Source organism: Porphyromonas sp. oral taxon 278 str. W7784 (assembly GCF_000467855.2).
Lineage (GTDB): Bacteria > Bacteroidota > Bacteroidia > Bacteroidales > Porphyromonadaceae > Porphyromonas.
The window spans coordinates 231013-288683 of sequence record NZ_KI259221.1 but is presented as its reverse complement, the minus strand read 5'-3'; the positions used below and the strand labels follow the sequence as shown (position 1 = coordinate 288683).

Genomic DNA, 57671 nt, shown 5'->3' with positions numbered 1-57671 from the left:
GCTCAGTGATGATGGGAGCTATAGCTTCCAGGCAGATGAGATCAACATCGACTATCTGCACAGCGAGGAGTTCCTCAATCGCTCACGTGCGCTCAGAGGGTCTATTCTGATGGCTGGAGCCCTCCTTGGTCGCTTCGGCTACGCTGTCTTCCCTAAGCCCGGGGGGGACAAGATCGGACGCCGTCGTCTGGATACGCACCTCATCGGCTTCCAAGAGCTTGGTGCTAGCTGTGTCTATGATACGGAGAAGAAGAGCTACATTCTAGAGGCTTCCCAGCTACGGGGTAAGTACATGCTCCTCGACGAAGCATCGGTCACGGGGACGGCTAATATACTCATGGCCGCAGCTCTGGCTGAAGGGACGACGACGATCTACAACGCTGCCTGCGAGCCCTATCTACAGCAGCTCTCCAAGCTACTGGTACGTATGGGTGCCCATATCGAAGGTATTGGCTCTAACCGCCTCACGATCGAAGGGGTGAAGAGCCTCCATGGGGCGGAACATACGATGCTCCCCGATATGATCGAGATCGGTAGCTTCATCGGGATGGCTGCGATGACTAATTCGGAGCTACGCATCACCAATGTCAGCATCCCCGACCTCGGGATCATCCCACAGGCCTTCCGCCGTCTAGGGATCACCATCCTGGAGGAGGGTGATGACCTGATCATCCCACGGCACCCCGACGGCTATGAGATCGATACCTTCATGGACGGCTCTATCCTGACGGTAGCCGACGCTCCATGGCCAGGGCTGACGCCTGACCTACTGAGTGTCTTCCTCGTCACTGCTACGCAGGCTAAGGGGAGCGTACTCATCCATCAGAAGATGTTTGAGAGTCGCCTCTTCTTCGTCGACAAGCTCATCGACATGGGGGCTCAGATCATGCTCTGCGACCCGCATCGTGCTGTGGTCATCGGCCTCGGGAAGTCGCATCAGCTCCGTGCTGCTAAGATGGCTTCGCCCGATATCCGTGCTGGTATCGCCCTACTCATCGCTGCGATGAGCGCCGAGGGAACGAGTATCATCAACAATATCGAGCAGATCGATAGAGGCTATCAGGATATCGCTGGTCGTCTCAACGCCCTAGGGGCACATATCTCTCGTCTGTAGTATGCTCTCTAAGGAGGACTTTGAGTTCGTCGGCACCCTAGGGCGTGCTCACGGCATCCAGGGTGAGGTATCAGCTAAGCTCTCCGTAGACCTCTCGGGTCTATGGGAGGGGGCTGATACCTCCCTCTTCCTCATGCTGGAGGAGCAGGGCCTGCTCATCCCCTACCGAGTGCTGAAGCTCCGTGCTAAGGGCGATGAGATCGACCTCGTCACCTTCTCGGGCATCACCACGAAGGAGGAGGCCGAAGCCCTCACGGGGCGCCCCGTCTGGCTCGATAGAGACTACCTCTCCGACGAAGAGGCTGAGGAGCTCTTCGAGCTACAGCACTATGTGGGCTATGAGCTCTATGATGCTTCGTCCGACGCCTCTATAGGGGTGATCGAAGAGATCGATGACTCCACACTCAATACCCTCCTCAGGGTACGCACCCACTCCGATGAGGAGCTCGTCCTCCCCATCTCAGAGGAGCTGGTCGATCGGCTAGATATCGCCGAGCACCGACTCTATCTGCACATCCCCGCAGGACTATTGGAGCTGTAGCTTAGCCCTGTTTATCCCGTCTATTATCCGCTCGTTTACTCTCCTATGTCTTACGCTACTCAGTCTACCCAGCTAGGTGAAGATCTCCTCTTCGCCGGCAACTCTGTCTTCAAGCACCAGCCTGCAGCGCTGATCTCCATCCCGATGCACCGACAGCTCACCTCGGGAGAGCATCTACTCCTGCAGAGCGAGGGGGACTTCTACATCATCTTCCTGCTATCGGGGAGCATCCGTACGACGCTCAATGGCGGGACGGAGGCCGAGACCTACGAGGCCTCCCGGATGATATTTGTCCCGATGGGTACGCTCGTAGATATCGAGGCGGAGGGGGAGACGACATGCCTGGTCTTTCACTTCCAGCCCAGCATCCATCTCTGCGCTAATCAGTGCCCAGAGCGACCCAAGAAGCGCTTCCAGATCACGACCATGAGACAGGAGAAGGTACTCACCACGCTCCCACTCTCTCGTGGGGTAGAGCTCTGGACGAGTGCGATCCTTGAGTACCTCCAGTATTCGCTCTCTGATCTGCGCCTCTTCGACGTGAAGCTACAGGAGCTCTTCCTCCTGCTGAGGATGAACTATGCTCGCCGTATGCAGGAGGACTTCCTGAGAAACTACCACTGCAAGCGTATGGGATTCAGCTGTCAGGTCTTCAAGTACCATCTCTCCTGTCGCAATGTCGAGGAGCTGGCCGAGAAGATACGAGTGACGCCCGCGGCGCTGACCCGTATGTTCGACGATGAGTTCGGCATCCCTCCGCTCAAGTGGCTCCTACATCAGCGAGCACGGCATGTCTACAAGGATCTCGTCGACAGTCCTCTGTCGCTGAACGAGATAGCTGAGCGCTACTACTTCTCTTCGACGGGCTACCTCTCGGCCTTCTGCCGTAGGATGTTCGGCCTCTCCCCGATGAAGATCCGCAAGGGTCAGCTCTATCCCGATCATGAGGATAGCGAAGAGGTAGACGAATGAAGACCCGTACGGAGCTCCTTTACCTTCTGGGTTGGGTAGCCTTCGCCCTCCTGCTTCTCTCTCCTGTACTCCTTCGGATGAGTGAGTCGCTCTCAGAGGGGTGGGGGGCTATGCCTTCGGTGCATGCACAGTTGGTCACGAATGTCGTGATCTCGCTGTGCATTTTTTTATTACCCGCACTCTTCCTTCCCTCGGGTAGGGAGGCGCTACGTGCAGTGATCCGTCCTCTGCCTCCGAGATATAGGCGGGCGGGCTATCTTCTCCGCATACTGGCGCTCGTCGCCGTGACAATCCTCTCCTCCAACCTCCTCTATGACGGCATTGTCAAGCTCAGTAAGCTCCTCGGGAGCCCCGTGCAGGATCAAGTCGAGGAGGTGGTGGTCGGGATGATCCGTCAGGGATCAGTCTCCTTCGGGTCGCTCTTCCTTGCGCTTGCGCTGGTACCAGCTCTGCTGGAAGAGATCTTCTTCCGTGGGCTCCTCCAGCCTCTGCTGATGCGCTCCTACCCAAGGCAAAGGTGGAAGGTCTTCCTCTTCACTGCGCTCATCTTCTCCCTCCTACATTTCTCTCCTGCGGGCTTCCTCAGTCGTCTAGTCCTAGGGCTGATGCTGAGCTATCTGGCCTACGACTCACGGGGGCTACGTATCCCCATCCTCATGCATCTGATCAATAACACTCTGGCGATCCTCTCGCTATATACTAGCTAGCTACACCTATGAAACGACTCTTTCGCAATGCGACCCTCATCAACGAAGGGCGCTCCTTCACTGCCTCTCTCCTCACCTCGGGGACACAGATCGAGAAGATCTACAAGGGTACCGATACCTTCCCTGAAGCCCTCCTCCGTGAGGTCGATGAACTAGTACCCGCCGAAGGGCTTTGGCTTCTCCCTGGCTGTATCGATGACCAAGTCCACTTCCGTGAACCAGGGCTCACCCACAAGGCGACCATCGAAAGCGAGAGTCAGGCGGCTATAGCTGGGGGGACAACCTCCTTCATGGAGATGCCTAACACCAAGCCTCCTACGACCAGCCTCGAAGCCTGGCAGTGGAAGATGGATCGTGCTGCGGAGACCTCTTGGGCTAACTATTCCTTCTTCTTCGGGGGGACGAATGACAATGCCGACGAGCTCCCCCGCATTGATGCTCGCCGCACCCCAGGGCTCAAGCTCTTCCTCGGCTCATCGACGGGCAACATGCTCGTGGATGATAAGCACACGCTGGAGCGCATCTTCAGCGAGACAGACCTCATCATCGCTACGCACTGCGAGAAGGAAGAGATCATCCGTGCCAATCGCCAGCGCTACCTCGATGAGGTGGGGCAAGCTCAGCTCGATGTGCGCTACCATCCGCTCATCCGTAGCGAAGAGGCTTGCTATCGTTCCTCAAGCGAAGCCGTAGAGCTCGCTACCCGTCTGGGGAGCCGTCTGCATATCCTCCATGTCTCTACGGCTCGGGAGCTCGCCCTCTTCCGTAATGATCTCCCTCTTTCGGAGAAGAAGATCACCGCCGAAGCCTGCGTGCATCATCTGATCTTCTCCGACGAGGACTATGCACGCTTGGGTAACCGCATCAAGTGGAATCCCGCCGTCAAGACGCTCCGTGATCGGGAGGCTCTGCGTGCAGCCGTTCGCTCGGGGCTGATCGATATCGTGGCTACCGACCATGCTCCCCATCTCCTCTCCGAGAAGGAAGGGGACTGCCTTACGGCTGCCAGCGGTGGCCCTCTCTCTCAGTATGCCCTTGTGGCGATGCTCGACCTAGCACGCGAGGGTGTCTTCACCCGTGAACTAGTCGTGGAGAAGATGGCTCATCTACCCGCTCAGCTCTTCGGTGTGGAGAAGCGTGGCTTCCTACGGGAGGGCTACTACGCCGACCTCGTGCTCGTCGATCCCAAGGCGGATACCTTAGTCACGCCCGAGCGCATCCTCTCCCTCTGTGGCTGGTCACCCTTCGAAGGGCATACCTTCACCCATAGCGTCAAGGCGACCTATGTCAATGGGGATTGTGCCTACTCATTAGGCAAGCTGAGTGCCGAGCGTCCGAGCGTCTCGCCTCTGCTCTATACTTGCCCCTAACGGAGGGGGTAAGATACCCTTTGCTTTACCCCCATTCATGCCTCCCCGAAGTACCCCATGCATGGGTCCCTGAGGTGACCCATTCATGGGTCGGTCGGGTGACCCATGAATGGGGTATCTTTTAGACCCATGAATGAGGCGGTGGCAAAAGGTAGGTAGGAGAGGCGGGATCCCTGCTTTTTTGCTATCTTTGAACCGCTTCGAAAATCGGAATCACGTACATTCATACTTCATGGAAGAACAAAACTATTCGCCTTCGACTCCACAAACGAAGAAGAGGCGCAACCCCATTGCGTGGGTGCCCAGCGTCTACTTTGGGATGGGGCTTCCCTACGTCGCCCTCTCGATCGTCTCTGTACTGATGTTCACTGACCTTGGGGTCGGTAAGGAAGATGTCACCTTCTGGACCAGTTTGCTTGTCTTGCCTTGGTCTCTGAAGCCACTTTTCAGCCTCTGTATGGAGCTCTTTGGTGCGAAGCGTCAGTATGTCTTCCTCACTGAGGCGATCACCGCCCTGATGTTTGGGTTAGTGTGCTTTGCTCTGCCTTTGCCCAGCTTTTTCTCCATCGCCTTAGCCTTCATGGGCGTGCTGGCTATCAGCGGATCAATGCACGATATCGCTGGGGACGGACTCTATATGCAGGAGCTCTCCAGTAGCGAGCAGGGAGTCTATGCCGGCTGGCAAGGGGCCTTCTACAATCTAGCGAAGATCCTCACCAACGGGGGCTTAGTTTATCTAGCAGGATACCTGTCGAAGGGGATTGGTCTCGAGAAGGCTTGGATGGTGATCATGGCCATCTGTGCGGGACTGATGCTCGCTCTATCCCTCTACCACATGTGGGTACTACCGAAGGAGACGGCCAAGGAGCGACGCTCAGTCAAGGAGAGCTGGGCTGAGATGGTCGAGGTCGTCCGTACCTTCTTCGTCAAGAAGCATATCTGGCTCTACCTCGTCTTCATCTTCCTCTACCGTCTAGGTGAAGGTCTGGCGATGAAGATCGCCCCTATCTTCCTCAAGGATCCCGTCATGAAGGGCGGTGTAGGGCTGTCGAACGAAGACTACGGGCTCATCTATGGTACGGCGGGTACGATCGCCTTCATCCTTGGCTCGATCCTCTCAGGCTACTACATCGCTAAGTTCGGCCTCAAGAAGACGCTCTTCTCTCTGGTCTGTATCTTCAATATCCCCTTTGCCGTCTACCTCCTGCTTGCCCTCTTCCAGCCTCAGAACCTCTGGTGGGTCGCTACGGGTATCGTCTTTGAGTACTTCAGCTATGGCTTCGGCTTCGTCGGGATCACCCTCTTCATGATGCAGCAGATTGCCCCAGGGAAGTACCAGATGGCGCACTATGCCTTCGCCAATAGCCTGATGAACCTGAGCGTCATGGTCCCTGGGATGATCAGCGGGAAGCTCGCTACGCAACTCGGCTACGAAGGCTTCTTCATCCTGGTGCTCGTGGTCACTATCCCAGCCATCGTGCTGAGCCTACGCCTGCCCTTTGCACACTCGCCTGAGACGAAGGAGGTAGCCTAATTAAGTCACTTCATCACCCTATATATAAGTAAACGAATGAGCAAGATCAAGATCGTCGGGCAGAGCCTGCCTGATATGCCTTGGGAAGATCGCCCCGAAGGCTGTAAGGATACCGTCTGGCGCTACAGCGCTAACCCCATCATCCCTCGTGACCTGCTGCCTACGTCCAACAGCATCTTCAACAGTGCTGTCGTGCGCTTCGGAGAAGGCTACGCTGGTGTCTTCCGCTGTGATGACACGAACCGCCGTATGCGTCTGCACGTGGGCTTCAGCGATGATGCTATCAACTGGAACATCAACCCAGAGCCTCTGAAGTTCGAATGTGACGACAAGGAGATCGGTGAGTGGGTCTACGGCTACGACCCTCGTGTGGTCTTCATCGAGGACCGCTACTACGTGACGTGGTGCAATGGGTACCACGGCCCCACGATCGGTGTAGCCTACACCTTTGACTTCAAGACCTTCCACCAGCTGGAGAATGCTTTCCTGCCCTTCAACCGCAATGGTGTGCTCTTCCCCCGCAAGATCGATGGGAAGTTCGCTATGCTGAGCCGTCCCAGCGACAATGGTCATACGCCCTTCGGTGATATCTTCTATAGCGAGTCGCCAGACCTTGAGTTCTGGGGTCGTCACCGTCATGTCATGAGCCCTGCTCCCTTCGAGGATAGTGCTTGGCAGTGCACGAAGATCGGTGCGGGTCCTATTCCCATCGAGACGAGCGAAGGGTGGCTTCTGATCTACCACGGGGTACTCGCATCGTGCAATGGCTTTGTTTATGCCTTTGGTTCGGCCCTGCTTGATTTGGATGAGCCTTGGAAGGTGAAGTTCCGCTCCGGTCCTTACCTCATCTCTCCTCGTGAGCAGTATGAATGTATGGGTGACGTGCCCAACGTGACCTTCCCCTGCGCTGCTCTGCACGATGCTGACACGGGTCGCATCGCTATCTACTACGGCTGTGCTGACACGGTCACGGGTCTGGCCTTCGGCTACATCGATGAGATCGTAGAGTTCACTAAGAAGCACTCCATCATCTAAGCTACAGCGGAGCTATCCTCTACGGACGAGACGCACCCTTCCCCAGATCAGGGAGTGAGGGTGCGTCTCTCTGTATCCCGCTCTATCGAACTCTATCCTAAGAGCATACCCCCTAGGGGAGGTGAGGGCATCGGATCGGGTAGGGGCTAGTAGCATATCGTATAATCTTATTATCTTTGCTCAAAGGTAATTGGGTACTTCGGCAGTGTATGTCCCTTAGGCAAAGCACAAGCACCTAGGGCATCCATTAGCTATAGACCAGTGGGGAGCCGAGAGGCTGCCCTCAACACCCGAGACAATAAAGTATACAAAACAAGACCCAAACATGGCAGAAGACAAGGAGTTTACTCCTCGACCAAACCTCAGTAGCTCTGATGAGCCTACTCCGCGCTCGGCTACACACTCCCGTCGTGTACCTGCAGCCTCTACCGATGGACAGCACACCTCAGCACGAGGCACCACAGGTACTCCTACCCGACGCCGACGTGTCTTCATCGTCTCCGAAGAGGAGCAGTCCCCACGCCCCAACCGCGTCTCTTCTCGCCCTTCACGTGTAGATCACTCTTCCTACGAAGGCTCTTACCCCTCACAGCATCGCTCTCAAGCCAGCTCCACCTCTACCGCAGAGCGTTCCCGCTACGACGAGCGCTATCAGGCGGAGCGTGCCGATGGTAGATATAGCTACAACTATAATAGATCTGAGCGCCCTCGTCGCTCAGGTGGTGCTCCTGGAGCCGGTGGGCATCAGGGAGAAGGTCAGCCCTACAAGGGGAAGCGCCCTGCCAAGGGTGGCAAGCGCCCCATGCCCAAGGCAAAGAAGCCCAAGCAGCCACAGATCCCCATCCCAGTCAAGTATGAGGAGATGGTAGATCCCTCACAGGATCTGCGTCTCAATAAGTTCCTAGCCAACGCTGGGGTCTGCTCCCGTCGTGAGGCAGACGAACTCATCGCAGCAGGGGAGATCACCGTCAATGGGGTCGTCGTCAAGGAGCTTGGCTCACGTGTCACGCGCCTCGATGAGGTCGTCTACAAGGGACAGCGTGTCTCCACTCAGAGCAAGGTATATATCCTCCTGAATAAGCCTAAGAACTGCGTGACGACCTCCGATGATCCCGAGTGTCGCCGTACCGTGATGGATCTCGTCAAGGGGGCTTGTGAGGAGCGCATCTACCCCGTAGGTCGTCTGGATAGAAATACCACGGGGGTCATCCTCATCACCAATGATGGAGACCTGTCGAGTAAGCTGACTCACCCCTCCTTCATGAAGAAGAAGATCTATCAGGTCTGGCTTGATAAGCCCGTCTCCATCGAAGATATGCAGCGTATCGCCGAGGGGATTGAGCTCGAGGATGGAGAGATCCATGCGGATGCTGTCAGCTACGTCAATGAGGAGGACCTGAGTCAAGTAGGGATCGAGATCCACTCGGGACGCAATCGTATCGTCCGTCGTATCTTCGAGCACCTAGGCTACCACGTACACAAGCTCGATAGAGTCTACTTCGCCGGCTTGACGAAGAAGAACCTCCCCCGAGGTCGCTGGCGCTATCTCACCGAGCAGGAGGTGAACAACCTGCGCATGGGCTCCTTCGAGTAATCAGCACACACCACAGAACCGCTACATACCTCAATCATTCATTTTATGAAACGTACAAGAATCATCGAGCTACTCCACGCTACCCTAGTAGGGCAGCAAGTGAACGTCAAAGGTTGGGTCCGTACCCGCCGTGGCAATAAGGCTGTCAGCTTCATCGCACTCAATGACGGCTCGACGATCCATAATATCCAGATCGTCGTCGATCTAGCTAAGTTCGATCCCGAACTGCTGGCTAAGATCACGACGGGTGCTAGCCTGAGTGTCATCGGTGAGCTTGTCTCCTCGCAGGGACAGGGTCAGAGTGTCGAGATCCAGGCCAGTGAGATCGAAGTCCTTGGTACTGCCGATCCTGCTACCTACCCACTACAGAAGAAGGGGCACTCCCTAGAGTTCCTACGTGAGATCGCCCACCTACGTCCACGTACGAATACCTTCGGAGCGATCTACCGCATGCGTCACCACATGTCGATCGCTATCCATACGTTCTTCCACGAGCGAGGCTTCTTCTATGTCCATACCCCACTGATCACGGCCAGCGATGCCGAGGGTGCTGGGCAGATGTTCCAGGTCACGACTCTTGACCTAGAGAACCCTCCTCGCACCGAGGATGGGAAGGTCGACTACAAGGAAGACTTCTTCGCCCGTCACACCTCGCTGACGGTATCTGGTCAGCTGGAGGGGGAGATGGCGGCCCTTGCCCTCGGAGGGATCTATACCTTCGGGCCTACTTTCCGTGCCGAGAACTCCAATACGCCTCGTCACCTAGCGGAGTTCTGGATGATCGAGCCTGAGGTCGCTTTCCTTGAGATTGAGGAGAACATGGACCTAGCAGAGGAGTTCATCAAGTACTGCGTGCAGTGGGCGCTCGATCATTGTATGGACGATCTGACTTTCCTAGCGGAACACTTCGACAAGGAGCTCATCGATCGCCTACGCTTTGTCCTAGAGAAGCCCTTCAAGCGCATGACCTACACCGAGGGTATTGAGATCCTCGAGGCGGCAGTCAAGGCAGGGCGCAAGTTTGAGTTCCCAGTGTACTGGGGTGCCGACCTTGCTAGCGAGCACGAACGCTATCTCGTGGAAGAGCACTTCCAGCGTCCTGTCATCGTCACCGACTATCCTAAGGAGATCAAGAGCTTCTATATGAAGCTGAACGACGATGGGAAGACAGTCCGAGGTATGGATGTCCTCTTCCCCAAGATCGGAGAGATCATCGGTGGATCGGAGCGTGAAGCAGACCTCGACAAGCTCGTACAGCGTGCTCAGGAGGTAGGAGTACCTGAGAAGGACCTCTGGTGGTACCTCGACTCTCGTCGCTATGGTACGGCTCCTCACTCGGGCTTCGGACTGGGCTTTGAGCGCCTCCTGCTCTTCGTCACCGGTATGGCGAATATCCGTGACGTCATCCCCTTCCCCCGTACGCCACGCAATGCGGAATTCTAGTGCTGTGAGGGGATAAGCTCGCTTACTATCCCTCCTTCGCTAATAGATATGATGGGTGTCTGCCTCAGAGAAGGTAGGCACCCATTTCTTTGTATGCTAGCGAACATTTTCTACCTCCTCTACGTTATTATCACACAAGATCATCCATATATAAACTTATCCGTTAAGAAGAATGAAAGTACTCGTTATCTATTCGCACACCTACCACGAGAAGAGCTACGCTGGTAAGGCCATCCTTGAGGTACTCAAGGCTCAGCCTAATGTAGAGATCCGCAATCTAGAAGAGCTCTACCCCGACCTCAATAAGATCGACATCGCTGCCGAGCAGGAGGCGCTAGTAGGGGCAGATGTCATCATCTTCCACCATCCCGTCTTCTGGTTCAGCGTACCTGCAGCGATGAAGCGCTACCTGGATCAAGTCTTCCAGTACGGCTTTGCCTATGGTACGGGAGGCGATAAGCTCAAGGGGAAGAAGTTCATCCACTCCTATACCACGGGCTCTGGTGCTGCGACCTTCGAAGACTCGGAGTTTAGTAGTGCTCTGTCTCTGCCCCTCAAGTGCACTGCCGCTTATACCCAGATGGACTATGTCGGGGCTTTCCCCCTCTACGGACAGCTGTCCCTGACTAACCCCAACGTCGCACAGGAAGCACGAGAGCACGCAGAGAAGCTAGTCTCTCTCCTGAAGACACTCTAGGAGGGCTTGTTCGCCACCTTTAGTTTATGGGCAATTTCCCCTACCGAGCATCTGGCTTGGTAGGGGAAATTGATTTATGAGGAAGGGGGATGATGGAGCGCAAGAAATGGGTAGGGTAAGGACATGGTATCGAAGAAGTTTCTACCTTTGCGTATGGCTTCACTCTGTCTCTGCTCCCTCTAATGCTTAGGGCGGGCTACAGAGAGCCTACCTCAGGTATAGAGACTCACGACTAACTAAGCTTACTCTAATGATCCATAGTACACTCGAGGGATCGGCTCGCTACGAAGGACTCCATCCCTTATTCAAGGAAGCTTTCGACTACATCAAGGCGCATGATCTCTTGGCTCTAGAGTCGCAGCGCATAGAGCTTCGTGGTGAAGACCTCTTCATCAATCGCATGGACGCTCCATTGCAGATCTACCAGCCACTCGAAGCTCACGAAGAGCATATCGATATCCAGGTACTACTCAAGGGACGAGAGCGTATCGGTTGGCTTCCCCGTGCTCTATGCCAGGAGCCTCAAGCCCCTTACGACAAGGAGAAGGATGTCATCTTCTTCGAAGATACCCCAGCGAGCTACGTGGATCTAGTCCCAGGGGACTTCGTGATCCTCTATCCCGAAGATGCTCATGCCCCTCTCATTGGAGGCGGTGGCGCTGTGAGCAAGCTTGTAGTCAAGATCCGACTGCGCTAGCCTAGCGCTCCTATCGATCTTATGATAGCGCTTCGCTCTTATTAACTTTGGTGCTCCCCTCATATTAGCCTCGTGACTTCCTGAGTACTGCCCATTAGCCTTCTCCTCAGCTGAGCGTAGAGCTTCTCTAGCATTCGCTTTGGGTAGCCTTCTCGCCTTAGCTTGGGACCTCGATAGAGGCATAGATAGCGCTCGTCTCGAGATTATACTTATCTTAGTTCGATATTACTACCACTCATCCATACATATTAGTAACACACATGAAGAAGAATCAATGGCTCCGCCTAGGGCTTCTAGCCCTGGCTACGACGATCGCTTTACCCGCAGTGGCCCAACGCAAGGGTAAGGCAAAATCCAAGGTAGCTACAGTTGTCGCCAAGCCCAAAGCCGGGCACTACCTGATCCAGGGTACAGCACCCGCTGAAGCCAACGGCAAGTGGGTCTACCTCTATACCAATAGTGGTACTGCACTGGACAGTGTCAAGGTCGTAGGAGGGAAGTTCCACTTTGAGCGCCCCGTAGGAGGTGATGGTATCGTGGCCAACCTAATCGTGCCTCGCTCCTTCTCGCTCTCCTTCATCCCCGAGGAAGGCGTCATCAAGGCTCCTCTAGAGGCTGAAGCAGCGACGGGTACCCCGCTCAACGATATCCGTGCTCAGAAGGTCAAGGAAGAGATCGCCCTCTCTAGCGGGGTGAAGGAGAAGCTGATGAAGCTCCGCTCCGACAAGACCCTCTCTGATCAGCAGAAGGAAGAAGGCATGGAGAAGGTCGTCAAGGAATACTATGCTCAGATCCTGCCTGGCGTGCTGGCTGACCTCAAGGCCCACCGTGACGACGCTCTCGGCTACTATGCTCTTCAGACCCTCCTTGCACAGGAAGATATAGACCTTGCTAAGGCAGAAGGCTACCTCAAGGAAGTTAGTGAAAGCCTCCGCAATGAAGAGACGATCGTCAAGCAGGTAGAGCGTCTCCGCCGTCTCGAGGCTACTAAGCCTGGGGCACAGTTTGTAGACTTCGATGGAGTCGATGATGCGAGCAAGCCCGTTAGCCTCAGTTGCTATGTCGGTAAGGGACACTACGTGCTGGTAGACTTCTGGGCCTCTTGGTGCGGGCCTTGCCGTCGTGAGATCGCTCACCTGAAGAAAGTACGGGATGCGTACACGGACAAGGGCTTAGTCATCCTCGGTGCTGTCGTTTGGGACAAGATGGAGGATCACCTGCAAGCGATGAAGGATCTAGAGATCACATGGCCTCAGATCTTCAATGATAAGGATGCGACGGACCTATATGGTATCGCAGGTATTCCTCAGCTCATCCTCTTCGATCCCAGCGGTAAGATCGTCGCCCGAGATCTACGTGGCGATATGGTCAATGCCCAGCTGGACGAGATCCTGAAGACCACTGGCGGTAAGCTCTAAGCAATAGAGTAAATACCACAAGGGAAGCCCCCAAGTCCGAAGCCTCATACAGGCTATCGACTTGGGGGCTTCCCTTTTTTATCCCTTTCGTTTGAGAGGGTATGGGGTAGGCTTCTCCGAGCGCTAGGCAGGCGGTGTAGTGCCGTATCCTGTGGCCCTCTCGTATCAGAGCTACGCCCCAATTAGACCAAGCGCTAATCCTCAGGGAGGATTAGCGCTTGGTTCGTTTTATAGGGGATGCTATGGAGGGTCTTACAGCGAGTACTCCGGATGGCTTAGAGCTCTACTAGAGCGCTCTCTGTGGTAGCGCTTCAGTCGAATTGCGACTGGTGTCGGGAGCTACTTACGCTTGGGCTTGAGCTTGGCTTGAAGGAGGTCCTTCAGGTAGCGCCCTGTGGCAGACTCGGCGCAGGAAGCAATAGCTTCGGGTGTCCCTTCGGCTACGATATAGCCTCCAGCCTTCCCGCCTTCGGGTCCCATATCGATGACCCAGTCGGCAGCCTGGATGACCTCTAGATTGTGCTCGATGACGATCACTGAGTGCCCTTGGTCTACGAGGGCTTGTAGAGCCTGGAGCAAGGTGCGGATGTCATGGAAGTGCAAGCCTGTGGTGGGTTCGTCGAAGATGAAGAGGGTAGGGAGTTTCTTCCCCTTCCCGAGGTAATAGGCCAGTTTGACTCGCTGATTCTCCCCACCGGAGAGGGTAGAGCCTGACTGCCCAAGCTTGATGTACCCTAGCCCTACCTTCTGCAGGGGACGTAGCTGGTCAATGATCTTGGAGGTCAAGGAGGAAGAGGCTCGATTGGCCTCAAAGAACTCGACCGCCTCATCGACGCTCAGGTCGAGGAGTTGAGAGATGTTCGTCCCACAGTACTCTACCTCTAAGAGTTCCTTGCGGAAACGTAAGCCGTGACAGGCTTCGCAGGGGAGCGTGATGTCGGCCATGAACTGCATCTCCACGGTGATGACACCTGCGCCCTGACAGCGCTCACAGCGTCCCCCCTCCTTGTTGAAACTGAAGTAATAAGGCTTGAAGCCCATCTGCTTCGATAGCGGGAGGCCTGCATAGAGCTCACGGATGGTATCGAAGGCGCCGACGTAGGTCACGGGGTTGGAGCGGGAGCTTCGCCCTATGTTGTTCTGGTCGACATACTCGATCTGACTGATGGACTTGAGGTCGCCCGAGATACCCCGTAGCTCTAGGTGATCCATCGGCTCTCTATTGAGCGTACGGGAGACGCCCTCGTAGAAGAGCTCTCGCATCAGCGTGCTCTTGCCCGAACCGCTGACACCGCTGACGACGGTGAGGGCATGTAGTGGGAAGCGGACGGTGACGTCCTTGAGGTTGTGTAGCGTCGCTCCTTCTAGCTCGATGTAGCTATTCCATGGGCGACGGACGGAGGGGAGGGGAATCTCCTCTCGTCCCGTCAGATAAGCTGCCGTGTAGCCAGGTGTCGTGCTGTTGATCTCTGAGGCGGGCCCCGCATAGACGACTTCGCCTCCCCCACGCCCAGCATCAGGGCCGATGTCGATGATGTAGTCTGCGGCACGCATCATCTCTTCGTCGTGCTCTACGACGACGACGGTATTGCCGAGATCACGGAGGCGACGCACTACTTGGATCAGGCGCTCAGTATCTCTCTGATGGAGACCGATACTGGGCTCGTCGAGTACGTAGAGTGAGCCCACGAGGCTACTACCGAGCTGAGTAGCTAGGGTCACACGCTGGCTCTCCCCACCCGAGAGCGTGCTGGAGAGGCGGTCGAGGGTAAGGTAGCCCAGACCCACTTCGTCTAGGAAAGTCAGTCGGGAGCCTATCTCATGGAGTAGGCGCTTAGCGATGAAGGCGTCGGCCTGGCTCAACTGGAGCTGGTCGAAGAAGTCCCGAGCCTCCCAGAGGGTCATCGATACGACTTCGGCGATGTTCTTCCCCCCGATACGTACACAGAGGGCATCAGGCTTGAGGCGATCTCCATGGCAGGTAGGGCAGATGGTCTTACCCGTGAAGTGGGCGATGCGCACACGGTTCTGGATCTTATGGAGCTGGCTTCGTAGATAGTCGAAGTAAGGGGTGATGCCGATGGGGCCGTACTCCTTGGTCGGGAGGCCATCCCACAGCTGAGCCTTCTGCTCCTCAGTGAGTTCTTCGTAGGGTCGGTGTATGGGGAACTTCGCCTTATCGGCATAGCGGATGAAGAAGTGCTTCCACTCCGAAGACACTTCCCCTCGCCAGCATGCCACTGCATCGTCATAGACGGAGAGACTAGGGTCGGGGATGACCAAACGGTGGTCAATGCCTACGACCTTCCCGAAGCCTTCGCACTCGGGGCAGGCACCGATGGGGTTGTTGAAGCTGAACATCTCGGGCGAAGGCTCCTGGAAGACCCGACCATCGGCTTCGAAGATATTGCTGAACTCCTGGAGGCGTACAGGCTGTCGTCCTGCCTCGGTCATCTCTTCGATAGCGAGATAGCAGACGCCACGCCCCTCGAAGAAGGCCGTCTCTACCGATTCGCCTAGGCGGTCTACGGCTTCAAGGTCTTCGCTGATCGCTAGGCGGTCGATCAGGAGATAGAGCCCTTCAGCTCGGTCGTCGCTCCAGAGTAGAGCATCCTCGATAGCTAGGATCCCCTCGGGTGTCCACAGTCGGCTGTAGCCCTGCTGTAGCTGGATCTCGAGATGAGCGGAGAGCTGTCGCCCCTCGGGGACGTGTAGGGGTACGATGAGGTAGACACGACTACCCACGGGGAGCCCCTTGGCGTAGCGAAGGACGTCCTTCACCGTGTGCTTGCGCACCTCCTGCCCCGAGCTGGGGGAGATGGTCTTCCCGATACGGGCATAGAGCAGGCGCAGGTACTCGTAGATCTCGGTAGAGGTCGCTACGGTAGAGCGGGGATTACGGCTGACGACACGCTGCTCGATGGCTATAGCTGGGGGAAGCCCACGTATCCAGTCGGCCTCGGGCTTAGCCATACGACCGACGAACTGACGGGCGTACGACGAGAGACTCTCCACGTAGCGACGCTGGCCCTCGGCATAGAGCGTGTCGAAGGCGAGCGAACTCTTCCCCGAACCACTCACCCCGGTGACGACGATGAGTTGGCCTCGGGGGATGGCTAGGTCTATGTCCTTGAGATTATTGACACGCACATGGTGCAGGAGGATGTGGTCTGCCGTATCCTGGCGGTCGTTGAGTGGGGCGGGAGTCTTCTTCGTTTCTTTCTTAGCCATCGAGATGGAGGAGGGGTTAGGTCGCGACGGGTAGGGGAGGCCGTTGCTCCGAAGGAGCCCGTCTGCTATTCTTACAAAATTAAGAATAATCGGGTAGAGGATTTAGTTCTGTCCATCTCCCGAAGCTTAGCTCCTGCGTCCCACCCTTCGACTGGGGCTGGTAGAGTGTCTCTTGGCTTGCTTCGTTTATAGGGGGCTCTTCGACTAGCTAGTAGCACCAGTAGCGCCTCCCGAGAGGTCCTACTGGTGCTTCTCCGGAGGCGCTACTGCTTCCTCTGTCGGCTGGATATTAGACAGGGCTAGATCCTGGGACTTAGCTCGGGAGAAGTGTGCTCTTTGTACCTCCATCCCAAGAGCAGGGTAGACGGAGTCGGAGAAAAAGTGTACCTTTGCCAGCGGAAGTAGCCCCCACGGGGGACGTGGATAGATTTGAGATGCTTGCAACCACGAGAAAAAATGCTAAACCCGTCGTCTCGATGGAGCTTCACCTTTAGCTCCTCATCCTCTACGACAGACTTAGCTCACCTCGACCTTGGTTGCACCTATCGGCAGCTGAGGTCTTCTTGTATCCGCTTGACTGAGGCTACTTCTCTGATCACTAACCCATATACAATAGATATACCGATGAGTTATCTCTTTACCTCTGAGTCTGTCTCCGAAGGGCATCCCGACAAAGTAGCAGACCAAATATCCGACGCCATCCTAGACCACTTCATGGCACTCGACCCGTACTCCAAGGTGGCGTGTGAGACGCTCGTGACCACGGGGCAGGTCGTGCTCGCAGGCGAAGTCAAGAGTGATGCCTACGTCGAGCTACAGGATATAGCCCGAGACGTCATCCGAGGGATCGGCTACAACAAGAGCGCTTATTGCTTCGACGCCGATAGCTGTGGTGTCCTCTCCGCTATCCATGGGCAGAGCGCTGACATCAACCGTGGTGTCGAGCGCCTCGCACCCGAGGAGCAGGGAGCAGGCGACCAGGGGATCATGTTCGGCTACGCCTGTCGTGAGACGCCTTCGCTGATGCCTCTGCCTCTTGACCTGTCGCATGCTCTCCTGGAGGAGCTCGCCCGTATCCGCAAGGAGGAGCTTCACCTGATGCCTTACCTCCGTCCCGACGCCAAGAGTCAGGTGACGGTCGAGTATTCGGACGAGGGGAAGCCCCTGCGTATCGATACCATCGTCATCAGTACCCAGCACGACGAATTCATTGAGCCCAGTGATGCTTCACCAGAGGCGCAGGCAGCGGCTGACGCTCAGATGCAGGCTCGTATCACCGAGGATATCCGCCAGATCCTCCTCCCACGTGTACTAGGGCGCTACCCCGAGCAGATCCAGCAGACACTCGATGCAGACTTCAAGCTGTATGTGAACCCCACGGGTAAGTTCGTCATCGGGGGCCCCCATGGCGATACCGGGCTCACGGGTCGCAAGATCATAGTAGATACCTATGGGGGGAAGGCTCCTCACGGCGGGGGAGCTTTCTCTGGTAAGGACCCCTCGAAGGTAGACCGCTCGGCAGCCTATGCCGCTCGTCACATCGCTAAGAACATCGTCGCTGCTGGTATCGCCGATGAAGTATGCGTCCAGCTGGCTTACGCTATCGGCGTGGCTGAGCCCATCAGTATCTTCGTCGACACCTTTGGCTCTTCGCACGTCTCCGTAGCCGATAGCGTCATCGCCGAGCGAGTAGGGCAGATCTTCGACCTGCGCCCCTATGCCATCGAGCAGCGTCTCAAGCTTCGCACCCCCATCTACCAAGAGACGGCGAGCTACGGGCACTTCGGGCGTGAGCCTCGCCGTGTGACTAAGTACTTCTCTACGAATAGCCGTGGTAAGATCGCCCACGAAGTAGAGCTCTTCACCTGGGAGAAGCTAGACTACGTCGATACCCTTCGCCATAGCTTCGGACTCTAGGCGCTGAGTCTCTCATTATTTTCTTACCTTTGCATGCAAAGCAGAGTCAAAGAGGCTCTGCATTTGCATGCACAAACGATCAGATGATACTGAGGTCTTCGCTCCCTCTGAGCGACACAAAATATAGAAAGCCGTATGTCAAGCCCTGCTTGGTAGACGGCTTTTCTCTTTATATATGACCTCGGCGCACCTGTCTCTACACATCTTCATTAAGTATCCGTCCCTATGCAAGACTACAAAAGAGCTACTTTGATCCTCGATGATGGGAGTCGCTTCGAAGGCTACTCGTTCGGCTATGATGCCCCTGTGGCAGGCGAAGTCGTCTTCAATACCGCGATGACTGGCTATACGGAGAGCTTCACTGACCCCAGCTATCGGGGGCAGATCCTCGTCATGACTTATCCCCTGGTCGGGAACTATGGGGTGCCTTCCCCCAAGCGAGATGAGCACGGTATCGCCTTCTTCAGAGAGAGCGATGAGATCCACCCCCTAGGGATCGTAGTCTCTGACTACTCTGAAGAGCACAGCCACTGGAACTCTGAGGGCTCGCTCGCAGAATGGCTCCGCCGGGAGCATGTCTTCGGTCTTACGGGCATCGATACACGTGAGCTAGCCAAGACGCTCCGAGAGAAAGGCTCTATGAAGGGCAAGATCGTCCTCGAGGGGGGAGAAGATATCCCCTTGGACGATCCTAATGCTCGCAACCTCGTGGCAGAAGCTTCGCCCAAGGAAGTCACTATCTATGGCAACGGACCGAAGAAGGTCGTGCTCGTAGACTGCGGAGCGAAGAACAACATCGTCCGCAACCTCATCCGCCCCGACGTGACCCTATATAGAGTCCCCTGGGACTATGACTTCAATGAGATCGACTTCGACGGGCTCTTCCTATCCAATGGCCCTGGGGACCCCAACATGTGCCGTATCACTGTCGAGCATATACGTAAAGCATTTGAGCGGAAGAAGCCCATCTGTGGTATCTGTATGGGTAACCAGCTTCTAGCGGCTGCAGCAGGAGCGAAGATCTCGAAGATGAAGTACGGGCACCGCAGTCACAATCAGCCTGTACGTGAGGTCGGGACCAACCGCTGCTATATCACCAGCCAGAATCATGGCTACGCTGTCGATGCCTCGACGCTGGGGCCCGGTTGGCGAGAGAAGTACGTCAACCTTAACGATGGCTCCAACGAAGGGATATGCCATGAGACGCTGCCCTTCTTCTCGGCTCAGTTCCACCCCGAGGCTTGTAGTGGTCCGACGGACACAGTCTTTATCTTCGAAGAGTTCCTCAACTTGATTTAATCCCCTCCAAACGTAAGAGACAATGATCGACAAGAATAAGATACAGAAGGTCCTTCTCCTAGGATCTGGAGCCCTGAAGATCGGGGAAGCAGGAGAGTTCGACTACTCTGGCTCTCAGGCACTCAAGGCGATGCGTGAGGAGGGGATACACACGGTCCTCGTCAACCCCAATATCGCTACTGTCCAGACCTCCGAAGGGATAGCAGATGAGATCTACTTCCTGCCCGTCACTCCCTTCTTCATCGAGAAGGTCATCGAGAAGGAACGCCCCCAAGGGATCCTTCTAGCCTTCGGCGGACAGACTGCGCTCAACTGTGGGGTGGCCCTACATCAGAGCGGTGTACTCTCCAAGTACAACGTCGAAGTCCTCGGGACACCCGTAGAGGCGATCATGAATACCGAGGACCGAGACCTCTTCGCCCGCAAGCTCGACGAGATCCAGGTAAAGACGATCCAGAGCCACGCTGTAGAGTGTGTCGAGGATGCTCGCCGTGCTGCTGCCTCTCTGGGCTACCCCGTGATCATCCGTGCAGCCTACGCCTTGGGTGGCCTTGGTAGTGGCTTCTGTGACAACGAAGAGGAGCTAGATGAGCTCTGTAGCAAGGCCTTCGCCTTCTCCCCTCAGGTCCTCGTCGAGAAGAGCCTCAAGGGATGGAAGGAAGTAGAGTACGAGGTAGTACGGGACTGCTATGACAATTGTATTACAGTCTGCAACATGGAGAACTTTGACCCTCTGGGCATTCACACTGGAGAGAGCATCGTCATCGCCCCTTCGCAGACCCTGACGAACAACGAGTATCATAAGCTCCGTGAGATAGCTATCCGCATCGTACGCCATATAGGTATCGTCGGGGAGTGCAACGTGCAGTATGCCCTCGACCCCGACAGCGAAGACTATCGTGTCATCGAGGTCAACGCCCGCCTGTCACGCTCGTCGGCACTAGCCTCTAAGGCTACGGGCTACCCTCTGGCCTTCGTCGCTGCCAAGCTGGGCTTAGGCTATGGGCTCTTTGAGCTGAAGAACTCGGTGACCCGTACGACTCCTGCTTTCTTCGAGCCCGCACTTGACTATGTCGTCTGCAAGCTCCCACGCTGGGACCTGGGGAAGTTCCACGGTGTGTCCCGTGAGCTAGGTAGCAGTATGAAGTCTGTAGGGGAAGTGATGGCCATCGGACGCACGTTCGAAGAGGCGATGCAGAAGGGCCTCCGTATGATCGGACAAGGGATGCACGGCTTCGTAGGCAATAATACCAAGGAGATCCCCGCCTCCGAACTCGATGGTGCCCTCAAGGCGCCTACAGATACGCGTGTCTTCGCTATCAGTCAGGCCTTCAGCATGGGCTACACTGTAGACCAGATCCATGAGCTGACGAAGATCGACCGATGGTTCCTCGACAAGCTCCAGAGCATCGTCCGTACCTCCGATCGTCTCGCAGCAGTGAAGGAGATATCGGACCTTGACCGGGAGCTCCTCCTGAGAGCCAAGCGTCAAGGCTTCTCGGACTTCCAGATAGCTCGATTCATTCTCTCTAAGCAAGGGATCAAGGCGCACGATAGAGATGCACTAGCGGTACGAGCTCTGCGTAAGAAGCTCGGAGTCTTGCCCGTGGTCAAGCAGATCGATACCCTCGCAGCAGAATATCCAGCGGAGACCAACTATCTCTACCTGACCTACAGCGGTACAGCCAACGATATCGCTTATGAAGGGGATGGACGCTCGGTCGTAGTCCTTGGCTCTGGGGCCTACCGAATAGGGAGCTCTGTCGAGTTCGACTGGTGTGGAGTTAATGCTCTTCAGACGATCCGTCAGCAGGGGCTCAGATCCATCATGATCAACTACAACCCCGAGACAGTAAGTACGGACTACGATATCACCGACCGCCTCTATTTCGACGAGCTTACCTTCGAGCGTGTACTAGACATACTTGATCTAGAGACTCCCCGAGGGGTCATCCTCTCTACCGGAGGGCAGATCCCTAATAACCTAGCACTGAAGCTCCATTCCCAGCGCATCCCCATCCTAGGGACACAGGCCGAGGATATCGACCGTGCCGAAGACAGGCATAAGTTCTCGGCGATGCTAGACGAACTAGGAATCGACCAGCCTCGCTGGCAGGAACTGACGAGCCTCGAGGATATCGACACCTTCATACGGGAGGTAGGCTTCCCTGTGCTCGTTCGTCCAAGCTACGTACTATCAGGGGCGGCTATGAATGTCTGCTCCAACTCCGAGGAACTCTACCGTTTCCTCGAGCTAGCGGCAGACGTATCGAAGGAGCATCCTGTGGTCGTGAGCCAGTTCATCGAGCACGCTAAGGAAGTAGAGATCGATGCCGTAGCGCAGCGAGGGGAGATCGTCGCCTACGCCATCAGTGAGCATATTGAGTTCGCTGGGGTACACTCTGGGGATGCTACGATTCAGTTCCCAGGGCAGAAGCTCTATGTCGAGACGGTGCGCCGCATCAAGCGCATCAGTCGTCAGATCGCTGAGGCGCTACATATCTCGGGACCCTTCAACATCCAGTTCCTCGCTAAGGGTAATGAGATCAAAGTCATCGAGTGTAACCTTCGTGCTTCACGTAGCTTCCCCTTCGTGAGCAAGGTACTTAAGATCAACTTTATCGAGCTGGCTACACGCATCATGCTAGGGCAGCGCGTAGAGAAGCCCAATAAGAGCGCCTTCGATCTCGACTACGTGGGGATCAAGGCTTCGCAGTTCTCGTTCGCTCGTCTACAGAAGGCAGACCCCGTGCTTGGCGTCGACATGATGAGCACTGGGGAGGTAGGCTGTCTTGGGGATGACACCAATGAGGCTATCCTCAAGTCCATGCTCTCCGTGGGCTATCGTATCCCTAAGCGGTCGGTACTGCTCTCTACAGGCGGGTACAAGCAGAAGGTCGATATGCTCGACGCTGCACACCTCCTGCATGAGCGAGGCTATGAGCTCTACGCTACCCAGGGCACGCACGATATGCTTGCAGAGAATGGTATCCCATCGACGGTAGTCTTCTGGCCTACCGACGAAGGGAAGCACCCTCAGGCACTCGACCTGCTTCACGAGAAGAAGATAGACATGGTAGTCAATATCAATAAGAACCTCACCGCAGGCGAACTGACCAATGGCTACCGTCTACGTCGTGCAGCGATCGACCTCAATATCCCTCTCTTGACGAATGCCCGTCTTGCCTCTGCCTTCATCACAGCCTTCTGCACGCTCCCCGTTGAGGAGCTCCAGATCAAGAGCTGGGCAGAGTACAAGTAGTCCGCTCCTTCGTCCCCAGGGTGGCTGTATGCCATTCTCCTAAAGGCTTAGCCCCAAGGCTCCACTGAGGAGTCTTGGGGCTAAGCTTTTTTAGGATATTCATTGGGCTAGGGGACGGAGCTTCGTCTGAGCAGGACAAGACACTAGGAGTGCCCTGCATACTTACCGATACGGAAGACTACTAGAGCCTAGGGAGGGCTACGGCAGAGACGAATATATGAACTTCACGGACGCCACAGGATTCGAGGAGGTCACAGAGGGAGAGGAGCGTTGATCCCGTGGTGAGGATATCATCGACGAGGAGGATACGCTTGCCCTTGAGTTTGTCTAGGAGTTCCCGGTGAGGGGTTAGATAGAAGGCCTTACGGGCGTTCTCCATGCGCTCCTCTCGGTGGAGGGTCGTCTGCGAGTGGCTCTTCCTATGACGAAGCAGGAAGTCCTCCCTACAGGGTACGTGGTAGTAGTGGGTGCTGAGTGCTTGAGCAAGGAGAGCCGCCTGATTGTAGCCTCTCTTCTCTAGGCGAGTGTCCTCGATGGGTACGGGTAGGATGAAGTCGATACTACCTAAGGCGGGCTGGAGTCGCCCTTCCGTCAGTGCCGTCCGCACGATGAAGTCGGCTACCTCGGCATAGCCCCGATACTTGAGGGCGATGATGAGCTTGTAGCCTGCTGAGCCATGCTGGTAGGTGAAGGGTGCCGATAGCGAGCGAAAGAGGGGGGAGCCAAGAAGGCGCTCGCTGGCATGGTAGAAGAGTTCGTCGTAGCGAGGTAGGAGCTGACCGCACTCAAGGCAGACGCAGTGCTCCCTCAGCCCTAGGCGTATCCCGCAGAGAGCGCAGGTACGGGGGAAGACGAGATCTGTGAGGAAGGTGAGTATCGTCCTAAGGCTCATCTTCATCATAGCTAGAGCCTAGGAGCTCCTGGATCACAGTCTGTACCTCCTCATAGGGAAAGCCCCGATAAGCTCCGAAGCGCAGGAGACGCTCCCAGACCTTCCTTCGCTCTAGGGACTTGGGGAGGCTACGGAGCTTACTTGCTAGGAGTGCGTGTAGGCGCTCCTCTGCCTCATCGCCTGCCTCCTCGGTAAGCTCATCAATAGCTTGGTCGATGAGGTCGGAGGGGATCCTGTGTCGCTTGAGCTCTGCACGTATGAGGATCATACCCCAGCCGTTGAATCGGTATTTGTCTCGGACGAAGGCCCGAGCAAAGCGCTCTGGGCTGAGGAAGCCTTTCCGCTCCAGTCGCTTGATGATAGCGGGTGCCTCCTCCATAGGGATACCCCAAGTGTGGAGCTTCCTACGGATATCTTCGGGGGAATGTTCGCTACGGGCGCAGTAGGTAGTGAGGCGTGTGTATGCCTCCTGAGGTGTGAGCTCTTGCTTCATGGTAGAGGCTAGGCGTGATAGACAAGGTGGAGGAAGCGCTCCTTCCCACTGAGGTCGGTGATGAGCTGGGTAGTGCAGTGCTCTCGGCCGAGGATCTTATGGAGGGCCTCTTCGGTCTCATGGGCGTAGAGGGGATTGAGCTCTACCCAGAGACTTCCTCCCGAGCTAAGGTAGCCCTGCTGGATAAGTGCCCCTAGAGCGAGGTAGTAAGCGATGGGGGAAGCCTCGGGGGCAAAGAGAGCCAGATGGGGCTCATGAAGGAGGACTTGCGGGGTCATCTCCATAGCCTCATTGGGGTGGATGTAGGGAGGGTTGCTGACTATGAGGTCAAAGGGTGTGCTCGGGGGTGTATGCTCCTCGACGAGGGCGAAGAGATCCTTCTTCCATAGGGTGACGAGCCGTCCCGTCTCCTCCCGTAATGTGTCGAAGTTCCGCTGAGCTATAGGTATGGCTTCGCTAGAGACTTCGATAGCGAAGCTCTCGGATACCTCGGGTAGGAGTGCCGTAAGCGCATGGGCGATACAGCCACTGCCTGTACCTACGTCAAGGAGGCGACTAGTGGTACGGCTCTCTGGGTGCTGTAGGATGAGCTCGATGAGTTCCTCTGTCTCTGGTCGAGGGATGAGCACCCCAGGGGCAACCTGTATGCGCTGTCCTGCGAAAAGGGCATAACCTAGGGTGTACTGTAGGGGACTACCCTCCGAGAGCTCGTGGAGCATGCGCTCCAGTCTCCCTGCCTCTAGAGGTGATAAAAGTGTATCTTTGTCTAGGAGAAGCAGGTGCGTCCTAGAGCAGTCTAGGACTTCCTCTAGTAGCTGACGAGTGATCTCTCTGCTCTCCGACAGGTCATAGAGCTTCGAGAGATGCTCTTGAGCTATATGCTCGAATGATCGAATCGTATCCACCATACACAAATATAGCGAATACAGATGACAGATGATGAGCGCTACATGCTCCGAGTCTTAGAACTAGCATCGCTGGGGATGGGGTGCACTGCTCCCAACCCCATGGTCGGAGCTATCCTCGTCCACGAGGGACGAATCATCGGTGAGGGCTATCATCATCGTAGTGGTATGCCCCACGCTGAGGTCATGGCCGTAGCCAGTGTACAAGAGCGTGACCTCCTCTCCCAGTCTACTCTCTACGTCACCCTAGAGCCATGCTCCCACTATGGGAAGACTCCTCCCTGTGCAGAGCTCATTATCCGAGAGCGCATTCCTCGGGTGGTAGTGGCTACTCAAGACCCCTTCCCTCAGGTCTCGGGTAGAGGGATACAGCTCCTCAGAGATGCTGGTATCGAGGTCATCGTCGGGGTGTTGGAGGGGGAAGCTCGCCGCCTCAATGCTCCGTTCATCACGACACAGACGAAGCACCGCCCCTTCGTCTCTCTGAAGTGGGCTCAGAGCCTAGATGGCTTCATCGACCGTCTCCGTGAGGATCGGTCGGAGAGTCCCGAGATATTCAGTTCGCCCCTGCAGCAGCGTCTAGTACATGCCGAGCGCATGAGACACGATGCTATCCTCGTAGGCTATAGGACGGCCCTGCTGGATGATCCCCAGCTGACGAACCGTCTATGGTATGGTCGAAGTCCCCTACGTATCGTCCTTGATCCCCGTCTACAGCTCCCTCGAGACCTCCGTCTCTTCAGGGATCAGCTTGCCCCTACATGGGTGATCCACCTCCGTGATGTAGAGCCTCCAGCTGAGCCTATGGATGGGGTACGCTACCTCGCACTAGATGGGGAGCGTATCGAGCCCTCAGCCCTGCTGGAGCTCCTACATCGAGAGGGTGTGCAGTCGCTCCTCGTCGAGGGAGGTGCTTCGACGCTGGAGAGCTTCCTCGAGAGCCAGCTCTATGATCAGCTCCTCGTCGAGGTATGCCCCCGCCCTCTAGGTAAGGGGGTACCTGCCCCTGCTATCAGAGATCTAGAGTAGGGGATCGACCTACTATATATAAAGGACTTGCCCCAAGGTGCGAGCTATAGGCTCAGCGACCTTGGGGCAAGTCCTTTATGTAGGAGGGAGGAGTTAGCTCCTCAGTCTACTAGTAGTTGTGACCATTGGGGTCGAGGATCTCCTTTCTCGTGATCTTGTGGAGGTCAAGGGCACGCCAAGCATAGACGATATATGCCAGGACGAAGGGGATGAGGAGTGACACCACGCTCATAGCCTTGAGGGTGAAGGGGCTGGATGAGCTATTGCGGATGTTCAGCGAGTTATTGATGATCTCGGGCATCTCAGGGCTGTAGGCGGGGTAGTAGGAGGTATTGTTCCACCCGGCGATGAGTAGTAGAGCCAGAGCCGTCAGTACTACACCGATCCCCTCGAGCCAGATCCCCTTGCGGAAGCCCTCCTTGAGGAGCGTCAGCAGGATCCCTGCTAGTACGAGCACCACCCCGATGAAGAAGACTGCGAAGACGGCGGGCATCTCGATGAGGTTGAGCCAATACTTGTAGTCGACGAGGAAGGTGACTTCAGGGTGAGCAGGATCATAGCCGAAGCCCTGCTTGGTCAGTAGGAAGAAGAGCCAAGCGAGGAAGAGTAGGAGGAAGGCAGCGGCATTCCAGGGGAGAGCACTGCGCGAACGCTTGTAGATCGTCTCATCATCGATGTTGTTGATGAAGAAGAGCAGTGCTGTCGTGCGGGAGAGGAAGAAGACGGCTAGGCCGAAGACGACATTCCAGATGTTGAGCACTGCCTCTAGCCCATGGAGCTGGAGACCCTTGTAGGGGAGCCACTGAGAGATGATCTGGCTAGCTCCGGAGAGGTCTGCGATGGCATCACGGTTCACCACGAAGGTCGATCCCGTGAAGAAGGTCGAGACGGCTGCCCCGAGGAGGATAGGAGCTAGGAGCCCATTGATGAAGAGGAAGATCTGGTAGGTACGGCTACCGAGCACGTTCCCATTCTTATTCTGATACTCGTAGGAGACTGCCTGGATGATGAAGCAGAAGAGGATGAGCATCCACACCCAGTAAGCTCCACCGAAGCTCGTCGAGTAGAAGAGGGGGAAGGAGGCGAAGAAGCCCCCACCGAAGACCACAAGGGTCGTGAAGGTGAACTCCCACTTACGCCCGACGGAGTTGACGAGGAGCTTGCGCTCCACCTGCTCCTTACCGATGCTGAAGAAGAGTGATTGTCCCCCCTGGACGAAGAGTAGGAAGACGAGAAGAGCCCCGAGGACAGAGACTAAGAGCCACCAGTATTCTTGGAAGAATGCGTAGTCCATAATTGATCGTTTGCTTAGATAATAAATGTACTTCGTAGGGAGGCTTAGTGCTTATCTGGCCCCTGCTTGATGGCCTTGCGCATGATGTTGATCTCAGCGACGAGCATGATCGTGAAGAGGAGGAAGAAGAGTGCGAAGGTGATCATCACCGACGAAGCTTCGATCTTCGAGATAGCTGCATGGACGGGCAGGAGGTTCTGGATAGTCCAGGGCTGACGACCCACTTCGGCGACGACCCAGCCAGCTTCACTTGCTACCCATGCCAGAGGAGTGAGGATGATACTTGCCCAAAGGAGCCAGCGAGTAGAGGCGAGCTTCTCATTACGCTTGTAGGCATACCACGTCAGGATGAGGAAGAGTAGGAGGAAGGCACCACCGAGCCCGACCATGATGCGGAAGGAGTAGTACGTCAGAGGCACGTTGGGGACCGTCTCATACTTGCTGGTGAAGTAGCCATAGCCATAGTAGGGGAAGTGCTCCATCAGCACAGCTCGGTGCTGCTCAGCGGAGATGCTATCCCCAGCCTTGCTCGCTGCACGGAAGGCGTTGAGGGCATCGATAGCGATACGACCACGACGCATCTTCTCTTCGGTCGATAGAGCGGTCTGCCCATTGGGCTGACGATAGCCCCCCTCGAGGATGTTGTTGATCCCTGGGACGTAGTGCGTACCCGTGCCTGCTACCATGAAGGAGAGGAGGCGGGGAGCTTCGATGTTGAAGAGGTGAGAGGGCTTACCATCATCGGGAAGCTGCTTGTCGGGGTTGAGCAGGCCGATGACGCCGAGGCCGACGCCCTTGCCATCCTCTGTGCAGCCTTCGCCGGTGCACTTACCCGTGTCGTAGATAGCTTCCATGGCTGCGAGCTTCATGGGCTGGTTGGTAGCGACGTCGACAGCAGAGCTGTGCCCCGTCATAGCCGTCAGCAGAGCTGCTACGAGACCGAAGGGAGCGATGATCTTGAGGTTGCGACGAGCGAACTCTACATTGCGCTTACGCAGGAGGTAGAGGGCACAGACTCCGAGGGCGAAGAAGGTACCCAGCGTCCAAGACGAGGTGACCGTGTGAAGGAACTTCACGATCGCTGTGGGGGAGAGGGCTACAGCCCAGAAGTCACTCATCTCGTTGCGCATCGTCTCAGGGTTAAAGATCATCCCCTGAGGATTCTGCATCCAAGCGTTAGCGATGAGGATCCATACCGCTGAGATCGTCGCCCCGATGATCGTGAGCCACGAGGAGGCTAAGTGGAAGCCCTTGCTGACCTTGCCCCATCCGAAGAACATCACAGCGATGAAGGTCGACTCCATGAAGAAGGCGAGGATCCCTTCGATGGCCAGAGGTGCGCCGAAGATATCGCCGACGAACCAGCTGTAGTTCGACCAGTTGGTACCGAACTGGAATTCGAGGATAATCCCAGTGGCGACCCCGATGGCGAAGTTGATCCCGAAGAGCTTCTGCCAGAACTGGGCCGACTTCTTCCAGAACTCGTCACCGCTACGATAGTACTTCGTCTCCGCCAGCGACATGATGACGCCGAGACCTAGGGTCAGCGGGACGAAGAGCCAGTGATACATGGCCGTCAGCGCAAATTGCGCTCGAGACCAAGAGACTAATGATTCTACATCCATGTGTAACTAGTTATTTATACTTGTGAATTATATCCGTACTAAGTGAAGCGCCTGCTTAGCGAGGGAGCGTATCCCCAGGGGCTCTGCGGTCGAGGAGTTCGCTTCCGACGAACTCCGACTTATCGATATGTTGCTCTGCAGCCTGCTGCTTCACGTGGTTGGGGAAGAAGAAGACTCTCAGGATGGCGAACATGATGAAGAGCTTGAGTGCGATGATGAGCCAGAGCTTCTTACTCGTAGGTGTGAGGCCACGGAAGCCATCTCGGTAGAAGCGATAGGCACGCACGAAAGGATTTGGTCGAGGTGTCTCAGTCGGCATGAGGTCGATGAGGTTATGTGAGTTGGAGCGTTACTACTGTATTTATCTGTCAGGCGCAAAGATAGGAATAAACTAGGGACTATAAGCGGATTTTTGGCAGGATAACAGGGAAGTTACCCCTTTTATGTCAATAGGTTTTGTCTATGGTATGATTTATGAGATTTATTCACTGCTTGTTGATCCTACTGATTTCCTAGCTTTAGGGCTGTATTATCCTCTTAGGATAAGTTTCACTACAGAGGTGTTATTCCTCGCCTCCTCGTTTGCTCATGCTCTCCCTAGGGTAGCCATTCATGCCTCCCTCGAGGGACCCATTCATGGGTCGCTTCGGTACCCCATGCATGGGTCACCAGAGGACCCCATGAATGCGTAGGTAGAGGAGGGGAGGGATGCCTCGTGGAGGGAGCACTCACTAGATGCTCAGTAAGTGGAAGGGGAGTCAGGGCAAAGGCTATCCGTGGAAATTGACTTATTTTTGTTTAGGCTCTAGAGCCTGAACTCTCTAAAATACAGCATGGCAAGAATAATGACCAAGACCGGGGATCGGGGTACCACAGGTATTTTCGGTGGCGAACGTGTCCCCAAAGATGATATACGTATCGAGGCCAACGGTACGATGGATGAGCTGAACGCTCATCTAGGACTCATCCGCTCCCACCTCGCTATGGACGACCCGAGGCACCGATTCTTCGGAGAAGTGCAGATGCGTATCATGCAGGCCATGAGCCTCATCGCTACACGCAGTGAGCGGAGGGAGGAGAACCCTAATCACTTCGAGCTATCGTGGGTCGAGGATCTGGAGGCTGAGACAGCCCGCCTGATGAAGGAGATCCCCGAGAATGGCTTCTTCATCCTCCCCGGAGGGACGCCTCTCTCGGCAGAGATCCAGCTGGCACGCACCGTCGCCCGCCGTGCTGAGCGACGCCTCTGGACGCTGGACCGCCTTGACCCCCTGCCCGAGGGCTTGATCCCCTGGGTCAATCGCATGAGCGACTGGCTCTTCGTCTCCGCTAAGTGGGAGATGAACCAGCAGGGCTGGCCCGAGGAGCGCTGGCAAGCCTTCAGCTACAAGCGTAAGCGTAAGAAGGAAGATGAGTAGCACGAAGCATAGAGAGCTCGCCCCGCTGATGTTCGTCGGTACGGGGAGCGACGTAGGCAAGAGTATCCTCACGGCAGGCTTCTGCCGTATCTTCCTACAGGACGGCTATCGACCTGCTCCATTCAAGGCGCAGAACATGGCCCTCAATTCCTTCGTCACCGAGGAGGGCCTTGAGCTCGGACGTGCCCAGGCTGTGCAGGCCGAGGCCGCAGGGATACCCTGCCATACGGATATGAACCCCGTCCTCTTGAAGCCAAGCTCAGATAAGACCTCTCAGGTGATCCTGCATGGTCGCCCCATAGGCAATAAGGATGCCTACCAGTACTTCCGTACCGTCGGGCGGGGTGAACTCCGAGGGGAGGTGCACGCCGCCTTCGACCGTCTCAGGGCTCGCTACAGCCCCATCGTCCTAGAGGGGGCGGGGAGTATCTCCGAACTTAACCTCCAGGATTCGGACATCGTCAATATGCCGATGGCAGCCTATGCCGGTGCTCGGGTCATCCTCGTGGCTGACATCGATCGTGGAGGAGTCTTCGCCTCGGTCTACGGCTCGGTGATGCTACAGAAGCCTGAGTACCGTAGCCTCATCGCAGGGGTGATCATCAATAAGTTCAGAGGCGATCTCCGACTCTTTGACGAGGGACGCAAGCTCCTCGAGGAGCTCTGTGGAGTACCCGTCCTCGGGGTCGTCCCCTACCTCACGGACGTACATATCGAGGAGGAAGATTCGGTAGCGCTCTCTCGCCGTGCCTTCTCCTCCCAGCAGGGCAAGGTGAATATCGCCGTCGTCCTCCTACGCTACATCTCCAACTACACTGACTTCGCCCGTCTGGAGCAGGATGAGCGTATCCACCTCTTCTATACCAACAATGTCGAGGAGCTCCAGAGTGCAGACATCATCATCGTCCCAGGGAGCAAGAGTACCCTCTCCGACCTCTACGAGCTACGACGCAATGGCGTGGCTCAGGCGATCGTCCGTGCTCATCGGGCGGGGAAGACCATCCTCGGTATCTGTGGGGGCTATCAGATCCTCGGGCAGGAGGTCATCGATCCCCAGGGTGTCGAGGGTGAGCTCCAGCGCCTTCCCGGCCTAGGGCTCCTGCCCATCACGACCGAGATGGCAGCCGAGAAGGTCACGACACAGGCCAGCTTCACCCTCCTCGATGATCCCACGCCCTGCACGGGTTACGAGATCCACATGGGGCAGAGTCGGGTCGTCGAGGGCTTCGACCCCTCGCCCCTCGTGCGTATGGCCGATGGCCGTGAGGAGGGCTATCTGGCGGGTACCCACTGCATGGGTACCTACCTACATGGTATCCTAGACAATGCGGTCTTCGTGGACTATCTGCTTCGCCCCTTCGCTGACCGCATCCAAGACTCGGGAGCGGGCTGGGACTACGAAGCCTTCAAGCAGGAGCAATACGATCGTCTGGCTGACCACCTCCGTGAGCACGTCGACCTGGAGCGTATCTATCAGATCATGAGTGTATGAGGAACGGACACGGAGACGACCTTCATCACTATGAGGGGATCAAGGCGAACTTCAGCTCCAATGTGACGAGCCTGACCTCGGCAGACGACCTCCGTGCGTACCTCAGGGAGCAGATCGACTGCATCGGTTCGTACCCTGACCCTACGGCCTCGTCCCTAGCTCGGGCACTCGCCTCGCACCATCGACTCTCCGAGGAGGAGATCCTCGTGACAAGTGGAGCTACAGAGGCGATCTACCTCCTGGCACAGACCTACCGCTCGGGGACGCACTACTATGGGCCTCGCCCTACCTTCAGCGAGTACCGAGATGCGGGGGCGCTCTTTGCCGAGGAGCAGTGTCAGCTCACGGAGCTTGACCCCCAGGACCATCAGCGCCTAGGACTCTACTGGCTCTGCTCTCCCAATAACCCTACGGGCGAGGTCTATCCCCTCACCGAACTCCAGCAACTCTGGCGGAGCTATCCGAACATCTACTTCGTCATCGATAGCTCCTACAGCTACTTCACCGAGGCAGAGCTCCCCGATCCACGGGAGACGCTGGAGCTCTTCCCCAATGTGATCTTCGTGGCCTCTCTGACCAAGCGCTATGCGATGCCAGGGCTTCGCCTCGGCTACGTCCTAGCTCGTCGGGAAGTGATCCGGGAGCTAAGCGCCTATGCCCCCCCTTGGTCGGTCTCTTCGCTTGCCATCGCTGCCGGTGAGTGGATCGTGAAGCAGGGCTTCCCAGACCTCCTTGATAAGGGGCTTCTCTTCTCTGAGTGTCGACGCCTGTGGCAGGCCATCGATCGGCTCCCGCACTTCAGACCTTGCCCCACAGAGACGCACTTCTTCCTCGTGCACTGCGACCATCCGAGTATCCCTAGTGGAGGGGCACTCAAGACGCTCCTAGCTCGGCGCTATGGGCTCCTGGTGCGTGATGCGACGAACTTCGGCTACTCCGAGCCCACGATCCGTATAGCTACCCAGCGCCCCGAGGAGAACGACCTCCTCATAGAGGCACTTACCGACATCTCCTCATCGACTACGCTCCCATGCTTCGAGTAGAGGTCATCATCCCCTTAGCCCTAGAGGGACTCTTTAGCTACCTCGTCCCCGAAGAGCTCCTTCGAGAAGCTCCAGACTTCGGGGTGGGCTGTCGTGTCGTCATACCCTTCGGCGGGAAGCGCTACTATACGGGGATGGTCTTCTCGCTATGGGAGGACGAAGAAGGAGGAAGCTACAAGCAGGTGGAGCAGATCCTAGATGCTCGACCTATCCTCTCCACCGAGACCCTCCGCCTCTGGCAGTGGATGGCCTACTACTACTGCTGTCCTATCGGCTCGGTCCTCCGCGACGCCCTGCCCTCTGGGCTCCTACCAGAGAGCAAGACGATGCTCCTCATAAATCCCGAGTTCGAGGCTACGGAGCCCCTCTCGGAGATAGAACTCTCGATCCTGGATCACCTCACGGCACAGCGGGGTAAGGCCGTCTCTACCGAGCGTCTGGAGCATCTCCTCGGTCGACGGCTTACCCGCCCCCTCCTCCGTCTCATCTCCCTAGGGGCGGTCCTCCCCGACGAACAGCTACAGCCTCGCTATCGCCCCAAGGTCGCTCGCTACCTCCGTCTTGCGGAGAGCTATCGGAGGGACGACGAGGCGCTTGCCTCGGTCTTCGATACCCTCGGGAGAGCCCCCCGACAGGAGGAGCTCCTCACCGCCTTCATCCAGGGGCTTGAGCGGACAGGGCAGACCCTCGAGGGAAGCCTTCATCGCTCGATGCTCCTCGACACCCTCCCTCAGGGCGACGCCCCACTGAGGAGCCTCATCGCTAAGGGAATACTCGAGCAGATCGAAGCCCCCCAGAGTCGCCTCGGGGAGCATACCCTAGAGCCCGAACTACAGGAACTACCCGAGGTTGCCCCTCTGACTCATCCCGTCACGCTCTACTATGCCGAGGAGGCTAGCGCTAAGGAAGCATACATCCTAGCGCAGATCGCCCGTACACTCGCCGAGGGTGGGCAGGTCCTCTACCTCACCCCCTCGGTGCACTCTGTCCCTTCGGCCTTCAGCTTCCTCCAGCGACTGGCAGCATTAGCCCCTGGATGCTACTACCCCTATCATAGCCTCATCAGTGAGGCCGTGCGGGTAGAGACCTATATGCGCCTGAGTGAACTGACGAGCCCTGCCCTCGTCGTGGGGACACGCTCGGCGATCTATCTGCCACTACCTCGCCTCAGGCTCGTCATCATCGACGAGGAGCAGGAGTACCTCTACAAGCAACAGCTCCTTGCCCCTCGCTACCACGCTCGGGATGTCGCTCTATGGCGAGCCCATGAGGCGGGTGCTCAGGTACTTCTTGCCTCCTTGACCCCTTCGGCAGAGGTGCTCTTCCATGCCCTGAGAGGGAAGTATCATCTCCTTCGGCCTCAGACTGCTTCACCTAGCCCTGAGGATGGGCTTCTCCCCTCGATAGAGACCATTCATCTCAGGCGCCTCCGCTCCCTTCGTGAGGTGGCGTGGCAACATACGCTCACCCCTTACCTCATCGAGCGTATCAAGGATACCGTCGCCCGAGGGAAGAAGGTCCTCCTCCTGCAGAATCGTAGAGGCTATGCCCCCTATGTCCACTGTGACGCTTGCCAGCAGCGTATCCTCTGCCCCAACTGTGATGTGAGCCTTACCTACCATCGCTCACGGCAGGCTCTGCTCTGTCACTACTGCGGGCACGTAGAGCCACTACCCGAGGCATGCCCACACTGCGGTGCTACCGAGGTCACGACGAAGCAGGGGATGAAGCCCGCCCTAAGACAGGTAGGCTATGGGATCGAGCGGGTGGAGGAGGAGCTAGGAGAGCAACTGCCGAGCCTCGAGGTGCTACGTATCGACAGCGATACCCTTGCCTCGAGGAAGAAGCAACTAGAGTTACTGGAGCGGATCGAATCAGGCTCCGCTGAGATCCTCCTCGGTACCCAACTGATCCGCAATCAGCCTATATGGGAGGATCTGGGACTCATCGCTGTCGTCCAGCTGGATGCTGTGCTGGGTGTCCCTGACTTCCGATCGCAGGAGCGAGCCTATCAGCTCCTTCATCAGCTGAGGCTACGTACCCGAGGGACGAAGGAGAGCCTCCCGACCTTCCTTCTGCAGACCAATGATCCAGAGACTCCTTTCGTGAAGGCACTCCGTGAGGGGGACTATGATGCCTTCATGTCGGAGATCCTAGCGGAGCGGGAGGCGACTTCATTCCCGCCCTTCACCCGTCTGACACATCTCTGGCTACGGGGGAAGGATGAGCGCCTGCTCTCCTCAGCTTCGCTTGTGCTCGCTCGCTACCTACAAGCCCTCCTTCCCGGAGAGCGAGTGACAGACCCACAGACACCGCACGTAGGGCGTATCGAAGGCTACTATCTGAGACAGATCGTCATCCGCCGTCCCTTCCGACAGTCGTATAGGGAGGAGCGAGAGGCCTTCGTATCCGCAGTCCATCAGCTACGCCTATCCGTACCGGAGAGCACACGCCTACAGATCTACTATGATGTAGATCCGCTATAAGAGTAAGTAGGGGGAAGGGGAGGCTAGCCGACGATGGTACGTTCGCCTAGCAAGTCGGAGAGTCTACGCTTCTCAGCGTTGAGTCTATTGATCTCGGCCATACGCTCTAGGATCGTAGCATGATCCCCCGAACGCTGTGCCTGCTTGATCTCCGTGTGTATATCCTGAATGAGACGCACTAGGAGCGCCATCTTGTAGCTATTACAAGCTCTTAGAGCTACTGACCCCAGATACCTTGCTTCCTTCCTCTCTTCCTCCTCCCGAGCCTCTTCTTCGGAGGGGGCAGCGGAGGCCGTAGCCGAGGCAGTCGTGAGGTAGCTGGGTAGGAGGTCTTGGTCAGGGCGGTACTCCAGCAGTTCGCTCTCACTCACCAGATCGGTAGTGACCTTGCGAAGGTGATCCTCAGGATGATTAGCGAAGTGCGAGACCGTCGTACCCTCTTCTCCCTCCGTCATCGAAGAGAGCTCCTGCATGAAGCGACCGAAGAGGGGCGAATACATAGCTTCAGCCCCGACGAGCATCAGCTCTCGCTCGATGAAGGAGTGTAGCGTGAAGTAGCTATCCTCATTGGGGAACTTCTCGCCCTCGTACTCTGGCGTAGCCATACCCATGGGGATGATGATCTGCCGATCGCTGTAGAGGAGGAGGAGCTGCATCAGTTCCCGCTCGAATGGCTCGATGCTATCCTCTCTCGCTACCAGAGATCCATAGGCTTCATCAGATAGGGCCTCTGCCTTGTCGGGGACTTCCTCTATCTGAGGGGGGATGGATGGGGTAGGGTGAGGGGCGTGTTCGTTCGGCTCATAGCTTCGCTGAGGAGCTACGAAGCCCTGTGCACTGACACCACGACGGCGAAGCTTATTCACCTCCTCTTGTAGGAGATGCTCTCCCATCCTCAGAGTCGCTGAGGAGCTTTGGATAAGGACGGCTCGCTGGATGCTGTCGGGGATGAGCGCAATGCTACGCATGATGTCGGAGATCAGTTCGGCACGTCGCAGTGGATCTCGCTCCATCTCCTCCTGGTAGAGCTCAATCTTGAAGTGAATGAAGTCCGTCTCATGGGTCTTTAGATATTCCTCCAGTTCGCTACTGCTGTGACTACGGGCAAAGGAGTCGGGGTCCTCACCTTCGGGCAGGAGGACGACCTTGATACGGAAGCCTTCTTCGAGGAGAAGGTCGATCCCTCGGAGAGCGGCCTTGATCCCTGCAGCATCCCCATCATAGAGGACGGTGATGCTGGAGGTGAAGCGACGGATGAGTCGTATCTGATCGAGGGTAAGAGCCGTGCCTGAGGACGAGACTACATTCTCTATCCCCGCCTGATGCATGGAGAGCACATCGGTGTAGCCTTCGACGAGGTAGCACATGCCCTTCTTGGCAATAGCACTCTTTGCCCAATAGAGACCATATAGCTCTCGGCTCTTAGAATAGATCAGGCTCTCGGGGGAATTGACGTACTTGGCGGTCTTGGCTGACTTCGTCATCACACGACCTCCGAAGGCGACATAGCGTCCACTGAGATTGCGTACAGGGAAGATGACTCGTCCACGGAAGCGGTCGATACCTACTCCTGGGCGGTCTTCGTACTCAATGGTAAGCCCCACTTCGGAGAGACGACGCATGGGATAGCCCGCCTGCAGTGCCGCTTGGGTGAATGCCGTCTTGCTCTCTGGTGAATAGCCAAGCCCGAACTTCTCGATGGTCTCAGGGCGTATCCCACGCTCCCTAAAATAGGCGATCCCGACCGATCGCCCTTCTTCGGTGTCGGTCAGTTGCTTCTGGAAGAACTTCGCCGCAAAGTCATTGACGACGAAGAGGCTCTCTCGCTCGTTATTGCGCTGCTTCTCTTCCTCGGTCTCCTCTCGTTCGACGACCTCGATGTTGTACTTCTTTGCTAAGTATTTGAGCGCCTCGGTATAGGAGAGCTGCTCATGCTTCATGATGAAGTTGAGTGGAGTACCCCCTTCCCCGCAGGAGAAGCACTTGCAGATATTCTTCGCAGGGTTGACGTAGAAGGAGGGGTTGCGATCGCTGTGGAAGGGGCACAAGCCGACATAGCTTACCCCTTGGCGGCGTAAGCTGATGAAGTCACTGACTACATCTAGGATCTGAGCGGAGTCAAGGATCCGCTGTCGTGTCTGCTGATCGATCAAGGGAGGGAAGGGCTAGAGCGGGATGCGCTGGAGGTCTTCGGGGGTGTCGATGCCGATGGTAGCGTGATCCGAGAGCATGACCCGTATGCGTAGGCCGGCATCGAGCCAGCGTAGTTGCTCGAGGCTCTCACCCTGCTCTAGTGGCGAGGGGCTAAGGCTCTGTATCTGGGGGAGGATCTTTGTGCGGAAGGCATAGAGACCGATGTGCTTGAGGTATTGGTGCTGGCGTGCCCAAGGCCCTTCACACCCTCGGAGATAGGGGATGACAGACCTACTGAAGTAACGGGCATTACCCGAGACGGAGCTACGAACTAGCTTCACGGCATTGGGGTTGGCTAGCTCCTCGTTGGTCGTCGTCGATGGGAAGGGCTGGGCAAGGGTAGCGATGTCTACGGCTTCGTCGTCTCCTTGGGTCTCAAAGGCTGAGATCAGAAGGCGTATCTGTTCGTCTGCGATGAAGGGCTCATCCCCTTGAAGGTTGATCAGGATATCGGCCTCCTTACCCAAGAGCTCGTAGGCTTCGAGACAACGCTCCGTGCCCGAATGGTGATCGGGCGAAGTCATCACTGCTTGGTAGCCATGCTCCTTCACAACGGAGAGGATACGCTCGTCATCAGTAGCGACCACCACGTCGGTAGTCACTTCGAGGGCTCGCTCCACGACACGGATGATCATAGGCTTACCTCCGATATCTACGAGGGGCTTACCTGGGAAACGAGTAGAAGCATAGCGAGCGGGGATGATCGTGATGACGCGCATAGCGAGGATGAGTAAGGGTTGATGTGATTGAAATTCCTTGGCAAAGGTACGAGATTCTATGATTCTAGAGGGAAGGCGAAGCTAGTTAAGGATGCCCCCATCTCCCTAGATCGCTATGCAAGGTACCCCACGCTTCTCCTCCTACCTTTACTGCTCTCAAAGGACAAGAGCACCTACTATTCCCAAAGAACGAGGTCATCCGATGGAAGCTCCTAGCTCCATCGGATGACCTCGATAGCTCTTATTCTATTAGGTATTATCTCTACCTACTTACTAGGGCTAAGATACCTCACTGGATTTCGGGTACCCTTACGATAGTAATATTCTGGTAATCTCTTCCAAAGATAATTATCTTGTACCTCTTGGGAAGCTTCCTTACCCACGAATTCTAGTCTCCCAGGTACTTCATCTGAAGGTCCCCATTTCCCTATAAATACCCCCGTGATAACTCCGCATTGTACAGCCAGTAAATAGGACGTCTGGTTAGCTCTACTCAGGGATAGTTTCCATGCCTTTCTAGCAGCTTCGTAAACGTCCTTTCCCTCAGAAATCGCACGATCTATCTTTACAGCTATGACAGAGTGCTTGATCTCAGCAGGGGCATGGAACTCTTGAATCTTCTCAACGGATTTCATCTAGTTCTTTAGTTTAATTAGTATGTAAGCACGAAGGTAAGGATAATATCAGATCATACATATCTCATCAGAGGGTAATATGTAATTATCTGGGAGGCCACCTAGAATACACCCTTTCTTTCGTGCTATTCTCCTACACTTAGTCATCGGATGAGCTCCTAGAGGATAGAGAATGAATGGCAGGTGATTGCTAGGCTGGTTGACGGGGCTATGCTGAGAGGGGAATCGAGGCTCAATATTGGGGAAGAATTACCCCGACGGAAGGGGCTCTTCGGGAGGATGAAAAAACGACCTATGGTGGGTCGCTTAGAAAACCTACTGTGGGTCGTCGATGTGTAGGTCGCATCGACGACCTACCGTAGGTTTTATTTGCTCCTGCTCCAGGGGATGATGACGGAGCTTGGAAGGGCGGAATGAAAAGTAGGGGAAGCACCCGAAGAATCCCCTGATTCTTCGGGGTACTTTTCGCCTTAGCTCTATGTACGATGGCTGTAGGTGATGGGGATAGAAACAAGAAGCCCTACACCCAACGGATGGGGTGTAGGACTTCTCGTATAGATAGGTGTGGAAGGAGGGACTAGATCCCGGGCCAGTTGCTGAGGAAGTCAGGTGAGGCGGGGTTCTCAGCTTCGAACTGCTTCTCGATATCGTCGGGGAAGTTCGGGAAGAGATCGAAGCCAAGCTTAGCCTCTAGTTCGTCGATGGAGAGGGCTACCGAGCGGATAGGTGTATCTGCACCATAGGCACGGTGCTCTACCCAAAGACCTAAGCCATGGTAGGTAGAGCCCTTCTTGACGACGAGCGCCATCCAGTAGTACTTGGGGACGACGATCTTGCCCTTGACCTTGTGGGGCTCGACCTGGTCGTCTCGGATGGTACCGCCCTTGGCCACGTAGAGCACATCACGGAAGCGGGAGTTACGACCCCAGGCCTGTACCTGCTGCTCAAGCTGCATCCAGTACTTCTGGTTCAGCTCGCCGAGCTGTGGACTCATGTTGGAGTAGTAGAAGGTCTGCTTATTGGCTTCGAAGCTGAAGGTACGGTCGGAGGAGGCGACCATGTGCCCTCGGTCGTACCCGCTACCGCTGAACATGAATTCGGTCGAATACTGCTTGGGGATGTTGGGGTCCCAACTCCAGGCATTGGTACGTTTGACCTTCGTGGCCGAGTTCACTTCGTCGAAGGTGAAGCAGACGAAGCGAGAGTGCAACTTCTGGACATCATACTCGACGGAATAGTTGACGATGCCATTGGCTCGGTGCGTGATGTAGTAGTTGTGACTACCGCCACTGATCGCAGGAGCTTCGAGTAGGGTTATGTCGCCGAGGATATTCTCCCCAGAGGGGTGCGAAGGATAATCAGGGCCAGTCGTCTTGCCCTGCTGTGTGATGCGAAGGGTGTCCTGTACGCCTTGGGAGGAAGCGATGATCTTAGCCTCACGTGTCGCCCCCAGGTTCTCACTGATGGAGATGGCTATACGCAGACCTTGCGAGCCTTCGCCCTTACTCTGCTCGAGCTGTAGCCAGGAGCTGGCGTCGCTAGGCTCTACAGAGAGCGTCCAGCTACCTTGGGAGCGGAGCTTGATGAAGAAGTTAGCTCCTTCGGCGGGGATAGCCTTAATCTTGCTCCCCGAAGGTGGAAAGGAGAGCTGTAGCTGGTCTGAAGGGCGGATCGGCTGATCAGCCTCCTTCGTGGTACAGCAGGTCAAGATACCTCCTCCTAGCGTGAATACTAGGAGAAGGTACTTGAAGATATGGTTCTTGAACTTGTTGCGCATGGTCTAAGGGCTTATCGTTTGCCGAAATGCTCCGTGATGAGTGCTGTGAGGATCTCCTTCTGCTTGTCCTTCGTCAGAGCTGTAGATTCCCACTGATCGAGGACGAAGGTCTGAGAGGGAGCGTCGATGGCGACCTTGCGGTGGAGGAAGACGTCTTCACCAGCTGCTTTGCCTTCTGCCGTAAGCCAAGCCTTAGCGGGATCATTACCTAGGAAGTCAATGACCGTCTCCCCCTTGATGAGGGCGATGGGATCGTTGCCGTTGTAGGTCAGTTCACCCGTCAGCCCCGAGGCCGTGTAGAGCTCCGCCTTGGTATGACGGCAGACGATCGAAGCCTTAGGTGCAAGCTTACCCGAGAGGGGGATGAGTACCTTGTCGTTGGGAGGGTTCACAGCGGTGTTGCTCTTCCCATAGGCCTTGATCTGGAGGGAATACTGGCTGAGGTCGACCTCTACGTCCGAAGGATTGTAGAGCTGAAGGTACTTCTCGTTGCCCGCAGCTCCTTCGACGTAGACGGTGAAGAGGAGTTCCTTCTGAGCGGGTTGCTGTGCCTTGGTGCATCGCTCTGCGGTAAGGCCCTTGAGATCCTCGATACTGCGTGGCCAGAGGTTGTAGTGGATGGTCTTAGCCTTCGTCGTCTTGTCCGTGGTGGTCGAGCGCTGGATGATACCGACGATCTTACCATTCTTATCTGAAGCTAGCTCGGACTTGAAGGTGCTGTAGAAGGAGATGGCTACAGAGAGACTTGATACGCCCTCAGGAGAAGAGGTGACGCAGTCGGTGATACTATTGAAGTAGGTAGGAGCAGAGGTCTTGCCTGCGGCCGGCTTATTGGGGTTAAGGGCCTTACCTGGCTCTTCGAACTGAGCCCCCTCGACAGCGACGAGGACATTGTCATACTTACCTGCATAGACATCGGCGAAGGAGACGGTCTTAGGCTTGATCTCCGAGACTTCGCCTGTAGGTGTGACCATCGAGCCGGCATCTGCTACACCGGTGTAGTCGATCTGGAGCGATCCCTCCTGATAGCGCCCTACCTTCGTGCCCTTGGTCTTAATGGTGAAGACCATGCCAGGCTTCCAGTCCTTGGAGGCGTTGGACGCCAGTCGTAGGGTGATCCCCTGGTCACCAGCCTGTACGATGATGTTCTTCAGGCTAACCATGTTGTTAGCTGGGATATCGGAGAGGAGGACGGCCTTGAAGGTCACCTCTTCGTCTACAGTCACGCTCTGACCGGTATCGTACTTCTTGATGAAGTTCGCCAGATCAGTGCCATCGACTTCGACGGGTGCTTGTGGCTGGTCGGGATCCTTGCCTGGGGTGATGACCGCTGAGCCATCGCCTGCCTGAGTGATCGTGTAGAAGATCGTCTGCCCACCGGCACGGAAGGCGAACTGCCCCTGTCGTGCCTGCTGAGAAGCATTCTTCAGCACACGGATGATCACGTCGTGCTCCCCAGCCTGACCTGACTCTGGCTGGATGCTCAGCCAGTCGAGGGCCGTGGTCGCTGTCCAGGCACGGTTGGAACTGATATGTAGGGTAGCGGTGCTCTCGTCCTTGCCTATGATGGTCTTACCCTCACTGTCCTTTGTGACTTGGCTGACAGAGATCGTAGGGCGATCGTAAGCGTCGTCATTGTCCTTGCAGGAGGGGAGTGCTAGAGTTGCGCAGGAGGCGATGATGAGGCTCCAGCGGGTGAACTTATTTGGTATCATCAGTCGATTATGTTTGTCGTGATGGGATGATGGGGTATGTAGTGGGAGGACTAGAAGCGAGGCTCTGTGAGCTGTACATCACTCTCCCGAAGGATGAGGAGCTGTGGAGTCTCTCCGAAGTAGGTGAGTAGGGCGGTGACGCTACCCGAGCCTTGGGGAAGGGTGCGACCGGCGAACTTCGCATAGCTGCTCGTACGGACGATCACCTTACTACCTTGGCGGTCGACGAGGGTGCGATTGACATTCCTATTCTTCTCCTTCCCTTGAGGGTCGGCATAGGTCTGCCCTAGTTCGGAGGCGAGGAACTGCACCCCATCGAGTCGGATGAGTCTACCTGCGAGCTGCTTGTTGATCCCACTGACTAGGACGGGGAGAGGAGTGACTTCGCCTCGTCCTTCCTTCAGAAGGGAGCGGGGTACGAGGAGCTCTGGGTAGAAGCCCGTCTCGTACTTGTCGTCCTTGGTCGGATAGCCGAGGTTGATCTGTCCGCCGTATCTACCGAGCTTCAGATCCTGGCATAGCAGGCGAACACGGGTCCCTTGCGGATAGAGGGAGCTGAGGTTGCCTAGGGCGAACTTGAGCTCCATCCCTCCGGTCTTATCCTGGATATAGCAGGTCTTGTAGAGGTTCCCCTCGCTGTCGTCGGAGATGATGACCGCTGAGATGACGATGGGCTTAGTGATGACTACTCCACCAGGCTTATAGAGCTCCTTGAGCTGGCTGATGGTATGGGTGGGTAGCGGGAGCTTCTCCTGGGCCTCAGCTTGGGTATCGAAGCGTGGGGGAGCTACTTCATTGTACTTCTCACAACTGGTCGCTCCTAAGCCGAGTAGCATAGCGAGCGATAGCGCATGTATGTGATAGCGATGCATAGTCTAGGCGGATTAGAATTGGAGCGTCGTGTTGAAGAAGAAGGTCGTCCCATAGACGTACGAGAGCTTCGTGTCGAAGGGGCGATAGAGTTGCTGTTCGCCCTCTGCCGTGCGGATCGTACGGATACGAAGCTGCTCGTAGCCTCCGTTGGGTAGTCTACGATTGTTGAGGACGTTGCTCACCGAGAGGTTGAAGCGTAGGTAGGTGCCGTAGTTGATGCGCCAAGAGTAGCTAGCGAAGACATCCACGGTGAAGCCATCCTTCAGTCGCTCGGGGAGGATATAGCTGTAGTCTAGGGAGGTGCGTCCTCGGTCAGTACGCACGACGGGGGACATAGATACGTAGTTGCGTCCGAAGTAGTTGGCATTGATCCCGAAGTTGGCATACCAAGGGGCGTAGTAGGTAAGCCCTACCGTCGCAGCTGTCTGAGGTGTGCCACTGAGGTTCAGTCCCTTCCAGTAGACACGATCCCGATCGATGATCTCATTAGAGTTGTCGATCGACTGGATGTAGGTGGGATTATTCGCATACTGGTACTGTCCTAGAGCAAGGGCAGCATTAGCCGTGAGCGTAGGGCTCAGCTTGGCTTCGAAGCCCGCCTCTACCCCCAGGTGACGTGTAGCGATGCCCGTGATCGTATAGTTGGAGAAGGAGGCATGGCTATCGTCGTAGAAGTTCATCGACCGAGTATGGTCGGCGATGTGAGTGTAGAAGGCAGTCACACGACCACGGAGCCAAGGGAGACGTACTAGATACGAAGCCTCCGAGGAGAAGATCTTCTCACTCTTGGGATCCTCTACGTAGCTGTGGCGGGTACGAGGTGAGATGAAGAGGTTCTGGAAGGTAGGAGCCTGCTCCACATAGCTCACATTGGCCTGGAGGTAGTGATGACCATTGAGCTTGTAGGTCAGCCCTGCCTTGGCAGCGAGGTCATTGAATCGGATCTGATCCGACAGACCATAAGAGTTATTGGGGAAGAGGCCTCGCTTCTGGTGTCCCTCACGCTGTAGCGCCGTGTAGGTATAGGAGATACCGGTGTAGGCATCCAGACGCTGGAGATGGTAGGTGGCATTAGCCCACATCTGGTAGCGGTCGGTCATCGAGCTGTAGTCGTAGCTGAAGCGATCCCCCTTGTGGACGATGCGGTCAGGGTGGAGGAGGTCTACCTGACTCTTCGTAGCGTCACCACCGAAGTCACGCTCGGCGAACTTATCTATGTCATAAGCGAAGTCTGCCCCGAGGAGGTCACCCACCTCTGCGTAGTTGGCCGTGCGGTTGTGACGGAAGTTGATCCCAACCGTCAGCTCTAGCCAGCTCTTGGGGAGCCAGTTCATCGAGCTCGCCCAGGCAAACTCACGCTGGTCGGTATGCCGATCTTCGATCATGTAGAGGGCCTTACGTCCCTCGGCTAGCGTACGACCCTTGGCGTCACGCACGGTCGTTAGGTTGCCTCGGTTGGCCTCGTAGAGACGATCCCAGTTGATGTAGCGTACATTGGGGTCGGTACGCCAGAGTTCGGCGTAGCGAGCTGCCGTCTCAGCATCCTGCCCCTCGGGATCAGCCATGCGGGTGAAGTACGAGGGTAGATAGCGGTAGTAGTCTGCTCGTGGGTCGGGAGCATTGTACCAGTTCAGCGCCGAGTAGGCATTCTTACCGAAGCGGTAGCTGAGGGTAGAGTTGATGCTGAGGGTCTTCTCTTGGTTGGTAAAGTAGTGGGCGATCTGTAGGATCGGCTCGTGACTACGTCGCTCACGAGCATTGCGCCACTTGCCTCCCTGACGACCGATGTTGGGGTTGTAGAAGTTCGACCCCACGAGGTCATAGGCCTCCTGGGTAGAGGCACTCGCCACCCCACGTCGAGTAGGAGCTCCGAGGGCGATGAAGGCGAGGCTATTCGACTCGTCTAGCTTCTTCTCTATACCCAGGAAGTAGCTCCAGGCATCGTAGTACTGCCCACGGACGTAGGAGTACTGTCCATCCCCCGAGCGACGCACGAGACTTCCTGCGAAGCTCCAGCCATCACGTCGCTCCCCAGAGGTATATGTGTAGGCGAAGCGGTTGCTGTAGGTGCGGTTGCTATTCGAGTAGGTGAGTCGCTGCTGAGCGGAGTACATCGAGGGGCGTGTGGTGACATTGTTGGTGATGCCGACGCTCCCGAAGCCTGAGACGATGGGCTCAAAGGTCTGTGAGGTCTGCTGCTGTCGTGTCACGTCGTTGAGCCCACCCCAGAGTGACCAAGCGGAGTAGCCACTGTTGAGGTCATTCATCCCGATACCATTGAGCATCTGCTCATTGTAGGGGGAGTCATAGCCACGATTGCGGAAGCGGGCTGTGCTGAAGACATAGCTCGAGGCACTGAGGTAGGGATCACGGGACGAGGTGAGTAGGGATACTCGGTCCTGGGAGGAGGCACTCTCGCTATCTGTCTCCTCCGATATGATGAGTTCGTCATATCTCGATGCTGGGCTCTCGGGCAGAGCGACGAGCTTCAGCTGGGGGAGGCTTAGCGCTTCGCCATCCTTCTTGACCAGCTCGATCTGCTTCGTCTCGTAGCCGTCGGCGGTGAAGGTCAGCGTATAGCGTCCCTGGGGTAGGGTAGCTAGGAGCTGGCGAGCATCACTCCCGAGGAGTACCCTCCTGGACACGGGCCCGTAGATACTGACTTGCACCTTGGAGATAGGCTTCCCACTGTGGCTGTCGATGACCAGAGCACCCTCAGTCGTCTGCGCTAGGCTGAGGCTACTGAAGACCAGAGTACAGGCAAGTACGGTAATTAGTTTATTCATGCGGCTGCATTTAGTGGATGATCCTACTCGCCTAGGGACGCACAGAGAGTCCCCCTCCAGATTAGCTCCGAGAGTGAGACTCTATGAGAGACACCCGCCTCCAGTAGCCCTGATGAAGCCTCGGGACTCAAGATAGGGACAGCGAGTAAGTTTTGTTACATTTGCACTACTAAATTACACATTCTACTCGTATCAACCCCTAGAATCATGCATATATATTTGTCTAGAAAACTCCTAGCCCTCACCCTTGCTCTTCTGCTGGCCTCCTCGATGATGGTGGCGCAGTCCAAGAAGCAAGTGCGACTGACTGTAGCCTTCTACAACCTAGAGAACCTCTTCGATACCATCGACGGGGAGAACAATGATGCCGACTTCCTCCCCGATGGTAAGAACCAGTGGACCCCCGAGAAGTACAAGCAGAAGCTCCACAATATGGCCTATGCGATCAGTCAGATAGGCTCCAAGCGAGGTCCCGACATCTTAGGGGTCTGTGAGATCGAGAATAGAGGCGTCCTCGAGGATCTGCTGAAGGAGCCTGAGCTGGCCAATGCAGGCTATGAGATCGTCCACTTCGATTCGCCCGACAAGCGTGGTATCGACTGTGCGCTCCTCTACCGTCCTCGCTACTACCAGCTCTCCGATGCTCGCCCCCATCCCGTCCGCCTCAAGGGGGAGGAGTACATCAAGACCCGTGACGTCCTCGAGGTCAATGGTCTCCTCCTCGGAGAGCCCGTCACCTTCCTCGTCGCTCACTGGCCCTCTCGTGTCGGTGGGGAGCAGGTATCTCTCAAGCGTCGCCTACAGGCTGCCGAGGTGATGCGCTCAGTTACAGACTCCCTCCTCACTGCTGATCCTAAGAACAAGGTCATCCTCATGGGGGACTTCAACGATGACCCTACCTCTCCCAGCGTCGTCGAAGGGCTTCGCTCGAAGGGGACTACCGAAGGGCTTGCCTCTACGGAACTCTACAATCCCATGGCCCCGCTCTATACCTCGGGACGAGGTACGCTAGCCTACCGTGATGTGTGGAATCTCTTCGACAACATCCTCGTCACACCTAACCTCATCGCAGGATCAGACGATTCCCTACACCTTCAGTCGGATAAGGCTTCGGGCCACTATGGCTATATCTTCAATGCCGACTTCCTGACTCAGAAGACGGGGCACTTCAAGGGCTATCCCTTCCGCACCTTCTCCTCGGGTCGCTTCCAGGGAGGATATAGCGACCACTATCCTGTCTACATCTATCTGACCAAGACCATCGAGTAGCCCGTAGCCTACGAGCTATCCCTCTATATAGATCGAGCCTTGCTCCCGTCGTGGGGGCAAGGCTCGATCTCGTTTAGGAGGGGAGTATATGTGGGACGGAAGGCTACTTCTTAGTCTTTGCCTTGTCGAGGAGTGGTAGGTACTTAGCATAGCCTGCCTGCTCCATCTCCTCACGAGGGATGAATTTGAGGGCAGCGCTATTGATGCAGTAGCGTAGCCCGCCGAGTTCTTGGGGGCCGTCATCGAAGACATGCCCCAGATGAGCGTCCCCTGTCTTGCTCTTGACCTCGGTACGTATCATGCCGTGGGTGGTGTCTCTCTTCTCGACAAGGAGGGTCGTGTCTATAGGGCGGGAGAAGCTGGGCCATCCACAGCCCGACTCGAACTTGTCCGTAGAGATGAAGAGGGGCTCGCCCGTGGTGATGTCGACGTAGATCCCTTCACGCTTCTCATCCCAGTAATCATTGTCGAAGGGATGCTCCGTTCCCGCATGCTGGGTCACGGCGTACTGTGTGGGGGTGAGTCGGCGACGTAGCTCTTCGTCGGAGGGCTTGGTGTAGGGGTTGGCTTCCTTAGCTAGGCGGAAGAGCTCGGGGCGAATGTGGCAGTAGCCCCCAGGGTTCTTATCCAGATAGTCCTGATGATAGTCCTCGGCGTTGTAGAAGTTCGTCAAGGGCTTAGCTTCGATGACGATCGGAGCAGTGTACTTCTTCTGAAGAGCCGTGAGGGCTGCCTGTATCGTCGGCAGATCCTTGGGGTCGGTGTAGTAGATCCCTGTGCGGTACTGGTCGCCGACGTCACCTCCCTGCTTGTTGAGCGTCGTGGGGTTGATGGTCATGAAGTAGAGCTCGAGGAGCTTGCTGAGGTCGATCTGCTCTGGGGCATAGACGATATGTACGGTCTCGGCGAAGCCTGTCGTATGCTGGCAGACCTCCTCGTAGGTCGGTGCGGTAGACTTGTGGCCATTAGCATAGCCTACCTCGGTGGAGACGACTCCCCGTACTTGCTTGAAGAAGTGCTCGGTGCCCCAGAAGCACCCTCCCGCTAAATAGATCTCTTTCATTGGGCGAATATCTTTAGTTTGCTTTTCTCTTCGGTGGGTGTGTGCCCATAGCCCTAGACAGCCCAAGAGAAGGAGGCCGAGGAGAGCAAGGCTACGCATGCTTTTCTGTTTCATCATCGTGTATACTGGTGGGTTAACTGGTTATTAGGGAGTGGTAGGTGTCTCCTACCTCCTCGCTCGTCATAGCCCTCGGGAGGTGCTCACTAAGCATCCGCTCGAAGGGGGCGAAATCTAAGCCCACATCTTACTAACAAACGTCTGTACCCAATGGTTACGTGCAGTGAAACTAAAGATTATCTACTCTCTGCGCTCGGGGACTATGATGGGGTGCTCGAGCGACCCATGCATGGGTCACTCGAGGACCCCATGAATGGGTCGGTGCAGTGACCCATGAATACCTCCCTTCGGAGACCCATGAATGGGGGCTGAAGCGGAGGGATGATTTGGGCGAAGGAGCTTGGGCTTTAGTTCTGGGTGAAGGAGGAGGAATGGAGAGCGAAAAGAAGAAGGGCGGGATACCAGTCACAGCTGGTATCCCGCCCTTAGTTTATGCTTGGCTGGGGCTAGGGGCTTAGCTAACGCTTGCGCCCCCAGCGCTTGTAGTACTCGGCGTTCTTGTCCTCACGCTTCTTCTTGGCTTCGTCGGGCTTTGTCTTGCGTAGGGCTTCGGGCTTGGCAGAGAAGGGGGAGACAGCGTGGATGTTCCACTTCTCCTCTGAGGTGAAGCCCTTCTTCACGGCGAAGGTCTGCGGGCAGTAGTACACCTCTTCGGGGTCTCGAGTAGGATAGTCCCCTGGGGTAAATTCGTCATTGTGGTCCGTGTCGACGATGAGGCGTAGGTAGTAGTCCCCAGGCTTGAGATCACGGAAGGAGACCCGACAGGACTCTAGAGGCTGGGACTTCCCTTGGACGCTATCTGTCGGGAGGCTGTCCTTCATCGCTACCCGCCCACTTTGCTGGGCGAGGAGGTCCTTGAGTACCTTGTCGCCCTCTGCCGTGGAGGAGGCGGGGAGGGACTGAGTAGAGTCGCTCTTCACCTCAGTTGCCCGAGCCTGTAGGAGCACGGCATCGCTCTTGTCGAGGAGCTGTACGAGGGCATCGGAGCGGATACCTTGGAGCGTCACGGAGAGGTGCCCTAGTTCCTCCTCCTTCTGTATCTGCTGGGTGTAGGCCGTCGAGTCAGAGACCGCTCCGTAGATGTCTCTCAGGGCCGCGGAGTCGAGTGTAGCTCGGTAGCTATGGCCGTAGGCTCGGTCGAAGCGCAGGGTATAGCGTAGGCGATCGAGCGAATTGACCTCGAGGGTGAAGGGCTGAGGCTTGTAGGTCGAGTCCTGACGCACCTCTAGGCGGATGGCGGAGCTGGGGAATGCCTCCAGAGGGCGAGAGGCCACGAGGTAGAGGCTGTCGCCAGGAGTACCCGATGCTAGCCCCTTAGCACCAGCGAGCGTCAGCTGGAGGGGGGAGCGCTCTGGGGTAGCTTCCTTAGTAGCCTTCTTCGTGCGAGTAGGAGGCTTGACGAAGAGGAGGGTATCCGTCTGCTCCCTCACGACGAAAAGCGAGTCGGTCTTAGGATAGGTGAGGGTGAAGCGCACCGAGTCTCGGGCGATGAGATCGGGATCCCTGAGCCAGAAGTCTACGCTACGCCCCTTAGCCGTAGCCCAGTATAGCCGATCCTCGGGGGAGGAAGGCTTGTCGAGGGAGCGTAGTCGAGGGAGTGCCTTGACCTCGGTCAAGAACTCCACCCGGCACACTAGGCTATCCAGACGGCTGTAGCGCTCCATACCCACCTGCTGGAGATGGGCTACCGAGTAGCGCAGGGCGACATCCTGGGGGAAGTAATAGGTATGGGGGTGGGTGACCAGCGAGTCCCGATAGAGGGTATCTCGGCGCACGATCGAATCGATACGTATCGTATCGGTACGCATGCTGTCGAGGAGGCTTGTCTTGTAGTCCTGTCGGGAGAAGGCTAGCCCTTCACTTCGGTCGCTGTACTGATAGTTGGCATCATTATCTTTCGTAGCGAAGACACGGTAGGTACTATCGGGGAGCCCGCGCATGGTGAAGTAGCCCATCTTATTCGTCTTGCTGACATAGGGGAAGGCTACTTTCTGCAGGGTGCTATCCTGAAGCATGGCGCTGGGGTAAGCTCCCACGATGAGCCCGCTCATGGGTTCGTAGGTGAGGGCATCGACGATACGCCCCGCGACCTGCATCGAGTCGATACGCTCCCCCGTGGAGATGAGGTAGCTGAAGCCCTCGAGGGGATTGTCCTCGTTGTTGTCTACGATGACGTCGTCGAAGTAGAAGCTATAGGTCGTGGAGGGGCGTAGGCTATCTTCGAGCTGGATATTGACGTGCCGTCCACTGGCGGTGATACGTGCCGCCTCTCGCTGTGGGGGGGAGACGATGATCTTGTCGGTCTGGCTCGAGAGCTTGACATTCTCATCGAAGGTCAGGACGAAGTGTCGGGTAGTGACGCCCGTGGCCTTGACCTCAGGGTTGGCTTGGAGTAGCCGGGGAGGCTCCATATCATAGGGGCCTCCCTCGGGAGCTCCTTGGTTGGCACAGCTCCAGAGCAGGAGTGAGCCTGCTAGGAAGCTGAGGGCAAAGTGCATCGTTCTATTTGGGTTCATCCAATAGGGTGCTGATTATATGAGTTGGTACGAGCTGAGGGACGCTATCGGTGAGCCCAATGGGGGACTAAGCACCGGCGTGCTTCTTCTTGCTCGTCATGATCTTCAGGACCTTGAGGTCGGTCTCGGCCATGCCGTCCCGTCCGAGATCCGCCAGATTGCGTATGCAGATATCTATGTCGTCATCTACGATCCCTTCGGTGGCGGTCACTACATGGCCCTGCATCGAGAGCATGGCGGAGATCATGGCTGAGCCTACGCCCGTCGAAGCCTTGAGACTACAGCTGGGCTTAGCGCCATCGCAGATCATCCCCGAGACATTGCCGATCATGTTCTTGACCGCTCCTATAGACTGCTCCTTCGTCCCACCCATGAGGTAGGTGACAGCGCAGGCTGAGCCTATCCCCGAGACGACCATACCGCAGAGACAGGAGAGACGCCCCAGGAGCTGCTTGATGTAGACCACGAGGAGACTGCTCATCATGATGGCACGCGTCGTCTGCTCTAGGTCTGCTCCCTGCTCTTCGGCAAACGTCAGGACGGGGAGCATCGAGGAGATCCCTTGGTTCCCACTCCCAGAGTTGCTCATCACCGTGATGGGTGCTCCGTCCATACGGGCATCGCAGGCGGAGCTGGTGTAGGCAAGCATGCGGGTCAGCGGGGTATTACCGAAGTAGCGCTGACCGAGGTCACTATTCAATAGCTTCCCGAGGCTATGTCCGTAGTTGTGGGCTAGCGAGTATTCGCTGGCATGCTTATTCTGTAGGGCCGCCTCGTAGATGAAGCTGATCTCCTCCAGAGGAGCCTCTAGTGCATAGCCGTAGACGAGGTCGAAGGTGAGCGCTATCGGCTCTTCCTCCGTCGTCTCCTCGGTACATGCCTCCTGAGCTACAGCCTCCTGTCTCAGCCCCATCCGATCCACTCCATCCAGCGAGAGCTCCGTGAGCCCTGTGTGGGTAGCCTTGATGACCGATCGGGCTACATGCCCCTCGGTATCGGTCAGTCGTACCTCGATATGCAGGCGGTCGATGCCGTCCCCTTCTTTGAGTCCCACCTCGATGCATTCAGTCTTGGTGAGGGCTTTGGCTCGCTGGAGCTCCTCCTCAGTGAAGCTATCCAGGAGCTCGAGTTGCTTCTCGGGCTGGGCTAGGATAGCACCTAGGGCGATCGCTATCGGTATACCGAAGGTGCCCGTGCCGGGGATACCTACGCCCATAGCGTTCTTGAGCATATTGGCGCTAAGCAGGACTTCGATGCTCTTGGGTGCCGAGTCCACAAGGGACGCAGCGTAGGCAACAGCTAGAGCGACGGCCGCTGGCTCTGTACAGCCAGTGGCGGGGACGACCTCACGGCGCATCAAGGCCGTGATCTGACGGATTTCATTAGGTGTAAGCATGGATCTGGTGTGGTCTAAGGTAGCGAATCGTGTAGGATGACTACTTTCTCTGGGTGCGGAGCTTGGTGACGAGCTTCTGGTCCTTCTCAGTGAGGCCTATGTAGCCACCATTCATAGCAGGCTCCCATGTGCCATAGTTCGGATTGGGCAGGACGATGAAGCGTCGACCAAATTCCTCAGCGAAGCGCACGACCCCTTGGTCACGTACCGCTTCGTCATGGATGTCGAAGAAGTGGTCGAAGTCCCCGAGGTTGTCGCCGAGGAGCATCAGGATATTGTGCGTCTCTAGGACCTTATTACGACGAGCAGTCTTGTCCGAGGTCTTGTCCTTGAGCATGAAGTGGCTGTCGTCGATCTGGGGGAAGCCTAGGGCACGGAGGTTGCGTATCGTACCGGCCCGATTCAGCTCATTGCGGTTGGAGATATAGTAGATATCTACACCGAGGGCATCTGCTCTACGGAAGAAGTCTACCGCTCCCTGCAGTGCTACGGCGTCGGCCTGATCGCACCAGTTGTCCCAAGAGGCTTGTACGTAGTCTTCGCCTCGGAGAGCTTGGTAGACGGAGTTGGCTGTATTGTCGACCATCGTCTCGTCGATATCGGTGACGATCGCCCAGCGCTTCTCCCCTGGAGCTAGAGGTCTGGATGTGGCGGCGAGAAGTCGCTCGGTAGCGATGTTGTAAGCCTGCTGACAGAGCGCCTTGTATTCGGCTGATCGCTGGATCCAAGCCGAAGAGAAGAGCTTCCCCCCGAGGGTAGGGCTCATAGCATGGGAGACCTGACGCTCTTGTTGGTAGACCGTACTCCCTCTAGAGCCTACGCTGATGAAGCAGCTAGAGAGGAGGGAGAGTGATAGGAGCGAAGAAGCTCCTAGAGTAAGAAGTTTCTTGGTGTGAAGCATGATGGGGTGGGAGATTAAGAGTTCGTTTGATTCTTGAGATACTTGAGGTAGCAGGTGCGACAGAGCGGTTGGTACTCCTTGGCCTCACCCAGCATCACCTGCTGGTCGCCAGAGACGAGGCGGTAGGAGTAGTTTGCCCAGCTACCACAGCCTACACAGATGGCGTGGATCTTGTCGACAGAGTCGGCGATGGCACAGAGGTGAGCCATAGGACCGAAGGGGAGACGCTTGAAGTCCATGTCGAGACCAGCAATGATCACCCGGATTCCCTGGTCTGCTAGTTGCTCCACTACATCGGGGAGGCGCTCGTCGAAGAACTGTGCCTCGTCGATGCCGATAACATCCACGTTGGAGGCGAGGAGTAGTAGGTTGGACGAATTGTCGATGGGGGTAGAGGCGATGGTATTGCGGTCATGGGAGACGACAGCGGACTCATCGTAGCGGACATCGATCGTAGGCTTGAAGATCTCGACCCTAAGGCCAGCGATCTTCGCTCGGCGAAGACGGCGAAGGAGCTCCTCGGTCTTACCGCTGAACATCGCCCCACAGATCACCTCGATACTTCCCCGTACACGGGCCAGTCCCGTCTCAAAGGTGTTTAGCATGGCTTTTCTTCTCCTCGGTGGTATCGTGCAGTGAGTCGGCGTGCTCCACCCTCCACTTCTTCGAGGGTGACACGTACGGTATCAGCGGGGAGGATATCCTCCATGACCTCAGGCCATTCGATGAAGCATAGGGCACCGCTCTGGAGATAGTCCTCTACACCTAGGTTAAGCGCATCGGAGAGCTTCTCTAGGCGATAGCAGTCGAAGTGGTAGATGAGCTCACCTGAGGGCTCAGCTCGATATTCGTTGATGATGGAGAAGGTAGGGCTATTGATGACATCCTCTACGCCCAGAGCTGTGCAGAGCGCTTTGATGAAGGTGGTCTTGCCCGTACCCATAGGGGCATAGAAGGCAAAGACATCTCCCCAAGGGAGGACCTCTTCGATGAACTGTCGAGCGATAGGCTCTAAGGCATCAGGGGCAGCTAAGAGGTAGGTGGTCTCTGTGTCCATTAGTCAGTCTTGTTGGGAGGGAAATTAGGGGTTTCTCCTCAGTATTCTTGCTTACAAATTTAAGATATTAAGTGCATAGTGTGATAAGGTAAAGTCCTCCCCTTGCATCTCACTGGATGCAAGGGGAGGACTTTACAGGATGGAGTGGGGCAGAAGCCCTAGTTCATCGGGTGGAAACTACCACGATCAGAAGGTGAACTTCAGACCGAAGTAACCCGATCGGGGCATCGTAGGACCATAGATGTAACCACTATCACGGTCGGCTCCGAAGTCATAGTCACTCTGGAAGGCATTGAATAGGTTGTTGAGCCCGCAGTAGATCTGGACGTTTGCTTTGGTGAAGAGGCGGAGGTCGTAGGTGATCTTAGCTCCGAGGTCGAAGAAGCCCTTGGTCTTGACCAGCTCGTTCCATTCGACGTTAGCTTCCTTCTGCTTCCCGTCCTCGAGGATGGGGGCACCCTTGTCGTCGACAAGAGGAAGCTTGTAGCCTTCGGTGCGGAGGCCCTGTGCGATGGCATTGCGGTCAGTGACAGCAGAGCCCTGCCCCCACTTGACGACGTGAGGCACGTACATCGATCCTGTGTAGGTACCCGTCAGGGCGATATTCAGCGGACGGATGGGGTTGATCCCGATCGTGAAGTACCCGTAGGTAGAGGGCGTACGAGTGATCTCCTTCGAGGTCATCGATACAGTCTGAGGTTCGCCGTCGACTGCTACGTTGTCGAAGTCTGATCCGTCCGCCTTGGGGACGAAGTTCTCATAGTACGAGGCATCATGGTCCCCCTTGATCTTCTGACGTACACCCCATTCCTGGTTGACGTCATACTTATTGCTCGTCAGGGTGAGCCCTGCCTGTAGGGAGAGCCAGCGGTAGGAGATCTTCCCCTCGAGGTTTACGCCGAGGACCTTAGCACCCGAGGATACCTGCTTGCCGTTGTCATCGATCCCGTAGTTGTGACGGGTGTAGTAGGAGATCCCGTTTTCGGACTTATCCTTGTAGTTGGTGAAGACATCAAGAAGGCGTGTGTAGAAGCCTTCGACGAGGACATTAGCCTGTGCTTCACCCAGACGGAAGTACATATCGTTGCTGAGGCTGAAGGAGTGAGAGATCTCAGGGCGAAGGTCCTCTGCATTGGTGACACGCTGTGCCTCACCACCGACGACCCCTACATGGAGGTCTTCGTCGAAGACCTGTGGAGCACGGAAGCCCTTAGCATAGGTAGCACGGAGGTTGATATTCTTCGTGGGGTTGAAGCGCAGGGTAGCACGGGGGCTGAAGATAGCTGCCTTGACGGCGGAGTTCTCATCGAGGCGAGTCCCGACGAGGAGGCTCCAGAGATCATTCTTCCACTCTACCTGGGCGAACTGGCTCGCATTGCGTATCACCTGACGGAGCGCTGGGGAGAGGGAGAGTGGGTTGGCACTAAGGTCGAAGCCATTCTCCAGCGTCTTCTCGGTCTCCCACTCTCTTAGAGGCATCTTGTCCTCCAGGCGGTCGTAGCTGTATTCGGCACCAAGGAGGAGCTGAGCAGGCATGAAGAGTAGACGAGAGAAGTCATAGGTGTACTGAGCACCACCGACCCAAGTGAGGCCACGGGTGATCCCGAAGTTCTTCCCGTAGTCGAGCGGATGGATGGGCCGGCCGATCTTGCCTGTACCCAGTGCTTCGCCCTCATTATCTGTCTCCGTACCCTGAGGCGTGATGAACTTGTCGCCAGCCTTGTTGCGGAGCTTAGGCTCACCGATACCTCCGTAGTAGCTATTACGTGTGATGTGCTGTGCCGAAGCATAGAGCTGGATGTGGCTCTTGTAGTCTGAGCTGTAGCCGTCGAACTTCAGGTTGCCGCTGTAGACCGAGTGACGGATCGACTCTGCCACACCTGCCACTTGCTCGGGCCAGTCGATATGGTCACCCCCACGACGAGCCTCGCTGAAGGTATGGACCTCACCTGTGAGGCGGGTATATTCCGTAGGACGAAGGTAACCACGGAAGCCCAGGGATCGGGAGTCGAGGCGCCCTAGTTCGCTGTAGCCATCACCATTGACATCGTGCTCCTTACGGTAGCGAGCTTGGGCGAAGACCATGGCTCCAGCACGGTTGTCATCACTGACGAGGGAGCCGTTGAAGCTTAGGTTATTATCCAGGTCTTTGAAGCCAGTGAATCCCATACTTTCGTTGAAGGAGAAGCTATTACGCTGAGGCTCCTTTGTGATGATATTGATCACCCCTGCGATCGCCGAAGAGCCGAAGAGGGCAGAGCCCCCGCCACGGACTACTTCGACACGCTCGATCATGTTCGTGGGGATTTGCTCTAAGCCATATACCCCTGCGAGGGCACTCATGATCGGACGGCTATCGATGAGGATCTGTGAGTAGCGTCCATCGAGGCCGTTGATGCGAACTTGGTTGAAGCCACAGTTCTGGCAGTTGTTCTCCACACGCACACCTGGCTGGAAGATCAGTCCTTGGGCGAGGTTCGTCGCATTGGTCTTCTCAAAGAGCTTCCCATCGAGCACCGTCACGAGGGTAGGTGCTAGACGACGGAGCGTAGCCTGACGGTTGGACGAGACGACGACTTCGTCGATACGGATGTTGTCCTGCTCAGCCTCAAAGTTGACTTCGGTGACCTTGTTGGGCTGGACTTCGACGATCCTCTCCTGACTGAGGTAGCCTAGGCCACGCATGACGAGAGTGACCTTCTTTTGCTTGAGATTCTTGAGGAAGTAGTGCCCTGTAGCATCTGTCGCTGTGCCGAAGGTCGTTCCTTTGATTGCGATGGTGATCCCGGCGAGGTTGCTCTCCGGTATTAGCATCAGTCACGTGCCCGATGATATTCATATCGGTCGGCTTCCCTTGAGCAGCAAGATCCGTGCTTAGTCCAAGAGCACAGGACAAGACGAGCTACAGAAGGAGCGTCAAGGAGTAAAACTTACGCATGTTCTAGTGTTAATTAGTTAGTTTATTTGCCTGTAAGGCAGAGTAAAAGTAGCTTATAGACTCTTTGGGTAGATGGCTACGACTCAATATACATATATGTAGGTAGGACGAGGGTGAATTATGTCCCCCTTCGGAGGGATGGTTTAGCGACCTACGGTAGGTCGTCCTTGCGACCCACCGTGGGTCGTCGAGACGACCTACAGTAGGT

The 57671-nt window shown here is 56.3% G+C and carries 42 protein-coding genes (1 of these 42 running past the window's edge); 21 read left to right on the top strand and 21 right to left on the bottom strand.

Annotation, left to right across the window (positions count from 1 at the left end):
* The 12 genes from murA to HMPREF1556_RS01105 form a co-directional block, all read left to right on the top strand.
* On the top strand, positions 1-1114 hold the 3' portion of the coding sequence (murA, locus tag HMPREF1556_RS01160; protein ID WP_021666346.1) for a UDP-N-acetylglucosamine 1-carboxyvinyltransferase. It extends 197 nt beyond the left edge of the window; only the last 1114 of its 1311 coding nucleotides appear in the window; the start codon falls outside the window, past its left edge; the stop codon is at positions 1112-1114.
* 1 nt (position 1115) lies between these two features.
* Positions 1116-1655, top strand: coding sequence for a ribosome maturation factor RimM (locus HMPREF1556_RS01155; RefSeq protein WP_021666345.1), 540 nt, complete (start codon positions 1116-1118; stop codon positions 1653-1655).
* Between the two features lie 45 nt (positions 1656-1700).
* The gene (locus HMPREF1556_RS01150; RefSeq protein ID WP_021666344.1) at positions 1701-2627 is read left to right on the top strand and encodes a helix-turn-helix transcriptional regulator; all 927 of its coding nucleotides are present in this window, start codon (positions 1701-1703) and stop codon (positions 2625-2627) included.
* Positions 2624-3334, top strand: a complete 711-nt coding sequence (locus HMPREF1556_RS01145; RefSeq protein WP_021666343.1) for a CPBP family intramembrane glutamic endopeptidase — start codon at positions 2624-2626, stop codon at positions 3332-3334. The genes HMPREF1556_RS01150 and HMPREF1556_RS01145 overlap by 4 nt, the downstream gene beginning before the upstream one ends.
* 8 nt (positions 3335-3342) lie before the next feature.
* On the top strand, positions 3343-4704 hold the full coding sequence (locus tag HMPREF1556_RS01140; RefSeq protein ID WP_021666342.1) for a dihydroorotase: 1362 nt from the start codon (positions 3343-3345) through the stop codon (positions 4702-4704).
* Between the two features lie 232 nt (positions 4705-4936).
* Entirely contained in the window at positions 4937-6238 is a 1302-nt protein-coding gene (locus tag HMPREF1556_RS01135; protein ID WP_021666341.1) for an MFS transporter, read from the top strand.
* Between the two features lie 36 nt (positions 6239-6274).
* The gene (locus HMPREF1556_RS01130; protein ID WP_021666340.1) at positions 6275-7273 is read left to right on the top strand and encodes a glycoside hydrolase family 130 protein; all 999 of its coding nucleotides are present in this window, start codon (positions 6275-6277) and stop codon (positions 7271-7273) included.
* Between the two features lie 325 nt (positions 7274-7598).
* Entirely contained in the window at positions 7599-8867 is a 1269-nt protein-coding gene (locus tag HMPREF1556_RS01125; RefSeq protein ID WP_044125030.1) for a pseudouridine synthase, read from the top strand.
* Positions 8868-8912: 45 nt separating this feature from the next.
* Positions 8913-10310: an asparagine--tRNA ligase gene (gene asnS, locus HMPREF1556_RS01120; RefSeq protein WP_021666337.1), complete on the top strand. Its 1398-nt coding sequence runs from the start codon at positions 8913-8915 to the stop codon at positions 10308-10310.
* A gap of 172 nt (positions 10311-10482) precedes the next feature.
* Positions 10483-11007 carry an NAD(P)H-dependent oxidoreductase gene (locus tag HMPREF1556_RS01115; protein ID WP_021666336.1) on the top strand — a complete coding sequence of 175 codons (525 nt, stop codon included), beginning with the start codon at positions 10483-10485 and terminating at the stop codon, positions 11005-11007.
* A gap of 250 nt (positions 11008-11257) precedes the next feature.
* Positions 11258-11704 carry a YhcH/YjgK/YiaL family protein gene (locus HMPREF1556_RS01110; protein ID WP_021666335.1) on the top strand — a complete coding sequence of 149 codons (447 nt, stop codon included), beginning with the start codon at positions 11258-11260 and terminating at the stop codon, positions 11702-11704.
* A gap of 260 nt (positions 11705-11964) precedes the next feature.
* Positions 11965-13122, top strand: coding sequence for a TlpA disulfide reductase family protein (locus tag HMPREF1556_RS01105; RefSeq protein ID WP_021666334.1), 1158 nt, complete (start codon positions 11965-11967; stop codon positions 13120-13122).
* Positions 13123-13461: 339 nt separating this feature from the next.
* Here HMPREF1556_RS01105 and uvrA read toward each other — a convergent pair whose 3' ends face one another.
* Positions 13462-16353 carry an excinuclease ABC subunit UvrA gene (gene uvrA / locus HMPREF1556_RS01100; RefSeq protein WP_021666333.1) on the bottom strand — a complete coding sequence of 964 codons (2892 nt, stop codon included), beginning with the start codon at positions 16351-16353 and terminating at the stop codon, positions 13462-13464.
* Positions 16354-16977: 624 nt separating this feature from the next.
* On the opposite strand from uvrA, the gene metK reads away from it, so the two are divergent.
* The 3 genes from metK to carB all read left to right on the top strand — a co-directional run bounded on the left by metK (position 16978) and on the right by carB (position 22831).
* Positions 16978-18270 carry a methionine adenosyltransferase gene (gene metK, locus HMPREF1556_RS01095; protein ID WP_021666332.1) on the top strand — a complete coding sequence of 431 codons (1293 nt, stop codon included), beginning with the start codon at positions 16978-16980 and terminating at the stop codon, positions 18268-18270.
* A gap of 225 nt (positions 18271-18495) precedes the next feature.
* Positions 18496-19569 carry a glutamine-hydrolyzing carbamoyl-phosphate synthase small subunit gene (carA, locus tag HMPREF1556_RS01090; protein WP_021666331.1) on the top strand — a complete coding sequence of 358 codons (1074 nt, stop codon included), beginning with the start codon at positions 18496-18498 and terminating at the stop codon, positions 19567-19569.
* A gap of 22 nt (positions 19570-19591) precedes the next feature.
* Entirely contained in the window at positions 19592-22831 is a 3240-nt protein-coding gene (carB, locus tag HMPREF1556_RS01085) for a carbamoyl-phosphate synthase (glutamine-hydrolyzing) large subunit (RefSeq protein WP_021666330.1), read from the top strand.
* A gap of 181 nt (positions 22832-23012) precedes the next feature.
* Here carB and HMPREF1556_RS01080 read toward each other — a convergent pair whose 3' ends face one another.
* Genes HMPREF1556_RS01080 through HMPREF1556_RS01070 form a run of 3 tightly spaced genes read right to left on the bottom strand, consistent with a single transcriptional unit; the run spans position 23013 to position 25121 of the window.
* Positions 23013-23732, bottom strand: a complete 720-nt coding sequence (locus tag HMPREF1556_RS01080; protein WP_021666328.1) for a ComF family protein — start codon at positions 23730-23732, stop codon at positions 23013-23015.
* Positions 23713-24216 carry a regulatory protein RecX gene (locus HMPREF1556_RS01075; protein WP_021666327.1) on the bottom strand — a complete coding sequence of 168 codons (504 nt, stop codon included), beginning with the start codon at positions 24214-24216 and terminating at the stop codon, positions 23713-23715. The genes HMPREF1556_RS01080 and HMPREF1556_RS01075 overlap by 20 nt, the downstream gene beginning before the upstream one ends.
* 8 nt (positions 24217-24224) lie before the next feature.
* Complete coding sequence (locus HMPREF1556_RS01070; RefSeq protein WP_083476358.1) at positions 24225-25121, bottom strand: HemK/PrmC family methyltransferase; 897 nt, start codon at positions 25119-25121, stop codon at positions 24225-24227.
* A 24-nt stretch (positions 25122-25145) separates the two neighbouring features.
* Here HMPREF1556_RS01070 and ribD point away from each other — a divergent pair, with 24 nt between their 5' ends.
* Entirely contained in the window at positions 25146-26150 is a 1005-nt protein-coding gene (gene ribD, locus HMPREF1556_RS01065; protein WP_021666325.1) for a bifunctional diaminohydroxyphosphoribosylaminopyrimidine deaminase/5-amino-6-(5-phosphoribosylamino)uracil reductase RibD, read from the top strand.
* A 109-nt stretch (positions 26151-26259) separates the two neighbouring features.
* Here ribD and HMPREF1556_RS01060 read toward each other — a convergent pair whose 3' ends face one another.
* From HMPREF1556_RS01060 to HMPREF1556_RS01050, 3 genes are read right to left on the bottom strand one after another with little or no spacing between them, the layout of a single operon-like run.
* Positions 26260-27444 (bottom strand): cytochrome d ubiquinol oxidase subunit II, encoded by a 1185-nt coding sequence (locus HMPREF1556_RS01060; RefSeq protein WP_021666324.1) that lies wholly within the window; start codon positions 27442-27444, stop codon positions 26260-26262.
* A gap of 44 nt (positions 27445-27488) precedes the next feature.
* Positions 27489-29069, bottom strand: coding sequence for a cytochrome ubiquinol oxidase subunit I (locus tag HMPREF1556_RS01055; protein ID WP_021666323.1), 1581 nt, complete (start codon positions 29067-29069; stop codon positions 27489-27491).
* Positions 29070-29124: 55 nt separating this feature from the next.
* Positions 29125-29388 (bottom strand): DUF4492 domain-containing protein, encoded by a 264-nt coding sequence (locus HMPREF1556_RS01050; RefSeq protein ID WP_021666322.1) that lies wholly within the window; start codon positions 29386-29388, stop codon positions 29125-29127.
* A 514-nt stretch (positions 29389-29902) separates the two neighbouring features.
* Between HMPREF1556_RS01050 and HMPREF1556_RS01045 the strand changes: the two genes are divergently transcribed.
* Genes HMPREF1556_RS01045 through priA form a run of 4 tightly spaced genes read left to right on the top strand, consistent with a single transcriptional unit; the run spans position 29903 to position 35508 of the window.
* Positions 29903-30487, top strand: a complete 585-nt coding sequence (locus HMPREF1556_RS01045; RefSeq protein WP_021666321.1) for a cob(I)yrinic acid a,c-diamide adenosyltransferase — start codon at positions 29903-29905, stop codon at positions 30485-30487.
* The gene (locus tag HMPREF1556_RS01040) at positions 30480-31979 is read left to right on the top strand and encodes a cobyric acid synthase (protein ID WP_021666320.1); all 1500 of its coding nucleotides are present in this window, start codon (positions 30480-30482) and stop codon (positions 31977-31979) included. The genes HMPREF1556_RS01045 and HMPREF1556_RS01040 overlap by 8 nt, the downstream gene beginning before the upstream one ends.
* On the top strand, positions 31976-33022 hold the full coding sequence (locus tag HMPREF1556_RS01035) for an aminotransferase class I/II-fold pyridoxal phosphate-dependent enzyme (protein ID WP_021666319.1): 1047 nt from the start codon (positions 31976-31978) through the stop codon (positions 33020-33022). Before HMPREF1556_RS01040 ends, HMPREF1556_RS01035 begins: the two co-directional genes overlap by 4 nt.
* Positions 33010-35508: a primosomal protein N' gene (gene priA / locus HMPREF1556_RS01030; protein ID WP_021666318.1), complete on the top strand. Its 2499-nt coding sequence runs from the start codon at positions 33010-33012 to the stop codon at positions 35506-35508. The genes HMPREF1556_RS01035 and priA overlap by 13 nt, the downstream gene beginning before the upstream one ends.
* 23 nt (positions 35509-35531) lie before the next feature.
* On the opposite strand, the gene dnaG is transcribed toward priA, so the two are convergent.
* The 7 genes from dnaG to HMPREF1556_RS00995 all read right to left on the bottom strand — a co-directional run bounded on the left by dnaG (position 35532) and on the right by HMPREF1556_RS00995 (position 46206).
* A complete protein-coding gene (dnaG, locus tag HMPREF1556_RS01025) occupies positions 35532-37661 on the bottom strand; it encodes a DNA primase (RefSeq protein ID WP_021666317.1) in 2130 nt (709 codons plus the stop codon).
* A gap of 12 nt (positions 37662-37673) precedes the next feature.
* Positions 37674-38420 (bottom strand): 3-deoxy-manno-octulosonate cytidylyltransferase, encoded by a 747-nt coding sequence (kdsB, locus tag HMPREF1556_RS01020; RefSeq protein WP_021666316.1) that lies wholly within the window; start codon positions 38418-38420, stop codon positions 37674-37676.
* Positions 38421-38686: 266 nt separating this feature from the next.
* Entirely contained in the window at positions 38687-39055 is a 369-nt protein-coding gene (locus HMPREF1556_RS01015) for a hypothetical protein (RefSeq protein WP_021666314.1), read from the bottom strand.
* Positions 39056-39632: 577 nt separating this feature from the next.
* Positions 39633-40832 carry a DNA/RNA non-specific endonuclease gene (locus tag HMPREF1556_RS01010; RefSeq protein ID WP_021666312.1) on the bottom strand — a complete coding sequence of 400 codons (1200 nt, stop codon included), beginning with the start codon at positions 40830-40832 and terminating at the stop codon, positions 39633-39635.
* Positions 40833-40843: 11 nt separating this feature from the next.
* On the bottom strand, positions 40844-42547 hold the full coding sequence (locus tag HMPREF1556_RS01005) for a DUF5689 domain-containing protein (protein WP_021666311.1): 1704 nt from the start codon (positions 42545-42547) through the stop codon (positions 40844-40846).
* Positions 42548-42597: 50 nt separating this feature from the next.
* A complete protein-coding gene (locus tag HMPREF1556_RS01000) occupies positions 42598-43419 on the bottom strand; it encodes a DUF5689 domain-containing protein (RefSeq protein ID WP_044125029.1) in 822 nt (273 codons plus the stop codon).
* A gap of 12 nt (positions 43420-43431) precedes the next feature.
* Positions 43432-46206, bottom strand: coding sequence for a TonB-dependent receptor (locus HMPREF1556_RS00995; protein ID WP_021666309.1), 2775 nt, complete (start codon positions 46204-46206; stop codon positions 43432-43434).
* Between the two features lie 219 nt (positions 46207-46425).
* On the opposite strand from HMPREF1556_RS00995, the gene HMPREF1556_RS00990 reads away from it, so the two are divergent.
* A complete protein-coding gene (locus tag HMPREF1556_RS00990; protein WP_052332594.1) occupies positions 46426-47475 on the top strand; it encodes an endonuclease/exonuclease/phosphatase family protein in 1050 nt (349 codons plus the stop codon).
* 103 nt (positions 47476-47578) lie between these two features.
* Here the strand turns inward: HMPREF1556_RS00990 and msrB are convergent, their stop codons facing one another.
* The 7 genes from msrB to HMPREF1556_RS00955 all read right to left on the bottom strand — a co-directional run bounded on the left by msrB (position 47579) and on the right by HMPREF1556_RS00955 (position 57339).
* Entirely contained in the window at positions 47579-48655 is a 1077-nt protein-coding gene (msrB, locus tag HMPREF1556_RS00985) for a peptide-methionine (R)-S-oxide reductase MsrB (RefSeq protein WP_021666307.1), read from the bottom strand.
* A 458-nt stretch (positions 48656-49113) separates the two neighbouring features.
* Positions 49114-51171 carry an Ig-like domain-containing protein gene (locus tag HMPREF1556_RS00980; RefSeq protein WP_232299019.1) on the bottom strand — a complete coding sequence of 686 codons (2058 nt, stop codon included), beginning with the start codon at positions 51169-51171 and terminating at the stop codon, positions 49114-49116.
* A 67-nt stretch (positions 51172-51238) separates the two neighbouring features.
* Positions 51239-52567, bottom strand: a complete 1329-nt coding sequence (locus tag HMPREF1556_RS00975) for a serine dehydratase subunit alpha family protein (RefSeq protein WP_021666303.1) — start codon at positions 52565-52567, stop codon at positions 51239-51241.
* Between the two features lie 40 nt (positions 52568-52607).
* On the bottom strand, positions 52608-53468 hold the full coding sequence (locus HMPREF1556_RS00970) for a 5'-nucleotidase, lipoprotein e(P4) family (protein ID WP_044125028.1): 861 nt from the start codon (positions 53466-53468) through the stop codon (positions 52608-52610).
* Positions 53469-53482: 14 nt separating this feature from the next.
* On the bottom strand, positions 53483-54073 hold the full coding sequence (locus HMPREF1556_RS00965) for a thymidine kinase (RefSeq protein WP_021666301.1): 591 nt from the start codon (positions 54071-54073) through the stop codon (positions 53483-53485).
* Positions 54067-54525, bottom strand: a complete 459-nt coding sequence (gene tsaE / locus HMPREF1556_RS00960; RefSeq protein ID WP_021666300.1) for a tRNA (adenosine(37)-N6)-threonylcarbamoyltransferase complex ATPase subunit type 1 TsaE — start codon at positions 54523-54525, stop codon at positions 54067-54069. Before tsaE ends, HMPREF1556_RS00965 begins: the two co-directional genes overlap by 7 nt.
* Positions 54526-54711: 186 nt before the next feature.
* The gene (locus HMPREF1556_RS00955) at positions 54712-57339 is read right to left on the bottom strand and encodes a TonB-dependent receptor (RefSeq protein WP_021666299.1); all 2628 of its coding nucleotides are present in this window, start codon (positions 57337-57339) and stop codon (positions 54712-54714) included.
* Positions 57340-57671: the final 332 nt, after the last annotated feature.

What these genes read in the sequence shown, in the direction of transcription:
- carA (WP_021666331.1), top strand. Translation starts at nt 18,496, where the DNA reads ATGCAAGACTACAAAAGAGCTACTTTGATCCTCGATGATGGGAGTCGC.
- uvrA (WP_021666333.1), bottom strand. Translation starts at nt 16,353, where the DNA reads ATGGCTAAGAAAGAAACGAAGAAGACTCCCGCCCCACTCAACGACCGC.
- HMPREF1556_RS00970 (WP_044125028.1), bottom strand. Translation starts at nt 53,468, where the DNA reads ATGCTTCACACCAAGAAACTTCTTACTCTAGGAGCTTCTTCGCTCCTA.
- HMPREF1556_RS01135 (WP_021666341.1), top strand. Translation starts at nt 4,937, where the DNA reads ATGGAAGAACAAAACTATTCGCCTTCGACTCCACAAACGAAGAAGAGG.
- tsaE (WP_021666300.1), bottom strand. Translation starts at nt 54,525, where the DNA reads ATGGACACAGAGACCACCTACCTCTTAGCTGCCCCTGATGCCTTAGAG.
- asnS (WP_021666337.1), top strand. Translation starts at nt 8,913, where the DNA reads ATGAAACGTACAAGAATCATCGAGCTACTCCACGCTACCCTAGTAGGG.
- HMPREF1556_RS01115 (WP_021666336.1), top strand. Translation starts at nt 10,483, where the DNA reads ATGAAAGTACTCGTTATCTATTCGCACACCTACCACGAGAAGAGCTAC.
- HMPREF1556_RS00955 (WP_021666299.1), bottom strand. Translation starts at nt 57,339, where the DNA reads ATGCTAATACCGGAGAGCAACCTCGCCGGGATCACCATCGCAATCAAA.
- msrB (WP_021666307.1), bottom strand. Translation starts at nt 48,655, where the DNA reads ATGATGAAACAGAAAAGCATGCGTAGCCTTGCTCTCCTCGGCCTCCTT.
- HMPREF1556_RS01150 (WP_021666344.1), top strand. Translation starts at nt 1,701, where the DNA reads ATGTCTTACGCTACTCAGTCTACCCAGCTAGGTGAAGATCTCCTCTTC.
- HMPREF1556_RS01015 (WP_021666314.1), bottom strand. Translation starts at nt 39,055, where the DNA reads ATGAAATCCGTTGAGAAGATTCAAGAGTTCCATGCCCCTGCTGAGATC.
- HMPREF1556_RS01125 (WP_044125030.1), top strand. Translation starts at nt 7,599, where the DNA reads ATGGCAGAAGACAAGGAGTTTACTCCTCGACCAAACCTCAGTAGCTCT.
- HMPREF1556_RS01050 (WP_021666322.1), bottom strand. Translation starts at nt 29,388, where the DNA reads ATGCCGACTGAGACACCTCGACCAAATCCTTTCGTGCGTGCCTATCGC.
- HMPREF1556_RS01155 (WP_021666345.1), top strand. Translation starts at nt 1,116, where the DNA reads ATGCTCTCTAAGGAGGACTTTGAGTTCGTCGGCACCCTAGGGCGTGCT.
- carB (WP_021666330.1), top strand. Translation starts at nt 19,592, where the DNA reads ATGATCGACAAGAATAAGATACAGAAGGTCCTTCTCCTAGGATCTGGA.
- HMPREF1556_RS00975 (WP_021666303.1), bottom strand. Translation starts at nt 52,567, where the DNA reads ATGCTTACACCTAATGAAATCCGTCAGATCACGGCCTTGATGCGCCGT.
- HMPREF1556_RS01035 (WP_021666319.1), top strand. Translation starts at nt 31,976, where the DNA reads ATGAGGAACGGACACGGAGACGACCTTCATCACTATGAGGGGATCAAG.
- HMPREF1556_RS01140 (WP_021666342.1), top strand. Translation starts at nt 3,343, where the DNA reads ATGAAACGACTCTTTCGCAATGCGACCCTCATCAACGAAGGGCGCTCC.
- ribD (WP_021666325.1), top strand. Translation starts at nt 25,146, where the DNA reads ATGACAGATGATGAGCGCTACATGCTCCGAGTCTTAGAACTAGCATCG.
- HMPREF1556_RS01110 (WP_021666335.1), top strand. Translation starts at nt 11,258, where the DNA reads ATGATCCATAGTACACTCGAGGGATCGGCTCGCTACGAAGGACTCCAT.
- metK (WP_021666332.1), top strand. Translation starts at nt 16,978, where the DNA reads ATGAGTTATCTCTTTACCTCTGAGTCTGTCTCCGAAGGGCATCCCGAC.
- HMPREF1556_RS01060 (WP_021666324.1), bottom strand. Translation starts at nt 27,444, where the DNA reads ATGGACTACGCATTCTTCCAAGAATACTGGTGGCTCTTAGTCTCTGTC.
- HMPREF1556_RS00965 (WP_021666301.1), bottom strand. Translation starts at nt 54,073, where the DNA reads ATGCTAAACACCTTTGAGACGGGACTGGCCCGTGTACGGGGAAGTATC.
- HMPREF1556_RS01130 (WP_021666340.1), top strand. Translation starts at nt 6,275, where the DNA reads ATGAGCAAGATCAAGATCGTCGGGCAGAGCCTGCCTGATATGCCTTGG.
- HMPREF1556_RS01045 (WP_021666321.1), top strand. Translation starts at nt 29,903, where the DNA reads ATGGCAAGAATAATGACCAAGACCGGGGATCGGGGTACCACAGGTATT.
- kdsB (WP_021666316.1), bottom strand. Translation starts at nt 38,420, where the DNA reads ATGCGCGTCATCACGATCATCCCCGCTCGCTATGCTTCTACTCGTTTC.
- priA (WP_021666318.1), top strand. Translation starts at nt 33,010, where the DNA reads ATGCTTCGAGTAGAGGTCATCATCCCCTTAGCCCTAGAGGGACTCTTT.
- HMPREF1556_RS01040 (WP_021666320.1), top strand. Translation starts at nt 30,480, where the DNA reads ATGAGTAGCACGAAGCATAGAGAGCTCGCCCCGCTGATGTTCGTCGGT.
- HMPREF1556_RS01145 (WP_021666343.1), top strand. Translation starts at nt 2,624, where the DNA reads ATGAAGACCCGTACGGAGCTCCTTTACCTTCTGGGTTGGGTAGCCTTC.
- HMPREF1556_RS01010 (WP_021666312.1), bottom strand. Translation starts at nt 40,832, where the DNA reads ATGCGCAACAAGTTCAAGAACCATATCTTCAAGTACCTTCTCCTAGTA.
- HMPREF1556_RS00980 (WP_232299019.1), bottom strand. Translation starts at nt 51,171, where the DNA reads ATGAACCCAAATAGAACGATGCACTTTGCCCTCAGCTTCCTAGCAGGC.
- HMPREF1556_RS01105 (WP_021666334.1), top strand. Translation starts at nt 11,965, where the DNA reads ATGAAGAAGAATCAATGGCTCCGCCTAGGGCTTCTAGCCCTGGCTACG.
- HMPREF1556_RS00995 (WP_021666309.1), bottom strand. Translation starts at nt 46,206, where the DNA reads ATGAATAAACTAATTACCGTACTTGCCTGTACTCTGGTCTTCAGTAGC.
- HMPREF1556_RS01000 (WP_044125029.1), bottom strand. Translation starts at nt 43,419, where the DNA reads ATGCATCGCTATCACATACATGCGCTATCGCTCGCTATGCTACTCGGC.
- HMPREF1556_RS01075 (WP_021666327.1), bottom strand. Translation starts at nt 24,216, where the DNA reads ATGAAGCAAGAGCTCACACCTCAGGAGGCATACACACGCCTCACTACC.
- HMPREF1556_RS01005 (WP_021666311.1), bottom strand. Translation starts at nt 42,547, where the DNA reads ATGATACCAAATAAGTTCACCCGCTGGAGCCTCATCATCGCCTCCTGC.
- HMPREF1556_RS01080 (WP_021666328.1), bottom strand. Translation starts at nt 23,732, where the DNA reads ATGATGAAGATGAGCCTTAGGACGATACTCACCTTCCTCACAGATCTC.
- HMPREF1556_RS01055 (WP_021666323.1), bottom strand. Translation starts at nt 29,069, where the DNA reads ATGGATGTAGAATCATTAGTCTCTTGGTCTCGAGCGCAATTTGCGCTG.